At 65.7% G+C, this 45,002-nt stretch carries 45 protein-coding genes and 1 pseudogene (1 of these 46 running past the window's edge); 21 read left to right on the forward strand and 25 right to left on the reverse strand.

From position 1 onward, the window contains the following. The 3 genes in view from BN1136_RS18685 to sgrR are tightly spaced (at most 50 nt apart) and all read right to left on the reverse strand, a layout consistent with a single transcriptional unit that may run on beyond the window. A protein-coding gene (locus tag BN1136_RS18685; protein ID WP_043757113.1) for a hypothetical protein crosses the window boundary here: on the reverse strand, positions 1–353 show its 5' portion. It extends 349 nt beyond the left edge of the window; 353 of the gene's 702 nt are visible here — the first part of the coding sequence; it begins with the start codon at positions 351–353; its stop codon lies off the left edge, out of view. A 30-nt stretch (positions 354–383) separates the two neighbouring features. After that, the gene (locus BN1136_RS18690; RefSeq protein WP_043757110.1) at positions 384–779 is read right to left on the reverse strand and encodes an acyl-CoA thioesterase; all 396 of its coding nucleotides are present in this window, start codon (positions 777–779) and stop codon (positions 384–386) included. 50 nt (positions 780–829) lie between these two features. Beyond that, the gene (sgrR, locus tag BN1136_RS18695) at positions 830–2,569 is read right to left on the reverse strand and encodes an HTH-type transcriptional regulator SgrR (protein WP_043757108.1); all 1,740 of its coding nucleotides are present in this window, start codon (positions 2,567–2,569) and stop codon (positions 830–832) included. A gap of 105 nt (positions 2,570–2,674) precedes the next feature. On the opposite strand from sgrR, the gene BN1136_RS20070 reads away from it, so the two are divergent. The 3 genes from BN1136_RS20070 to BN1136_RS18705 all read left to right on the forward strand — a co-directional run bounded on the left by BN1136_RS20070 (position 2,675) and on the right by BN1136_RS18705 (position 4,984). After that, positions 2,675–2,851: a hypothetical protein gene (locus BN1136_RS20070; protein WP_081843575.1), complete on the forward strand. Its 177-nt coding sequence runs from the start codon at positions 2,675–2,677 to the stop codon at positions 2,849–2,851. Between the two features lie 129 nt (positions 2,852–2,980). Beyond that, entirely contained in the window at positions 2,981–4,249 is a 1,269-nt protein-coding gene (locus BN1136_RS18700; RefSeq protein WP_043757106.1) for an O-acetylhomoserine aminocarboxypropyltransferase/cysteine synthase family protein, read from the forward strand. Between the two features lie 108 nt (positions 4,250–4,357). Next, on the forward strand, positions 4,358–4,984 hold the full coding sequence (locus BN1136_RS18705; RefSeq protein ID WP_043757141.1) for a glutathione S-transferase family protein: 627 nt from the start codon (positions 4,358–4,360) through the stop codon (positions 4,982–4,984). 124 nt (positions 4,985–5,108) lie between these two features. Here BN1136_RS18705 and BN1136_RS18710 read toward each other — a convergent pair whose 3' ends face one another. Beyond that, positions 5,109–6,284 (reverse strand): iron-containing alcohol dehydrogenase, encoded by a 1,176-nt coding sequence (locus BN1136_RS18710; RefSeq protein ID WP_081843573.1) that lies wholly within the window; start codon positions 6,282–6,284, stop codon positions 5,109–5,111. A 178-nt stretch (positions 6,285–6,462) separates the two neighbouring features. Between BN1136_RS18710 and BN1136_RS18715 the strand changes: the two genes are divergently transcribed. Beyond that, entirely contained in the window at positions 6,463–7,047 is a 585-nt protein-coding gene (locus BN1136_RS18715) for a hypothetical protein (RefSeq protein WP_043757100.1), read from the forward strand. 99 nt (positions 7,048–7,146) lie between these two features. Here BN1136_RS18715 and BN1136_RS18720 read toward each other — a convergent pair whose 3' ends face one another. From BN1136_RS18720 to BN1136_RS18735, 4 genes are all read right to left on the reverse strand, one after another. After that, a complete protein-coding gene (locus BN1136_RS18720; protein WP_043757097.1) occupies positions 7,147–7,575 on the reverse strand; it encodes a hypothetical protein in 429 nt (142 codons plus the stop codon). 199 nt (positions 7,576–7,774) lie between these two features. Then, complete coding sequence (locus tag BN1136_RS18725; protein WP_043757095.1) at positions 7,775–8,521, reverse strand: SDR family oxidoreductase; 747 nt, start codon at positions 8,519–8,521, stop codon at positions 7,775–7,777. Between the two features lie 42 nt (positions 8,522–8,563). Next, positions 8,564–8,800: a DUF3624 domain-containing protein gene (locus BN1136_RS18730; RefSeq protein ID WP_043757090.1), complete on the reverse strand. Its 237-nt coding sequence runs from the start codon at positions 8,798–8,800 to the stop codon at positions 8,564–8,566. Further along, a complete protein-coding gene (locus BN1136_RS18735) occupies positions 8,797–9,270 on the reverse strand; it encodes a GNAT family N-acetyltransferase (RefSeq protein WP_043757088.1) in 474 nt (157 codons plus the stop codon). Before BN1136_RS18735 ends, BN1136_RS18730 begins: the two co-directional genes overlap by 4 nt. Before the next feature lie 186 nt (positions 9,271–9,456). Between BN1136_RS18735 and BN1136_RS18740 the strand changes: the two genes are divergently transcribed. Then, positions 9,457–10,899: a RimK family protein gene (locus BN1136_RS18740; RefSeq protein WP_043757085.1), complete on the forward strand. Its 1,443-nt coding sequence runs from the start codon at positions 9,457–9,459 to the stop codon at positions 10,897–10,899. A 60-nt stretch (positions 10,900–10,959) separates the two neighbouring features. Here the strand turns inward: BN1136_RS18740 and BN1136_RS18745 are convergent, their stop codons facing one another. Together BN1136_RS18745 and BN1136_RS18750 are read right to left on the reverse strand one after the other, a co-directional pair. Continuing rightward, complete coding sequence (locus BN1136_RS18745) at positions 10,960–12,576, reverse strand: alpha-amylase family protein (protein ID WP_043757082.1); 1,617 nt, start codon at positions 12,574–12,576, stop codon at positions 10,960–10,962. Between the two features lie 124 nt (positions 12,577–12,700). Beyond that, positions 12,701–12,973 carry a DUF2442 domain-containing protein gene (locus BN1136_RS18750; RefSeq protein WP_043757079.1) on the reverse strand — a complete coding sequence of 91 codons (273 nt, stop codon included), beginning with the start codon at positions 12,971–12,973 and terminating at the stop codon, positions 12,701–12,703. A gap of 256 nt (positions 12,974–13,229) precedes the next feature. Between BN1136_RS18750 and BN1136_RS18755 the strand changes: the two genes are divergently transcribed. Next, positions 13,230–15,194, forward strand: coding sequence for an LTA synthase family protein (locus BN1136_RS18755; RefSeq protein ID WP_043757074.1), 1,965 nt, complete (start codon positions 13,230–13,232; stop codon positions 15,192–15,194). Positions 15,195–15,247: 53 nt separating this feature from the next. Here the strand turns inward: BN1136_RS18755 and BN1136_RS18760 are convergent, their stop codons facing one another. Next, positions 15,248–15,718, reverse strand: coding sequence for an Lrp/AsnC family transcriptional regulator (locus BN1136_RS18760; protein ID WP_043757071.1), 471 nt, complete (start codon positions 15,716–15,718; stop codon positions 15,248–15,250). 160 nt (positions 15,719–15,878) lie between these two features. Between BN1136_RS18760 and BN1136_RS18765 the strand changes: the two genes are divergently transcribed. After that, entirely contained in the window at positions 15,879–16,397 is a 519-nt protein-coding gene (locus BN1136_RS18765) for a phosphatase domain-containing protein (RefSeq protein ID WP_043757068.1), read from the forward strand. A 7-nt stretch (positions 16,398–16,404) separates the two neighbouring features. Here the strand turns inward: BN1136_RS18765 and metA are convergent, their stop codons facing one another. Next, a complete protein-coding gene (gene metA / locus BN1136_RS18770; protein ID WP_043757066.1) occupies positions 16,405–17,352 on the reverse strand; it encodes a homoserine O-acetyltransferase MetA in 948 nt (315 codons plus the stop codon). 142 nt (positions 17,353–17,494) lie between these two features. Between metA and BN1136_RS18775 the strand changes: the two genes are divergently transcribed. Both BN1136_RS18775 and BN1136_RS18780 read left to right on the forward strand, forming a co-directional pair. Next, a complete protein-coding gene (locus BN1136_RS18775) occupies positions 17,495–18,733 on the forward strand; it encodes an HD-GYP domain-containing protein (protein WP_043757064.1) in 1,239 nt (412 codons plus the stop codon). Positions 18,734–18,762: 29 nt separating this feature from the next. After that, positions 18,763–19,914, forward strand: a complete 1,152-nt coding sequence (locus tag BN1136_RS18780; protein WP_043757062.1) for a competence/damage-inducible protein A — start codon at positions 18,763–18,765, stop codon at positions 19,912–19,914. A gap of 6 nt (positions 19,915–19,920) precedes the next feature. Here the strand turns inward: BN1136_RS18780 and BN1136_RS18785 are convergent, their stop codons facing one another. Then, positions 19,921–20,430, reverse strand: coding sequence for a metal-dependent hydrolase (locus BN1136_RS18785; RefSeq protein WP_043757060.1), 510 nt, complete (start codon positions 20,428–20,430; stop codon positions 19,921–19,923). Positions 20,431–20,801: 371 nt separating this feature from the next. On the opposite strand from BN1136_RS18785, the gene BN1136_RS18790 reads away from it, so the two are divergent. From BN1136_RS18790 to BN1136_RS18800, 3 genes are all read left to right on the forward strand, one after another. Further along, positions 20,802–22,466, forward strand: coding sequence for a DUF342 domain-containing protein (locus tag BN1136_RS18790; RefSeq protein WP_331384921.1), 1,665 nt, complete (start codon positions 20,802–20,804; stop codon positions 22,464–22,466). Positions 22,467–22,580: 114 nt separating this feature from the next. Then, positions 22,581–23,390 (forward strand): sugar-phosphatase, encoded by an 810-nt coding sequence (gene yidA / locus BN1136_RS18795; protein ID WP_043757057.1) that lies wholly within the window; start codon positions 22,581–22,583, stop codon positions 23,388–23,390. A 366-nt stretch (positions 23,391–23,756) separates the two neighbouring features. Then, positions 23,757–24,527 (forward strand): gamma-glutamyl-gamma-aminobutyrate hydrolase family protein, encoded by a 771-nt coding sequence (locus BN1136_RS18800; RefSeq protein WP_043757054.1) that lies wholly within the window; start codon positions 23,757–23,759, stop codon positions 24,525–24,527. Here BN1136_RS18800 and BN1136_RS18805 read toward each other — a convergent pair. From BN1136_RS18805 to lptM, 7 genes are all read right to left on the reverse strand, one after another. Further along, complete coding sequence (locus BN1136_RS18805) at positions 24,524–24,928, reverse strand: hypothetical protein (protein WP_043757051.1); 405 nt, start codon at positions 24,926–24,928, stop codon at positions 24,524–24,526. The two genes, BN1136_RS18800 and BN1136_RS18805, sit on opposite strands and share 4 nt — an antisense overlap. A 143-nt stretch (positions 24,929–25,071) precedes the next feature. Next, entirely contained in the window at positions 25,072–25,782 is a 711-nt protein-coding gene (locus BN1136_RS18810) for an HAD-IA family hydrolase (RefSeq protein WP_043757048.1), read from the reverse strand. A 12-nt stretch (positions 25,783–25,794) separates the two neighbouring features. After that, positions 25,795–26,772: a tyrosine recombinase XerC gene (gene xerC, locus BN1136_RS18815; protein ID WP_043809047.1), complete on the reverse strand. Its 978-nt coding sequence runs from the start codon at positions 26,770–26,772 to the stop codon at positions 25,795–25,797. Further along, complete coding sequence (locus BN1136_RS18820; RefSeq protein ID WP_043757046.1) at positions 26,765–27,445, reverse strand: DUF484 family protein; 681 nt, start codon at positions 27,443–27,445, stop codon at positions 26,765–26,767. Before BN1136_RS18820 ends, xerC begins: the two co-directional genes overlap by 8 nt. Positions 27,446–27,526: 81 nt before the next feature. Continuing rightward, positions 27,527–28,357: a diaminopimelate epimerase gene (gene dapF, locus BN1136_RS18825; RefSeq protein ID WP_043757043.1), complete on the reverse strand. Its 831-nt coding sequence runs from the start codon at positions 28,355–28,357 to the stop codon at positions 27,527–27,529. A gap of 64 nt (positions 28,358–28,421) precedes the next feature. Continuing rightward, entirely contained in the window at positions 28,422–29,672 is a 1,251-nt protein-coding gene (gene lysA / locus BN1136_RS18830; protein WP_043757040.1) for a diaminopimelate decarboxylase, read from the reverse strand. Positions 29,673–29,692: 20 nt separating this feature from the next. Continuing rightward, positions 29,693–29,893 carry an LPS translocon maturation chaperone LptM gene (gene lptM, locus BN1136_RS20075; protein WP_081843571.1) on the reverse strand — a complete coding sequence of 67 codons (201 nt, stop codon included), beginning with the start codon at positions 29,891–29,893 and terminating at the stop codon, positions 29,693–29,695. 73 nt (positions 29,894–29,966) lie between these two features. Here lptM and cyaY point away from each other — a divergent pair, with 73 nt between their 5' ends. Together cyaY and BN1136_RS18840 are read left to right on the forward strand one after the other, a co-directional pair. Next, the gene (gene cyaY / locus BN1136_RS18835) at positions 29,967–30,281 is read left to right on the forward strand and encodes an iron donor protein CyaY (RefSeq protein WP_042077902.1); all 315 of its coding nucleotides are present in this window, start codon (positions 29,967–29,969) and stop codon (positions 30,279–30,281) included. After that, positions 30,278–30,931: an alpha/beta hydrolase gene (locus BN1136_RS18840; RefSeq protein ID WP_043757033.1), complete on the forward strand. Its 654-nt coding sequence runs from the start codon at positions 30,278–30,280 to the stop codon at positions 30,929–30,931. Before cyaY ends, BN1136_RS18840 begins: the two co-directional genes overlap by 4 nt. 89 nt (positions 30,932–31,020) lie before the next feature. Here BN1136_RS18840 and BN1136_RS18845 read toward each other — a convergent pair whose 3' ends face one another. Then, positions 31,021–33,540, reverse strand: a complete 2,520-nt coding sequence (locus BN1136_RS18845; RefSeq protein ID WP_043757032.1) for a class I adenylate cyclase — start codon at positions 33,538–33,540, stop codon at positions 31,021–31,023. A gap of 323 nt (positions 33,541–33,863) precedes the next feature. Between BN1136_RS18845 and hemC the strand changes: the two genes are divergently transcribed. Genes hemC through BN1136_RS18865 form a run of 4 tightly spaced genes read left to right on the forward strand, consistent with a single transcriptional unit; the run spans position 33,864 to position 37,821 of the window. Beyond that, positions 33,864–34,793 carry a hydroxymethylbilane synthase gene (gene hemC / locus BN1136_RS18850; protein ID WP_152552589.1) on the forward strand — a complete coding sequence of 310 codons (930 nt, stop codon included), beginning with the start codon at positions 33,864–33,866 and terminating at the stop codon, positions 34,791–34,793. A gap of 46 nt (positions 34,794–34,839) precedes the next feature. After that, positions 34,840–35,574, forward strand: a complete 735-nt coding sequence (locus tag BN1136_RS18855; RefSeq protein ID WP_043757135.1) for a uroporphyrinogen-III synthase — start codon at positions 34,840–34,842, stop codon at positions 35,572–35,574. Further along, a complete protein-coding gene (locus BN1136_RS18860) occupies positions 35,571–36,647 on the forward strand; it encodes a uroporphyrinogen-III C-methyltransferase (RefSeq protein WP_043757026.1) in 1,077 nt (358 codons plus the stop codon). Before BN1136_RS18855 ends, BN1136_RS18860 begins: the two co-directional genes overlap by 4 nt. A 10-nt stretch (positions 36,648–36,657) precedes the next feature. Beyond that, positions 36,658–37,821 carry a heme biosynthesis HemY N-terminal domain-containing protein gene (locus BN1136_RS18865; protein ID WP_043809051.1) on the forward strand — a complete coding sequence of 388 codons (1,164 nt, stop codon included), beginning with the start codon at positions 36,658–36,660 and terminating at the stop codon, positions 37,819–37,821. Positions 37,822–37,913: 92 nt separating this feature from the next. On the opposite strand, the gene BN1136_RS18870 is transcribed toward BN1136_RS18865, so the two are convergent. Both BN1136_RS18870 and glpX read right to left on the reverse strand, forming a co-directional pair. Continuing rightward, positions 37,914–38,165 carry a YkgJ family cysteine cluster protein gene (locus BN1136_RS18870; RefSeq protein WP_043757025.1) on the reverse strand — a complete coding sequence of 84 codons (252 nt, stop codon included), beginning with the start codon at positions 38,163–38,165 and terminating at the stop codon, positions 37,914–37,916. 161 nt (positions 38,166–38,326) lie between these two features. Further along, a complete protein-coding gene (gene glpX, locus BN1136_RS18875; RefSeq protein ID WP_043757022.1) occupies positions 38,327–39,337 on the reverse strand; it encodes a class II fructose-bisphosphatase in 1,011 nt (336 codons plus the stop codon). Positions 39,338–39,556: 219 nt separating this feature from the next. Between glpX and BN1136_RS18880 the strand changes: the two genes are divergently transcribed. Then, positions 39,557–40,615: a porin gene (locus tag BN1136_RS18880; protein ID WP_043757019.1), complete on the forward strand. Its 1,059-nt coding sequence runs from the start codon at positions 39,557–39,559 to the stop codon at positions 40,613–40,615. Positions 40,616–40,674: 59 nt separating this feature from the next. On the opposite strand, the gene BN1136_RS18885 is transcribed toward BN1136_RS18880, so the two are convergent. Then, a complete protein-coding gene (locus tag BN1136_RS18885) occupies positions 40,675–41,412 on the reverse strand; it encodes a class I SAM-dependent methyltransferase (RefSeq protein WP_043757016.1) in 738 nt (245 codons plus the stop codon). A gap of 470 nt (positions 41,413–41,882) precedes the next feature. Further along, positions 41,883–42,365, reverse strand: a complete 483-nt coding sequence (locus BN1136_RS18890) for a GNAT family N-acetyltransferase (protein WP_043757014.1) — start codon at positions 42,363–42,365, stop codon at positions 41,883–41,885. 270 nt (positions 42,366–42,635) lie between these two features. Between BN1136_RS18890 and BN1136_RS18895 the strand changes: the two genes are divergently transcribed. Further along, entirely contained in the window at positions 42,636–44,678 is a 2,043-nt protein-coding gene (locus tag BN1136_RS18895; protein WP_043757013.1) for a TonB-dependent receptor, read from the forward strand. A 54-nt stretch (positions 44,679–44,732) separates the two neighbouring features. After that, positions 44,733–45,002: pseudogene (locus BN1136_RS18900) on the forward strand (PepSY-associated TM helix domain-containing protein); the annotation flags it as partial.

A 45,002-nucleotide genomic window follows, 5' to 3' on the forward strand; every position in this document is an offset into this window, starting at 1 on the left:
TTGCTGACGAACTCGGCCGGCTGGCCCTTGTCGTCCAGCCACTGGGTCAGCTTGCCATTGTCGTCGAAGGCGAACTGGGCGGCAGGTTCCTTCACCCCGAACAGCTTGCCGCCCTTGAAGTAGTAGCGGCTCTCCCCCTCCTGCTTGCCCTGCTCGTTCATGATGGGCACGGCGATGATGACGGGGGTGCCGTCGATCCAGGCCTTGATGTCGACGCCGTCATGGCTGAACAGCCGGGTGTCGAGGGCGCTGTCGGCCCCCTTCTCCATCAGGGTGAACTGTTCCGCCAGCGTGGCGGCCAGAGACGGCAGGGAACAGAGTCCCAGCGTCAGAGCGATCAGGGTGTTGCGCATAGTTGTCCTGTGATGGGCCCGCAGGCCGGATTAACTCTCTACCAACCAGGCCCGCAACCCCTCCCGGTGAGCGTCGCTCAGGGGAAGGGACTGGCGGGTCCGGTAGTCAAAATGGATCAGGGTCGTCTCGGCCGTCACGGCCAGCTCGCCGTCCTGCCAGGCCTCCTGCCAGACCGTGAAGGAGCTGCTGCCGATGCGGCGCACTCCCGTCCTGATCGACACCTGCTGGCCATAGAAGAGCTCCCGTTTGAACTGCACCGTGTAGCCCGCGATGATCAGATGCCAGTCGTGCACATCCAGATCGGGGGAAAAGAGGCGAAACAGGGGATCACGGGCCGATTCAAACCAGACCGCCGGCACCGTATTGTTGATGTGGCCGAGGGCGTCCGTCTCCTGAAAACGGGGTTGGATCTGCATTTCCAGCATGGGTATCGACTCCTTGTCGTAGGACCGCGCACAGGCTAGCGCGCCAACCCTCACGACTCAAGCGTTCCGGCCCGGGGGTGAGAGCCTCCTCCGGTTTCCGCCGCCGCCATCTCCTGCTCGGGTCTTAGCCAGGCGCTGCGAAAATCGAACCAGCCGAGGGCCGTCATCCGCACCCCGTGCACGCCGACCCGGCTCTCCAGCTCCAGCCAGTGGTGAAACAGGGGAACGAACCAGCCCTGACGCTGCACCTCGGCCAGCAGAGCCCGGGGGCCGGGCTCGACGCCACTGGCGCGCCACTGCGTCAATCCCTGCCACAGGGCCTGTCGCTTGCCCCACACCCTGCGCAGCAGCGGTGTCCCCTGCAACCAGGCATAGGAGGCGAAGGCGTGTTCGTGCTCCAGGTTGAGGGTGCCGAGCCAGAGATCCACGTCCTCGTCCGCCCCGCTCACCCAGTGGCCATAGTCCAGGGTACGCACCTCGAGCGTTATGCCCTGCTCTGCCAGCAGGCTGCTCATGGCACCGGCGCACTCCTCAAACTCCAGGTGCTGGTTGAAGCAGGCCAGCACCAGGCGGGTCGGCAAACAGGCCGGGGCGGGCTCGGGGGCAGGCAGGGCCTCGCGCCAGTGGGGCAGCAGGCCCAGGGCGCTGGTCCAGCCCCGCTGCAGCTCGGGGGCAACCCGCGCCATCAGGGCGATGGGGTTGAGCAGCCGGCTCAACCACTGGCGCAGGGCGGGATCCTGCAGTTGCGCGGATCTGTCGTCCTGCAGCAGGAAGTAGCAGCCGGATTCGAGCTCGGACTCGCCGCGCATGGTGCCGAGCTCCGGGCTGTCACTGCCAAGCCGCAGGTGGCTCTCCAGCCGATCCGCCAGCTCCGGCAGCATCCAGATGTCGATCTCGTCGAGCAGAGCCCGCAGGCCGAAGTAGTCGTCGAAGGCCTCCAGACACAGGTGCAGGGGATCGTTGGCGGTCACCCGATAAGGGCCCGTCCCCACCGGCTGCAGGGCAAAGCCCGGCTCCCCCTTGAGCTCGCGGGGCAGGATGGCCGCCACCGGCTCCGCCAGCAGATGGGGAAGCAGGGGATCCGGGCTGTCGAGGTGCAGATCCAGGGTGCGGGGCCAGGGGCTCTCCAGCCGGACGAGATGGGCGAACAGGGGGCGATCCCGCAGCTCCTGCAGGCTCTCCATCACGTCCTCCACCGCCAGCATGCGACCGTGGTGGAAGCGCACCGCCGGCCTCAGGTAGAAGCGCCAGTGGCAGGGACCCAGACACTCCCAGTGGTGGGCGAGATCCCCCTCGATTTCCCCATTTTCCTCATTTCGCCGGGTCAGGCCGTTGAAGAGCTGGCGGCTCAGGTGCACCTCGGAACGGCGCAGGGGGTCGGTGGGCAGCAGGCGCGGCAAGGGCCGGTAGTAAGGCACCCTCAGGATCTGGCGCCCCTCCCGGGTGGCCTGGCCGAGCTGCTCGATGAGCAGCGGGGTGAGCAGATCCAGCCTATCCTCCGCCAGCCGCACCGCCTGGGCGAGCTGGCCCTGGCTCAGCAGATCCCGCAGCCGCCGGCGGGTCAGGCTCTCCTGGTTGTCCAGCAGGGTGAGCCGGGATCGCCGCCCCCGCCCGGCCTCGGCCGACCAGTCGAGCCAGCCCTGCTCCTGCATCCGGCGCAGCAGCAGGCGGGCGTTGCGCGGGGTGCAGCAGAGCAGATCCGCCACCTCGGCGAGGCTTGTCTCCCGCTCGTCGCCGCCAAGCTGCTGGGCGAGCCGTTGGAATTGCTGGTAAAGGCGGCTGCTGGGCATAAAAGAGGAAATCCTTGTGAGAAAAGTCATCAGTTTTTACTTCCTCATTTTAGCTCAATACTGCTGGCGAACGTGAACACCACAGCACAGCACAGGAGCACCATCATGAGCCAAGCCACCCCCCTCAAGCCGAACCGGATCCAGCAGACCCTGCGTCGCTACTTCCTGCGGATCCTGCACCGTCCCCTGGCACTGGTCGAGGATCCCATGAGCCAGCTCAACCGCCTGATGCAGTGGGACATGCACCAGATAGACGATCGGGAATATCGCCGCCGCCTCTGAGCGGGCTTCGGACGGGCCATGGCGTTCTCCGACATAGCTTTGCCGGATTGGGTGGTTTACATCGGCGCCGGGCCTGCTAGATTGGACGTCTATCCATCCATGATGGCGACATCCAACAAGGAGTGTGTGATGAAAGATGCGACCCTGGCCCTGCACCACGGCTTTGCCAACGACCCCACCACCAAGGCGGTGGCCGTGCCCATCTACCAGACGGTGGCCTACGAGTTCGAGAGCGCCCAGCACGGGGCGGATCTGTTCAACCTGGCGGTGCCGGGCAACATCTACACCCGTATCATGAACCCGACCAACGACGTGCTGGAGCAGCGGATGGCCGCCCTGGAGGGGGGGATCGCCGGCCTGGTGGTCTCGGCGGGTTCCGCCGCCATCACCTACGCCATCCAGGCGCTGACCGCCGCCGGCGACAACATCGTCTCCACCCCCCAGCTCTATGGCGGCACCTACACATTGTTCGCCCACATGCTGCCAAGCTTCGGGGTCGAGGTGCGCTTCGCCAGGGATGACAGCGCCGAGGCCATCGCCGCCCTCATCGACGACAGGACCAAGGCGGTCTATTGCGAGAGCATCGGCAACCCGGCGGGCAACATCGTCGACATCGCGGCCCTGGCCAAGGCGGCCCACGCCCGTGGCGTGCCCCTCATCGTCGACAACACGGTCGCTACCCCGGTCTTGTGCAAGCCCATCGAGCACGGCGCCGACATCGTGGTGCACAGCCTGACCAAATATGTCGGCGGCCACGGCAACTCCCTGGGGGGCGTCATCGTCGACGCGGGCAAGTTCCCCTGGGCGGATCACGCCGAGCGCTTCCCCCAGCTCACCCGACCCGAGCCCTCCTACCACGGGGTGGTCTACACCGAGGCCTTCGGCCCTGCCGCCTTCATCGGCCGGGTGCGCACCGTGCCCCTGCGCAACACGGGTGCGGCGCTCGCCCCCATGAACGCCTTCCTGCTGCTGCAGGGGCTGGAGACCCTCAGCCTGCGCATGGAGCGCCACGTGGACAACGCCCTGCGGGTGGCCCACCACCTCAAGCACCACCCCAAGGTGGCCTGGGTCAGCTACGCCGGCCTGCCGGGTCATCCCCACTATCCCCTCGCGGAGAAGTACATGGCGGGTCGCCCGTCCGCCATCCTCTCCTTCGGCCTGAAGGAGGGCTACGAGGCGGGGGTGCGCTTCTACGATGCGCTCAAGATCTTCAAGCGGCTGGTCAACATCGGGGATGCCAAGTCCCTGGCCTGCCACCCCGCCTCCACCACCCACCGTCAGCTCAGCGAAGAGGAGCAGGCCAAGGCCGGGGTGAAACCTGAGATGATCCGGCTGTCGGTGGGGATCGAGGCCATCGAGGACATACTGGCGGATCTGGATCAGGCGCTGGAGGCCTGAGTCAGTCAACGCAGGAGCGGGCATCCAGCCCGCTCTTTTTTGGCCAGCGGTGAACCTGCCACCGCGCCGCTGCGTATTACCGCCTTCCGTCACTGCGTCGAGGTTTCCATGATAGTCCTGCACCACCTGAACAAATCCCGCTCCCAGCGCATCATCTGGCTGCTCGAAGAGCTGGGCCTGCCCTATGAGATCAAGGCGTATCAGCGCGACGCCACCACCTTTCTGGCGCCCCCCGAGCTCAAGGCCGTCCACCCCCTCGGCAAGTCGCCGGTCATCGAGTTCGACGGCCGGGTGCTGGCCGAATCGGGCGCCATCACCGAATACCTGATCGCCCGCCACGCCCCGGAACGGCTGGCACCGGCCACCGACAGCCCGGAGTATGCCGAATACCTGCAGTGGCTCCACTTCGCCGAGAGCTCCGGCATTCTGCCGCTGCTGCTCGACATGTTCGTGCGCAAGGACGGCAGCCCAATGCGCTTCCTGCCGGACTACGCCAAAGCCGAGTGCGCCAAGGTGCTGGGCTACCTCAACGAGGTGCTGGCGAACCGCCGCTACCTGGTGGCCGATCGCCTCACCGGTGCCGACATCCTGAACTCCTTCCTGGTGGATCTGCTGGCCCAGAGCGGCCAGCTGGACCAGTTCCCGCATTTGCAGGCCTACTGGCAGCGGCTCAACACCCACCCGGCCCGCCAGAAGGCTGCGGCGCTGGAGCACGAACTGGACAAGAGCGCCTGATCCCCATCCCGTGCGCCTCGCCATGCAAAACGCCCCGATGATCGGGGCGTTTTCTTTTCCGTTGGCCTGTCAGTGATCAGAGGGCGTGAGAGAGGATCCACACCACTATGGTTGCCAGGATGACTTAAAGCGCGTGGGACAGGATCCTGGCCACCTTGTCCGGATCTATGTCCTGCTGCTCCCCGAGCGCGGTCAGGCCGAACAGCTTGAGGTTGGAGCAGATCCCCGGGATGCAGCGCGCATCCAGGCCATAGTCGGCGAGGCGGGTGCCCACCCCCATCTGCCGGAAGAACTGCTCGGTGCGGATAATAGCCTCCTCGATGCGCAGCGCCCTGTCCTCGCGGCTGGAGTGCCAGACCCGCTCGGCGAACTGGGCCAGCTTCTCCTGCTTCTGGGCCGCTTGCTCCCGCAGCAGGGAGGGCAGCACTACCGCCAGACTCTGGGCATGATCCAGCCCGTGCAGGGCGGTGAGCTGGTGACCGATGGCGTGGGTGGACCAGTCCTGGGGCACGCCGCGGCCGATGAGGCCGTTGAGGGCCAGGCTCGCCGCCCACATCAGGTTGGCACGCACCTGGTAGTGGGTGGGCTCCGCCAGCGCCCGCGGGCCGTTGTCCACCAGCACCTGCAACAGGCCTTCCGCCAGCCGGTCCTGCACCTCGCCCCCTACCGGGAAGGTGAGGTACTGCTCGAGGATGTGGACGAAGGCATCCACCACCCCGTTGCCCACCTGGCGCGGCGGCAGGCTGTAGGTGGTGGTGGGATCCAGCACCGCAAAGCTCGGCAGCACCAGCGGGCTCATGAAGGAGAGCTTGGCCTCCCCCCGGCTCACCACGGCGGCCGGGTTGCTCTCCGAGCCGGTGGCCGGCAGGGTCAGCACGCAGCCGAGCGGCAGCGCCGCCTTGACGGGGGCCTTGTGCAGCAGGATGTCCCAGGGATCGTCCCCCTCGAAGCGGGCTGCGGCGGCCACGAACTTGGTGCCGTCCACCACTGAGCCGCCCCCCACCGCCAGCAGGAAGTCGATGCGCTCGCGCTTGACCAGGTCCACCGCCTCCATCAGCTGATCGTACTGGGGATTGGCGCCGATGCCGGGGAACTCCAGCCACTCCCGGCCCGCCAGCGCCTGGGTCAGCTGGTCATAGACCCCGTTCTGCTTGATGCTGCCGCCGCCGTAGAGCACCAGCAAACGGCTGCCGGCCGGGATCAGCTCGGCCAGGGTGGCGATCTGGCCCTCACCGAAACAGACGCGGGTGGGATTGGCATATTGGAAGTTGTACACGGCTGAGCCCTCGGTTGAATGCATGCAGGGGGATTGTGCGCCTGCCGTGCCGTCAGGTCAAAAGCGAGAGCGCACCGTCAAAACTGCGATGCCGAACGGGTACCCTGACCCGGTTTTGCTATGGTGAAAGCGGGAGGCGACCTCGCCCTCCCGTCGTCACGACCCCTCCCGGGGTCCCTTTCCCAGCCACAGGGTCTCAATCATGAAACTGAAGCACGCATGGATCGCCGGCGCACTCGCCCTCTGCACTCATCCCTTGTTACAGGCCGCCGAGGTGGCCACCCATGTCGCGGTCACGCCGGGTCAGGCCAGCCTGGCGGAGGAGCTGAAGGCCGAGGCCACCGTCACCGCCATCGATCTGGCCACCCGCAAGGTCAGCCTGAAGAATGCCGAAGGCCGGACCTTCGATCTCGTCGCCGACGAGAAGGTGAGCAACCTGCAGCGCCTCAAGGTCGGGGACGTGGTGGCCTTGCGATACCTGCAATTGCTGGATCTGACGCTGCTCAAGGGCACCGCCGGGGTGAGAAAACGGGTGGTGGAAACGGAGGAGAGCAAGGCCGCCCCGGGGGAGCAACCCGCGATCGGCGCCGGCATGCAGACGACTATCTATGCGGACGTCATCGACGTCGACAAGGAGCAGCAGACCATCAGGGTCAAGGGAGTGGACAAGACCCTCACCCTCAAGGTGAAGGATCCCGCCCAGCTCGCCCTGATCGCCAAGGGGGATCAGATCAAGGCCGTGCAGACCACGGCCATCGCCATCGGCATAGCCCCGAAACAGCCCTGATCCCCGCTCTGGGCAGGGAGGATCAAGACCCTCCCTGCTTTCATCCGGCCCGGTCCCCCCGGGATCTCGACACCCTGGCAGGACGCTCTTTCATTCCCGTCACGCCTGCACGAGCGACGACTTGCCAGTGAGGCGATCCATGGCCGCCTCGAGCATGGCATCGCGCTGCTCGATGAGTCCCCGGGTCTGACTCTCCCGCTCCTCATCCGGGAGTGTCTTGTCGTCGGCCAGGCGCTTGATCTGGCTCTCGAGATCGTCAAATTTTTTGCGATCGAAGCCCAGGGCCTTGTCCACCATCTGCTGCACCCGCGCATCCTTGACGCCACCGGTCAGGGCCGTACTCTTGCCATTCCTGGCCAGGTGCTCGTAGGTGAGTGCCTGCTGCGCCTTGCCGGTCAGCGCCTGGCTGGAGAGGCTGACCTGCTGGGACCAGCCGCTCTGCTTGTCGTCGCTGTCGCCGAGGGTGGCCAGGGCACGGCTCTGGGACGCGCTCTGGGCGAGCTGCTGACCATAGGGTTTGATATCCATGAAGACTCCATGCTGACTGCCGGTCGCACCGGCCTTTGGGGCACTTCGCCCCGCCATGGCCTGGGGGCAGCAAATTGCGGGCCAACATGAGTACCTTGCGCCAGACAACCCGGAGTCACGCCCCCCCGGCCTCGCCGCCATAAAAAAAGAGAGGCGCCGAAGGGCGCCTCTCTTGGGTGGGTGAGCCACCAGGCCGGCCTCAGCGGCGGCTGATGTGCAGCGGGCCGAAGGTCTGGGCCACCGGCATGATCTCGATGCTGTTGATGTTGACGTGAGCAGGCAGCTCGCTGATCCAGCGCACGGTATTGGCGATGTCCTCCGGCTGGATGGCCTGCACCCCCTGGTAGACGGTGGCCGCCTTGGCATCATCCCCGTGGAAGCGCACGTTGGAGAACTCGGTACCGCCGCACAGGCCGGGCTCCACGTTGGTGACGCGCACTGCGGTGCCCGCCAGATCGGCCCGCAGATTCAGGCTGAACTGCTTCACGAAGGCCTTGGTGGCACCGTAGACGTTGCCACCCGGATAGGGGTAGGTGCCGGCGATGGAGCCGATGTTGATGACGTGGCCGCGGTTGCGCGCCACCATGCCCGGCAGCAGCAGCCGGGTGATCAGGGTGAGGCCGCTGACGTTGGTGGCGATCATCTGCTCCCAGTCCTCGAGATCTGCTTTATGGGCAGGCTCCAGCCCCAGGGCGAGACCTGCGTTGTTGACCAGCAGATCCACCTCGCGCCAGGCGGCCGGCAGCCCCTCGATGGCAGCGCGGGTGGCGGCCTTGTCCTGCACGTCGAACACCAGGGGCAGGAAGCTCTCCCCCAGCTCGTCGGCCAGGACGGCCAGACGCTCGGCGCGGCGACCCGTGCCGATCACCCGATGGCCGGCGCTCACCAGCAGACGGCTGATGGCCTCACCAAAGCCGGACGAGGCGCCCGTTACCATTGCAATCATGTGAACCTCCATTGTTGTTTGTCTTCTTTTAAAATCAGCACGTTATCTGTCGCGTTTCACCAGCTTTCGCCATGCAAAGGCCACCAGGTGCAGCAGGAAGAGGCCCGAGCCACCCAGCGCAAACAGCAGACCGGTCAGGGCGTTGACCGAGGTGTCGGCACCGCACCACCACCACACCAGCCAGCCGACTGCACCGATGAGAAAGGTCTGGCCAGCGCAGACCGGACAGCGCCCCAACTTGGCCCGGATGGCCGTGGCCAGGCAATCCTCGCAACTCATGATGGCTCCTGCCGCTCATCCCCCAGCGCCAGCACCAGGCGGTGCGCATGCTGGCCGGGCCCGTAATAATCGGGCAGCCGCAGCCTTGGGCGAAACCCCAGCCCGTGGTAGAGAGCCTGAGCCTCGGCGTTGGCGTCGGCGACTTCGAGGCGGATGGCCCCCCAGCCGGCCTCCCGCCCCTCCCGGATCACCTGCTCCAGCAGGCGGCGGGCCCAGCCCTGGCGGCGCACCGTCCAGCGGATGGCCAGGGTCTGGATGACGAGGCGATCCCAGCCCCTGTGCTCCAGCACGCTGAGGTAGCCCATCAGCTGGGCCTTGTCGTCCTGCAGGATCAGGGTGCGCCCTTTGGCCTGGCTGAGCAGATAGTGCCAACGGCTGCGACCGAAGGCGACCTCGGGGGGAAAGCAGTAGCGTTCCAGCTTCACGATGGCGCCCAGATCGTCGGTTCGGGCGGCGCGGACGGTCAACACGGGGAGTCCTTGTTCGGTTATTTATCCTCAGCACCAGAAATGCGACTTGTATCACAAGTTACCAAGGCAGAATATTAGGCACTGTAACCTCTTGTTTCCCCTCGCGCCATTGTCGTGCTTGTCGGTGCATCGAAGCCCACTGGGGATACTGCCGTTTCCGGCAGTCTGATCCGTGGAGCCCAAAATATGAGTACCTATGTCATCGTCGAGGAGCCGGGCGACTGGCCCTGCCCTGCCGACTACCTGCTGACCGCCCGCACCTACCTGCAGCACGGCCTGCCAACCACGGGCGGCCGTCCGCGCATCATCAACCTCTGCCGCAGTCTGGAGCACCTGAGCGCGGGCTACTACTGCTCCCTGCTGGCCCAGGCCCGTGGCCACCACTGCCTGCCGGGGTTGCAGGCCATCGGCCGGCTGCAACCCCAGCAGCCCCCCGCCAAGCTGTGGCGCAAGCTGCAGGGCTGGCTGAGCCAGCAGAGCGAGGACAGGATCCGGGTACGCGCCATCTTCGGCCAGTGCGAGCAGAGCGAGCTGGCGGGGCTCGCCCGCTACTACTACGGCCTGAGCCAGCTGCCGCTGCAGGAGCTGACCCTCAAGCGCGGTCGCCACGGCTGGTCGGTGCGCCAGCAGGAGAGCCTGTCACCGCTGGCGCTGAGCCAGAGCGAGCAGGCGTTGATGGTGCAGCACGCCCAGGCCCTGGTGGGTGTGGGCGACGAGGAGCAGGCGGCACCGCGCTACCAGCTCGCCATCCTGGTGGATCAGGGGGACGGCCGCGCCAGCAGCGACGCCCTCGCCCTCGAGCGCTTCATCGAGGCCGCCGCCGCCCAGGGGATCCGGGCCGAGATCCTGGCCCCCTCCGCCATCGAGCGGCTGCCGGAGTTCGACACCCTGTGGCTGCGCGCCGAGACCGCGGTCGGCCACTATACCTTCGAGTTCGCCCGCCGTGCCGAGCAGCTCAAGATGCCGGTGATCGACAGCTCCCGGGCCATCCTGGCCTGCAGCAACAAGCTCTACCTCTACGAGCTGATGGTGCGCAGCGACGTGCCCATGCCCCCCACCATGGTGGTGACCCGGCGCGGCCGCCAGCACGTGGACGAGCTGGTGCAGCGTCTCGGTCTGCCGCTGATGGTCAAGGTGCCCGACGGCGCCCAGGGGCGGGATCTCGCCATGGCAAGCGACGAGACCCAGCTCGCCCGCCTGCTGGACGAGGGGCTGGCGCGCTCCGCCCTGCTGCTGGTGCAGAGCCGGATCCCCGCCGAGTTCGACTGGCGCATCGGCTTTCTCGACGGCTCCCCCCTGTTCGCCTGCCGCCGCTACCGACCCGAGCCCGGCAACCGCATCCGCCGCCGCAAGCACCCTCTCGACATGAGCCGGATAGAGGCGCTGCCCCTCACCGAAGTGCCGGAGCGGGTGCTGCAGACCGCCCGCCGCGCCGTCCACCAGCTCGGCAACGGCCTGTTCGGGGTGGATCTGCGCCAGCAGGGGCAGGGCTGCGTGCTGCTGGAGATCATCGACAACCCCTGGATCCGGGGGGATGTGGAGGACAGGGAGGCGAAGGATCTCTACGATCGCCTCGCCCGGGCCTTCCGCCAGCGGCTGGAGAACCGGGGCCAGAGCGCGATCGCCTGAACTTGCAAAAAGGGCCCCGCAAGGGACCCTTTTGTCATTGCGCGGGTAACGGCCGCAGCGTCATTGCAGCAACAGGAAGCGGCCGGTGAGCGGGGGCAGCGTCACCGTCAGGCTGCTGCCGCCGATGGCCAGGCGCTCGCCGCTCTGCAGATCCACCAGGGCGCTGCCGCTGCGCAGCTTGCCCGCCGGCAGGGCATAGCTCTGGGGCGTGCTGGAGACGTTGAGCAGGTAGACTATCTGCTCGCCCGCCGTCTGCTTGATGTCGCCGTAGACGCTGCCCTCCGCCACCAGCTTGACCCGCTCCCCCTGATAGAGGGCGGGATGCTTGGCGCGCAGGGCCAGCAGATCGCCGAGCCACTGCTTCAGCTCGCTCTGCTCAGTGTTCGGCACGAAGCCGGTCACGCCAGGCACCTTGCCGTCGCTGCGGGCCACGTGATCGTCACAGAGCCCCTGGGCCGCACAATCGCCCCCCACCTGCTTGGCAAAGCCCGGTACCTCGTCGCCGAACTCCTCGCCATAGTAGAGGGTGATGGGGCCGGAGCGGGCCGCCAGGAAGCTGAAGGCCGCCTTGTGGCGCTGCCAGTAGTCCTCCGGGTTGAAGTTGCCGCGCTCCAGCAGATCGCCGAAACGCACCAGATCGTGGTTGCCCAGCATCAGGTTCGGCATGGCGTGGTCCGGGTAGTTCTCCACCTTGTTCCAGCTGGCGTCGAGCACGCCGGCCCCTTGCCCGCCCTTGCCAGACTCCTCCACCGCCAGCGCCTGCACCAGGCCGTAGCGCAGCGGGAAGTCGAACGCCGAGGAGAGCGCCGGGTTATCGCTGCTGCCATAGGCCTGGGCCCGGATCTCGTCGGCCCCCTTCCACACCTCCCCCACCAGGTAGCCCAGGGTACCCCACTGCTGGCCGGCGGCCTTGCGCGCCGCGCTCGCCCGCTCCACCTCGCTGCGGATGGCGCGCCACTCAATGAGGCCGAGCTGATAGGCCTGGTCGAGGCGCCAGCCATCGATACCGTACTGCTCGACCCAGTGACGGGCCACCTCCTTGAAGTAAGCGAGGCTCTCGGGCTGGCCGTAGTCCACCAGCTGACCGGGATAACCGGCCCCGCCACTCTTGAGGGCGGGCAGGCGCCCCTCGGGGGAGGGCTTGCTCACCCCCACCTTGCCCACGTGGCCGAACACCCCGTCGAGGAAGACATAGAGGCCGCGCTGGTGGGCCGCGTCCACCAGTTTCTTGAGCAGGGCGTTGCTGCCGAAATTGGGGTCCACGTTGAAGAAGTCGCAGGCGAAGTAGCCGGTGGCGTCCAGCCTGTCGTCCCCGCCCTGACCGGCGCAGGAGTCGAACACCGGGGTCAGCCAGATGGCGTTGACGTTGAGGCTCTTGATGTGGTCGAGGCTGTCGATGATCCCCTGCAGATCGCCGTTGTGGCGGGAGGGGCCGTAGCTGACGCCGTAGTTGGCGCTGCCGTCGCCGTCGACGAAGGACTCCACCATCACCTGGTAGGTGCGCAGGTTGCAGGCCGGCTGATCATCGCCGTAGCAGGCGCGGGCCGCAGCCGGGGGGGCAGGATTGACCACCGGCGGCGCGGTCTCGGTGCTGGCACCACCGCCTCCGCTGCCGCAAGCCGTCAGTAACAGGGCGGCCCCGATCAGGCCGCCACGACGCAACGTTCCTTGTTTCATTGTTATGTTCCCGCTGTGGTGTTGCGGGCGCGAAAGGCGCCCCACTGGGGTCATGATAACGGTGAGACCAGAGCGGGTCTGTGACTGAAAACGTTACCTGACTCAACGGGTTAGCACGTCGTTTTCAACGGCCTTGGCGATCGTTGAAGACCTCACGCTCGTCGATGGGAGTGATGAGGTGGTAAACCTCCTGGGCCGACAGGGTGCAGCCAGAGGGCCACTCCAGCTGGTGACGGCGGTTGATGAATACCCGGGCACAGCGCCGCTCCGAATCCAGCGCCGCGAACAGCTGCTGGGTCCGCCAGGGGGTCAGGTCCAGCGCCCCCGTGGTGCCGTCGGACAGCACCACGAACAGGCACCATCCCCGCAGATATTCCACATCGATAAAGACCGGCATCCCTTCGGCTCCGATTGAGAAATTCGGCGCCATTATAGGCACAGCCGTTGCCTCGCTGTGCTGGCAGGATCACAGTTTTCCCAGCGTTTTATGCTCTCTTCAAACCCTGCTTCCGGTCACAAAAAATCATAAAACGTGCCAACTTCTCCATATATCCCCATTCCCATGCAACCTTTGCTCAGCCCCACGGTCATATTCCCGCACCATAACAACAATGTGCCCGGGGAATGGGCGCAAACAGGTTTGCAGGAACAATATGACCACCATCAGACAATGGCTGGGACCGGTTTGGCCCATCGCCGTCTTTTCATTGATCGCGCTCATCTCCCTGACCGTCAGCCGCCTTGGCCTCGGGCTCTGGCAACTGGAACGGGTGGATGCCGTCTCTGGCTGGCAGGAGATGCTGCTGCAAGGCATTCGCGTCGACGTCGCCACCCTCTGCTGGGTCTGGGGCGTGCCCGCCGTCTTGACCCAGTTGCTGGCCGGGCCCCACACGCCGGGGCGGCTCTGGATGCAGCTTATCCGGGTCTGGCTCACCCTGGGGCTCTGGCTGATGCTCTTTCTCGAGATCTCCACCCCCGCCTTCGTCACCGAGTATGGGGTGCGCCCCAACCGCCTCTATGTGGAGTACCTCATCTATCCGAAGGAGGTGCTCTCCATGCTGTGGGCAGGTCGCAAGGGAGAGCTGCTGCTGGCCGTGATCTTCAGCGGCGCCGTGCTGGGCGGTGGCTGGTGGCTGAGTGGCCGCCTGGTACGCGACCTCAGCTTCCCCCGCTGGTACTGGCGCCCCGCCTTCGCCCTGCTGATCCTCGCCGTCGGCTTTCTCGGCGCCCGCTCCAGTCTCGGCCACCGCGCCCTGAACCCGGCCATGGTGGCCTTTGCCGACGATCCCCTGGTCAACGCCCTCACCGTCAACTCCGCCTACTCCCTCTTCTTTGCCATCAAGCAGATGGGGGCCGAGGAGGACGCCAGCCAGTTTTACGGCAAGATGGCTGACCATCAGGTGCTGGAGATAGTCCGCGAGGAGAGCGGTCGCCCGCTCGGTGATTTCACCTCCGCCGAGCTGCCGAGCCAGACCTTCAACACGGCCAGCTACCAGGGCAAGCCCAAAAACCTGGTGATCCTGCTGCAAGAGAGCCTGGGGGCCCAGTTCGTCGGCTCCCTCGGCGGCCTGCCGCTCACCCCCAACATCGATGCGCTCTCCCGGCAGGGCTGGGCCTTCGAGCAACTCTACGCCACCGGTACCCGCTCGGTACGCGGCATCGAAGCGGTGCTCACCGGCTTCACGCCGACCCCGGCCCAGGCCGTGGTCAAGCTCGGCAAGAGCCAGACCAACTTCTTCACCATCGCCGACCTGCTCAAACGGCAAGGCTATGACACCAGCTTCATCTACGGCGGCGAGAGCCACTTCGACAACATGCGCAGCTTCTTCCTCGGCAACGGCTTCACCACCATCGTCGAGCAGAAGGACTTCAAGCACCCGGTGTTCGAAGGATCCTGGGGTGCCTCGGATGAAGATCTGATGGCCAAGGCCAACGACACCTTCGCGGCGCTGCACAAAGAGGGCAAACCCTTCTTCAGCCTGGTGTTCAGCTCCAGCAACCACGATCCCTTCGAATTCCCCGACAACCGCATCGCCCTGTACGAGCAGCCCAAGCAGACCCGCAACAACGCCGCCAAGTACGCGGACTACGCCGTCGGCGAGTTCTTCAAGAAGGCCAGGGCATCGGCATACTGGAAGGACACCCTGTTCCTGGTCATCGCCGATCACGACAGTCGGGTCGGGGGGGCCAGCCTGGTACCCATCCCCCGCTTCCACATCCCGGGCATCATCCTGGGGGACGGCATAGCGCCGAGAAAGGATCCTCGCATCGTCAGCCAGATCGACATGGCCCCGACCCTGCTCTCCCTGATGGGCATAAGTGCCGACTATCCGATGCTGGGCAAGGATCTCACCCGCATGCCCGCCGACTGGCCGGGGCGCGCCATCATGCAATACGACAAGAACTTCGCCCTGATGCGCGGAAAGGATGTGGTGATCCTGCAGCCCGAGCGAGCGCCGGAAGGCTTCATCTACGAGGATGCGACAGAGACGCTCACCCCGGCACCACAACCGGGCACCATGAAGGATGCCGCTCTGGGGCTGGTCCTGTGGGGCAGCCTGGCCTATCAGCAGGGGCTCTACCGGACGGCACAGGACAGCAGACTGGCTCTCAACTGAGGGTGCACCCACAAAAAAACCGCCCTCGGGCGGTTTTTTTCATTTCCCCTGGCTCAGCCGTGTGGGAAGCAGGGCAGGGAGCGGCTGAATCTGTGCTCGAACACCAGGGAGGTCTCCAGGTGCACTACCTCTTCCCGGGAGGTGAAGTGATCGAACACGAAGTTGCGCAGGTGCTCGGTGTCGGAGACGCACAGGTGCACCAGGAAGTCGTCCTTGCCGCCCATGTGGAACAGGCTGATCACCTCGGGCAGTGCCAGGATGGCGTCGCGAAACGCGTCTATGATCTGGCGGCTGTGGCGTGCCAGCTGCAGGGAGACCATGGCCTGGATATGACCACCCAGCGCCTGATAATCCACCTCGCAGTGCGCCCCCTTGAGTACTCCGTCCTGCTGCAACTTGCGTACCCGCTCCAGGCAGGTGGAGGGCGCCACCCCGACCAGGGCCGCCAGATCCTTGTTGGTCATGCCCGCGTCGCGAAACAGATGGGCCAGGATGTCCAAGTCCAGTTGATCCAGGTTTCTCATCTTTACTCCTTGTCCTTGCATCGCTCGATTTTTTTAGACTCTGCCCGTAAACCGGGACGAACACAACGCGCATTGACATCGCCACCGTCCCCCCTATGCTGTGCCGCACCCGCGCGGGGTGCCCCATCCCGCCGCTTTTCCGACGGCGAGGAGACGCCCCATGCTCAGTGCCCACCCCTTCTGGAGCCTGGAGGTATTGCGCCTCGACGGGCAGCTCTTGCTCACCCCCTGCCCCGGCAGCCAGCAGGTCGCCCTGACCCGGGCCCTGGCCCAGCTGCAGCTGGCCGGGGCCGGCGGGGTGCTCACGCTGATGACGCAGGAGGAGCTGACCGCCCAGGGCCTCGCGGACCTGGGTCCCCAGGTGGACGCCAGGGGCATGGCGTGGTTTCACCTGCCCATCGCGGACGACCAGGCCCCCGATGTCACCTTCGAACAGGCCTGGCCCCGGGTCTTGCCCGAGCTGCTCGCCCTGCTGCGGGAGGGGCGGCATCTGGTCATTCACTGCCACGGGGGGAGCGGGCGCACCGGGCTGGCGGCGGCTCTGCTGCTGATGGCCCAGGGACTGCCCCAGCAGGAGGCCATGGCCGTCATCCGGGCCAGGCGGCCACGGGCCTTCACCCTGGCCTGCCACCGCCACTGGCTCGACACCCGGGGACGAGGGCTGGCCGGGCTCGACTGACGGCGACCTACCCCTTGGGTGGCTGGTAGGTGAATACCTTGCCGATGTCTTCCACCCTGTAGCTGGTCAGCTGATAGACGTAGTAGTTGAGCCAGTTGGAAAACAGCAGATGCCCGTGGCTGCGCCAGGTGGCGCGCGGGGTCTGGTTCGGGTCGTTGTCCGGGTAGTAGTTGACCGGCACCACAGGGGAGAGGCTGGCCGCCAGATCCCGCCGGTACTCCCCGTCAAGGGTCAGGGCGTCGTACTCCGGGTGGCCGGTGACGAACACCTGGCGACAGTCCTTGGTCGCCGCCAGATAGACGCCAGCCTCTTCCGATTCTGCGAAGATCTGCAGATCGGTGTGGGCACGGATGAGGTCCCCGTCGAACGCCGCATAGCGGGAGTGGGGCGCCACGAATTCATCGTCGAAACCGCGCAGCAGCGGCTCGTGCTCGTCGAGGCGGTGGTGGCGATAGACGCCGGAGAGCTTCTCGCCGTGGGTCTGCTTCTCCATGCCATACAAGGCTTTCAGCGCCGCCTGTACCGCCCAGCAGAGGAACAGGGTGGAGGTCACGTGCTGGTGGGACCACTCGATGATCTCGACGATCCGCGGCCAGTAAATCACCTCCTCGAACTCCACCAGCCCGAGCGGCGCTCCCGTGATGATCATACCGTCGTAGTTGTTGCCCCGCACCTGCTCGAAGTCGTGATAGAAGTTCTCCAGGTGCGCCTGGGGCGTGTTCTTCGACTCCCGATCGTCGATGCGCAGCAGATCCACATCCACCTGCAACGGCGAGTTGGAGAGCATCCGCATCAGCTGGATCTCGGTTTCTATCTTCTTGGGCATCAGGTTGAGGATGAGCACCCGCAGCGGACGGATGTTCTGGGTGACGGCCCGGGATTCCGTCATCACGAAGATGTTCTCCTGCCCCAGCACTTCGGCGGCGGGCAACTGGTCCGGGATCTTGATCGGCATGCTGACTCCCTGTACTGCATCGGTAAATATGTCTGGACATCTAGAAGCCTATAATAAAGCGCCCACGCTGTCACCAGATACCTTTTATTCACTCCGGCCTTTGACTAGCATACGGCTCAGTGTGTCCCTCGCGTCCAACCCCATGACAGGCATCAAGATCTCCGTAGACCGGCTGCAAGTCGGCAATTTTGTCTCCCTGCCGCTGGGGTGGCGCGAGCACCCCTTCCTGTTCTCCAGCTTCAAGCTGAAGCGCGAGGAGGAGATAGAGCTCATCCGCCGGCTGGGGCTCAAGCTGGTGACCATCATTCCCGACAAGAGCGACACGCCCCCCAAGCCCCTCGGTCAGCCGACCCTCCAGGGGGAAGACGACGAGGCGCTCCTCGCCCGCCAGCAGGCCATGGAATCCGAGAAGAGCCGGCGCATCGAACAGCTGCAGCGCTATCGCCGCGATCTGCAGCAGTGCGAGAAGCAGTTCCGCCAGTCCCTGGCCCAGGTGCGCAACCTGATGGGCAAGATCCAGTCCCGCCCCCTCAACGCCATCGGGGAGGCGCAGGAGCTGATCAACGCCATGACGGAGCAGCTGCTGTCGGTAGACGAGATGGTGTTGCACCTGGTGTCCGACAGCTCGGATGGCAACAGCCTGCAGTTTCACTCCCTCAACGTCAGCGTGCTCAGCATGCTGCTGGCCCGGGAGTGCAAGTTGCCGGCCGAGGCGATCCGCCTGGTCGGCATGGGGGCCCTGTTCCACGACATCGGCAAGCTGAAGCTCCCGAGCCAGATCCTGCGCAAGACGGAGCCGCTCACCAGGCCCGAGCAGAACCTGGTGGCCCAGCACCCGCGTTACGGGCTGGAGCTGCTGAGCCTGGCGAGGGAATTTCCGGAGCCCGCCAGGAACATAGTGCGGCACCACCACGAATACCTGGACGGCAGCGGGCCACTGGGGCTCAAGGGAGCCCAGCTCGACCCCCTCACCCAGATCGTCTCCCTCATCAACGAGTATGACAACCTCTGCCACCTGCAGACCAAGGTGCCCTACTCGGCCCTCGGCAGCCTCTACAAGCAGCGCAAGGCCCAGTTCAACGCCGATCACCTCGGCATGCTGATCCGGCTGATGGGGATCTATCCCCCCGGCAGCGTGATGCAGCTCTCCAATGGCCAGGTGGGGCTGGTGATGTCGGTCAACGCCTCCCGCCTGCTCTACCCCGCGGTGCTGGTGTACGATCCGCGCATCCCGCGCCAGGAGGCGGCCATCATCGATCTCGAGGAGACCGGGCTTGCCATCGTCAAGGTGATCCACCCCAAACGCCTGCCCCCCGCGGTGTTTGAATACCTCAACCCGCGAACCCGGATCAGCTACTACTTCGAACACAACCAGCCCTGATCCGGGTTAGCCATTTCCAAGGAGTCTGCATGCGCATCGAGATCCTCAGCACCGGCGACGAGATAGTGACCGGCCTGGTGGTGGACACTAACGCCGCCTGGCTCAGCGCCCTCTTGCTGGAACAGGGCTGGCAGGTGCGCCGCCGCACCACGGTCGGGGACAACCTCGCCGACCTGAAGGCCGTGCTGCGCGAGTGCGCCAGCCGCGCCGAAGTCGTGCTGGTGTGTGGCGGGCTCGGCCCTACCGCCGACGACCTCACCGCCCAGGCGGCGGCCGAGGCCTTCGACCAGCCCCTGACCCTGTTCCCCGACTGGCTCGCCACCATGGAGGCCCGTTACGCCAGCCGGGGCCGCGCCATGCCATCCAGCAACACCAAGCAGGCCTGGCTGCCGCAGGGTTGCGAGATCCTCGACAACCCGGTCGGTACCGCCTGCGGCTTCCTGGTGCACTCTGGCCAGAGCCGGCTCTTCTTCACTCCGGGCGTGCCGTTCGAATTCAAGCAAATGGTGCGCGAGCAGATCGTGCCGCGTCTCAAGGCGCTGGCGGGGGCGCAGACCGACACCGAGTTGCGCCGCTTCTACACCTTCGGCATCTCGGAATCCGCCCTCTCGGATCGGCTGGATGCGGCCCCCTGGCCCACCGGCATCGAGCTCGGCTACCGCTCCTCCATGCCGCTGATCGAGCTCAAGCTCATCGGCCACGGCGCCGTCCCTGCGGACATGGACGCCGCCGAAGCCCGCCTGCTGCAGGTGATCACTCCCTGGCTGGTGGGAAAAGGCAACGAGGAGCCGGCCAGCCAGATCCTGGCGCTGATGGGGGAGCGGCTGCTGTGCCTGCGAGAAGGGGAGACCCGGGGCGCCCTGCTGGCCATGTGCCACACCCACCCCGCGCTGGAGGCGCACTTCAGCCACGCCCTCCCCGACGAGCTCGATCTGCTGGCGGGTGACGGCCCCCACCCCGGCCTCACCATTGGCCGGGCAGGGCCACACGGCGTGCCCCTGCTGCTGTGCATCGACGGGCGGCAGTTTGGCCAGACCCTCAAGGTCAGTCACCCGGATCCAGCGAGCGGTCGCCGGATCCTCGCCTTCGCCGCCCTCGACATGCTGCGCCGTCACCTGCTGGGGTTGCCGGTGCTCGCCGACTACCTCACCCTGACGCGCACCGCCAACCGCCTCGCCTGACCCCGGCTAGAAGGCGCCTAGCCCCAGATCTCCGTGGACCCAGTAGCCGGCGAGCGCCAGGGTCAACAGGCAGAAGGCCCGCTCGTAGCCACCCCCGCTCTTGAGGGGCAGACCGGGCAAGCGGAAGCGGCGGCGCCAGGGCCAGCACAGGGGAATCCCCATCGGGGTGAGCCAGTCCCCCAGCAGGTGGCTGAGGTAACCCACGATGAGGGCATCCTTCACCGCCCCCGACAGCAGGCCCGGAGCCTGCGCCAGCCCCCAGACCCCCATGGCCACCGCCAGCAGGCTGTGGGTGAAGCCGCGATGGCCGAAGATCCGCGAGAGGGGTCCCGAGATCCAGGGCAGTTGCCGGCCGAGCAGGGAGTGGGGATGGTCCAGGTCGGGCAGCAGGGCGCTCGCCAGGGCCATGGGAATGATGTGCCACAGGCTGGCGTCGGCCAGGGCCGGGGTGAGTTCGACCTTGTGGGCAAGCAGGACGCAGGTGACGGAAAACAGCAGGTGGCCTTGGGCGGTCATGGGGCTCGTTCGGTTGGGCATTCGGTGGAACAAATGGGCAGGATGGCCGGTAACAGTCATCCCCGGCGCCTCGCGGCGGCAGATTAGAATCCCTTGTCTCCCGTCTGGCAAGGAGAATCCCCCGCCCGTGCCCGGGGACAGGCGCGATCGCTCAAAGGTCAGGCAGCCACAGTCCGACAAGGCGGGGTCCCGCCCCCTGTCAGCATAAATTTCCTCAACCCGGATCACCCATTTGCACCCAGCGCGTTGACCCGGAAGGAAAAAGACCCGAATACTGCGGTTTTGGGCCGCCCCGGCGGCCGCGGCATCCGGCAGGGATCCGCCCCGGTCACAGGGGCACGCCGGATCGGGACGACGAGGGAGGTGCCCCGGTGTTGAGCAAGGCGTGGTTTCAGCTGTCGGCAGACATGACCTGTGTCTGCCTGCGCATCATCCCAGGCCTCGACGCCCCCATCCAGGAGGCGGACATCCTCGCCCTGCTGCGGCTCTCCAACTGCCGGCGCTACCAGCCCCTCGACGAAGGGATCCGCCAGGCTGTCACCCTGCTCAACGCCCTGCTCAGCCAGCCGGATGCCCCGGCTCATCCCCCCGTGCCCATCGCCCGGCGCCAGGATGCCAGGCTGCTGATCCAGGTCGACAAGGATCAGATGAGCGCCAGGGCGCAGATCACCGCGGACTGGGGTGGCAACCCCCTCACCCTGGCCCAGCTGCATGAGGCCCTGGCGGCGAGTCCGGTCAGGATGGGGGTGAGCGAGCGGCTGCTCGCCGCCGCCCTCCAGGCCGCCAGCGAGGCCGCCCCCGGCGCGCAGCTGAGCCCTGTCATCGCCCTCGGCCGGGCGGCGAAACACGGCCAGGACACCCGTTTCGAGCGGCTGGTGGAAACCGCGGCCGAGCGGATCCTCAAACCCCAGGAGCTGGACCACGGCAAGGTGGACATGCGCGATCTGGGCACCCTGCTCACCGTCAGGGCGGGGTCGCCGCTGATGCGCCGCCACCCCGCCACCCAGGGCCTGGACGGCGTCACCGTGACGGGTCAGACGCTGCCGGCCCGGGACGGCAAGGAGATCGCCATGAGCGCGGGTGACGGCACCAGCCTCTCTCGGGAGGATCCTGACCTGCTGCTGGCGACCCGCACCGGGCTCCCTTGCCAGGAGCGTGCAGGCATGCGGGTCGACGAGGTGCTGAACGTCAAGCAGGTCGACATCCGCCACGGCCACGTCGAGTTCGAGGGCTCCCTGCTGGTCACCGGCGATGTCATGCCCGGCATGCGCATCAAGACCCGCGGGGACGTGGTGATCGGTGGCTTCGTCGAGGGGGGGCTTATCGAATCCGGCGGCACCATCACGGTGCGTAACGGCATCATAGGCCGCAAGCTGGGGGAGGAGGAGTACCTCTGCCACCTCAGCGCCGGTGGCGAGATCCACGCCGGCTATGCCCAATACGCCAGGCTGGAGGCCGACGGCGACATCCATATCCAGAGCCAGCTCAGCCACTGCTACTGCCGCAGCGGCCAGGATCTGAAGGTCGGCGACAGCGCCATGCGCAAGGGCCACCTCATCGGGGGCGTCAACATCGCCAACCGCCTCATCATGGCCCCGGTGCTCGGGGCCTCGGCGGCCAACCGGACCCGGCTGCAGATCCTCGGCGGCTACTTCAGCCACAAGGAGCAGGAGCTGGCCCTGCGCCAGCGCAAGCAGAGCTGCCGGGAGCAGCTCGACAAGCTGCAGGATCTCATCCTGCGCCTGTTGCAGCTGCCCGGCGACAGGCGCAACCCCGAGACCCTGGCGAAGATCAAGACGTTGCGCACCCGCCAGCTCGACGAGAGCAAGTCCCTGGACGAACAGCTGGTCGAGGCACAGCGCGAGCTGCAGGCGCTGATGGCCAACATGGACATCATCGCCACCCAGCGCCTCTTCCCCGGCGTCGAGGTGGAGATGGCCCATCACCACAACAGGGTCGACATCGAGCACGGCCCCATCCACTTCGCCATCCGGGAAGATCAGCTGCAACTGACCCCCTACCAGGGCCAGCGCTGAAGGATCGGGGGCACGCCCAGGGAGGCGATGGCGTGATCCCGGCGGCGATTTTCGCTACACTCGGCCTCCCCTTGGCCCCATCGGGCGGGCCGGCCAGACTCAGGTAGTGAGAAGATGTACAAGCTGATCGCATTGGATATGGATGGCACCCTGCTGAACCCAGAGGGCCAGATCTCCCCCCGCACCCGTGACGCCATCGCGGCGGCCCGCGCCCAGGGCGTGACCGTGGTCCTGGCGTCGGGTCGCCCCCTGGAAGGCATGACCCCCTCCCTGGCCGAGCTCGGCCTCACCGGTCAGGATGACTACGTCATCTGCTACAACGGCGCCCTGGTGCAGCAGGTCGCGGAGCAGCGCATCATCCGCAGCCAGCTGCTGACCGGCAGCGATGCCAGCGCCATCGCCCATCTGGCCAACGAGCTGGGGGTCAACGTCCACGGCTTCTCCGTCCGCCAGGGCCTCATCAGCCCCAGGGTCAGCACCTATACCGAGCACGAGTCCCGTCTCATCAGGATGCCCATCAACCTGGTGGACTTTGCCACCCTGCCCGCCGACGAGCAGATCATGAAGGTGATGATGATCGATCCCGAGCCCCAGCTCTCCCGCGCCATCTCCCAGCTGCCCGCCGAACTCTACGAACGCTACACCGTGGTGCGCAGCGCCCCCTACTTCCTCGAGTTCATGAACAAGCGCAGCAACAAGGGGACCGGCGTGGCCGCTCTGGCGGAGCACCTCGGCCTGACCGCCGACCAGGTGATCGCGGTGGGGGATGCGGGCAACGACCGCCACATGATCGAATATGCCGGCCTCGGGGTCGCCATGGGCAACGCCACCGACGAGATCAAGGCGCTGGCACAGCACACCACCAGCCGCAATGACGACGACGGCGTGGCCAGGGTGATCGAACGGTTCATCCTGAACGCCTGACCAAACGACAAGGGGCCTCTCGGCCCCTTTTGCTATCCGGCCCTCTGGGTCAAATGTTTAATATATCCACCATTCCACATCCCCCCTCGCCATCCGCTCCCCTGCAGGCCCCTTAAAACGGGACTCAAGCTGGCTTTGTTATGTTTTTTATTAACATAACCGCATCATTTCGTTTGACATATTGAACGGCCTTGGCAGACTGGGAACAGGATCCAGGCTGTCGTTGCCCAGGCTGACCGACGATTCTGGTACTGCGGCACGACCCTGATCCCATGACCATGCCTTGAGGCATGCCTTTGCCAGCATGGCGCGGCAAGGGCCTTCCCAAGGCGCAGGATGAGACCGCCAAGGATAGCCAGGTGACCTATGCCAAACCCCAGTTCCCACACCAAACCCGTCGTGCTGATGACCATGGGGGCCCAGGCCCGTAGTGGCCACGCCTACCAGGTAATGACCCACAAATACATCAAGCCCCTGGTGGAGATCAGCGGCTGCGTGCCCCTGCTGGTCCCCACCTGCTGCGGCACCGAAGATCTGGAGCAGTATCTGGATCTTGCAGACGGCGTCTACCTGAGCGGCGCCGGATCCAACATAGATCCCGCCCTCTACGGCCAGGAGAACCTCACCCCGGAGAAGCCCCAGGACAGGGACAGGGATCTGTTCGACATCCCCCTGGTGCGCGCCGCCATCGACAGGGGACTGCCCCTGCTCGGCATCTGCCGCGGCATGCAGGAGATCAACGTGGCCCTGGGTGGCGACATTCACCAGAAGGTCTATAGCGAACCCGGCTATGCGGATCACAGAGAGGATGCGGACGATCCCGTGGATGAGCAGTATGGCCACAGCCACCAGGTGAGCCTGGTGCCCGGTACCTGGTTTGCCGATCTGATGGAGGAGGAGCAGATCCCGGTCAACTCCCTGCACGGCCAGGGGATCAAGCGGCTTGCACAGGGGCTGGCGCCCCTGGCCCACGCTGAGGATGGTTTGATCGAGGCGATCCACGCGCCCAGCTTGCCCCAGTTCACTCTGGCGGTGCAGTGGCACCCGGAGTGGAAGGCGAACGACAACCCCCACTCCGTCAAGCTGTTCAAGGCATTCGGTGACGCCTGCCGCCAGTACCGGCAGCAGGCGGGCTAGTCACCAAACCCCTTGGTCTTGAGCCTGGGCAGGGAGCCGCGGGCAGGACGCAGGGTACGGCAGACATCCAGCCCCTTGAGGCCCCGTTGTATGTGATCCGGGGCCTGTCCGAGCACGGTGCCGTTGCCGCGATAGAGGCGGGCCTCCTCCAGCTCGAACAGCTCGCCGCCGATGAGCAGCTGCTCGCGACCCTCCACCACCTTGCCCCGCTTCAGGGGCAGGGTCATGTCCACCAGGATCTCGCCGGTGGCACACCCCTCGCGCCAGAGCGCCTCATCCGAGAAAGAGGAGATGGTGATCTCCCGCCAGGAGCCATCCCGAAACTCCACCCGGTAGCTGTCGCGCAGCAGGTCGCACCCCCCCAGCACCAGGGGGATGGCCAACCAGATGACACTCTTCATTCCACTCACGCCTGCACTCCCTTGTCAGTTCGCGTCAAGGATAAATAAACCGCCTCTCTGGCGCATCTTTTTCCCGGTGGTCGCTCCCCAGCCCGAGCCACTCGCGCCACCTCCGGCGCCTCTTGCCCGATGCCCGCTCCCGCCTAGAGCAGCAGCCCGGCCAGCTCGTGAAGCCCCCCCAGCTCCACGTCCGGCAGCAGGGAGAGCGACTGCCATGACTGGCCGCGCTCGTTGAGCCAGGCGGCGCGAAAGCCGTGCAACCTGGCCCCCAGCACGTCGGTCTCCGGGTGATCCCCCACGTGGAGGATCCGGCCTGGCGCGATCCCGAGGGCCGCTTGCACCTGCATGAACATGTCCGGCGCCGGCTTCATCCGGGCGCCCGCTCCCGCCTTGCACACCAGGGTGAAGTAATCCGCGAGACCAGCCTGGACCAGGTCGAGATTGCCGTTGGTGATCACGGCCAGGGGATAGCGCCCGGCCAGCCGCGCCAGCAACGCGTGGGTCTCGTCGCTCACCGCTATCTTCGAGCGCTCCGCCAGGAAGCCGGCGAACACCGTCTCCGCCTCCAGCGCCGCCTGCGAGGGGGCCATGCCCCCCTGCACCAGGGCCTCGCGGATGCCGTGCAAGCGCGCCAGGCTGACATCGTCGCGCAGCTCCGGCCGGCTCAGCAGCAGCTGGCGCTTGAGCGCCAGCCAGCGCGGTTTGTCGAGCATGGCGGTGGCCAGGTATTCGCTGCGCAGGTGGCTCAGCATCCACTGCTCGGCCCGCGCGATGGCGGGGCCGTTGTCATAGAGGGTGTCGTCGAGATCGAAGGTAATGGCGGCCACCGGCTGCCAGCGACGATAAAACTGCATGGCTACTCCTGTTTACTCTTCATCCGGCGCGGCGGGATCCCGCCTGGCTCTGGGATGAGCGCTGTCATACACCTTGGCCAGATGCTGGAAGTCGAGGTGGGTGTAGATCTGGGTGGTGGAGAGATCCGCGTGGCCCAGCAGCTCCTGCACCGCCCGCAGATCACCGGAAGACTCCAGCATGTGGGTGGCGAAGCTGTGGCGCAGCTTGTGGGGATGCACGTGGGCGTTGAGCGCCTGCTTGTTGCCCCAGCCATCGAGCCGCTCCTGCACCGAGCGGGCCGACAACCGCTGCCGGCGCTTGGAGACGAACAGCGCCTCCGGCTCGTCGCCCGCCAGCAGGGGTCGCACCTTGAGCCATTTCTGCAGCCACTCCACCGCCATCCGCCCGATGGGCAGCACCCGCTCCCGGGATCCCTTGCCGGTCACCCTGAGCTGGCGATCATCGAGCTTCACGTCCGCGAGGTTCAGCCCCACCAGCTCGGCGAGGCGCAGGCCGGAGGAGTACATCAGCTCCATGATGGCGCGATCCCGTACCGCCAGTGGATCCTGCTCGTCGGTGATGTTGAGCAGCTGGTACATCTCGTCCACGTCCAGATTCTTGGGCAGGGGCCGCCCCAGCTTGGGGGTGGCGATGCCCCGCGCCGGGTTGGCGTTGATCCGCCCCTGGCGCACCTGCCAGTCGCAGAAGCTGCGCAAGGCGGAGAGCTTGGTAGCGAGGGAGCGGGGCGCGAGCCCCCCCTTGTGCATCCGGGTCACCAGGCTGCGCACCTGGCTCGCCTCGAGCCGGGCCCAGTTGTCGAGCCCCAGCCTCGCCAGCTCGGCGGTCATGGCTTCCAGGTGGGCCTGATAGTTGCTGCGGGTGTGGGGGCTGAGCTGGCGCTCGACCCTCAGGTATTCGATAAAGGCCGCGAGCTCGTCAGCCAATACAGCCGGCAGAGGCTCGGCGGCAGGCGGCGCCTTGGCAGGTGATCGGGGCGGTGCCTTAGCCACGGGCCAGCTCGGGCAGGCGCAGTTGCAGCAGGCGACCCAGCTGGCCCAGCAGCAGGGTGTCGTTGTGGGGGGCGAAGTGGCTGGGATCCGAGCTCGCGAAAGCCAGCACGCCGAGATCGCCGAGGCGCATCAGGGCCACCGAGTTGACCAGGACGTCGTTGCCGAACAGCGCCTGTTTCTCGCTCTGGTTGAGGCGGCCGAAATAGTAGTCCGTGCCCGGCAGACGCTGCCCGAGCAGTTGATCGAGCTGCCTGCCCTCTGCCAGGAAGCGCTGCTCCGGGCCGCTCAGCTGGAACTGCTTCGGGCTGAGCCAGAGCCGCAGGCCGGTCAGTCGCAGCCGCTGCACGAAGGCCTTGCCCATCACGGCGCTCAGCTCGAACAGGCTCTGGCAGCCATAGATCTCCCCATAAAGGTCGGCATAGATCCGGAAGATCCGCTCGTTCTCGCTGGCGACCCCCATCAGCTCGGTGATCTCCTGCTCCAGCTGCTCGATGCGCTCGCGCTGCCTGTCCAGCTGGCGTTCCACCAGGGAGATGGCGCCCTTTTGTGCGTGGGGAATGCGGATCCGGTCCAGCATGGCTCCGTGGCGTTGGAAAAACTCGGGGTAACGGGCCAGGTACTCCAGCACTGTGGCTTCGTCCACCAGTGATTCCTGCCGTTTGAGTTCACTCATAACTTGGTTGATCCATCCGAAAAAGGGGCCAAGGGCCCCGACATTGACATGTGGCGGAGCGGGGCCCTCCCCGCTCGCTGTCTACAACTCTATCTGGCCGTCGAACACGTGCTCGGCCGGGCCCGTCATATAGACGGGCTGGCCCGGCCCCTTCCAGGCGATGGTCAGCTTGCCACCCGGCAGGGTGACGGTGACCCGCTCCTTGAGCTTGCCCTGGCTGATGCCGACCACCACGGCGGCGCAGGCGCCGGTGCCGCAGGCGAGGGTCTCCCCCACCCCGCGCTCGAAGACCCGCAGCTTGATCTCGCTGGCGTTGACCATCTCCATGAAGCCGACGTTGACCCGCTCGGGGAAGCGCTCGTGGCGCTCCATGATGGGCCCCAGGGTCTCCACCGGGGCGTCCGCCACCGAGGGGACCTCGATGACGCAGTGAGGGTTGCCCATGGAGACGGCGCCGCACATCACGGTGTGCTCCTGGGCCCGCAGCAGGTAGGTCTTCTCCGCCTTCTGGGCCCGGAACGGGATCTTGCCGGGCTCGAACTGGGGCACCCCCATGTTGACCGTGACCTGGTTCTCCCCTTCCAGTTGCAGGGTGATGCGACCCCGGGCCGTGCTGACCGCGATGCGATCCCGGTTGACCAGCCCCTTCAGGCGCACGAAGCGGGCGAAGCAGCGCGCCCCGTTGCCGCACTGCTCCACCTCGCTGCCGTCAGCATTGAAAATGCGGTAGTGGAAGTCGAGCTCGGGATCATAGGGCGGCTCCACCAGCAGCAGCTGGTCGAAGCCGATGCCGAAATGGCGATCCGCCAGCTTCTTGATGATGTCGTTGCTGAAGAACACCTTCTGGGTGACGCCATCCACCACCATGAAGTCGTTCCCGAGGCCGTGCATTTTTGAAAACTCAATCAACATCGCGCGTTCCTGTCTCACCGTTAATCACGCTCTCACATGGAGGAACGCTGACATTCCATACCTATCACGGCAGCAAGTGCTCGCCACGCCAGAGGTCGGCCAACTGCTCGCGCTCCCGGATGAGGTGGGCCTGGTCACCGTCCACCAGCACCTCGGCCGCACGGGGACGGGTGTTGTAGTTGGAGGACATGGTGAAGCCGTAGGCCCCGGCGGAACGCACCGCCAGCAGGGAGCCCTCGGCGATGGCCAGGGTACGCTCCTTGCCGAGGAAGTCGCCGGTCTCGCACACCGGGCCCACCACGTCGTACAGCGCCTTCTCGTGGGTCGCGCGGCTGTCCACCTCGATGATGTTCATCCAGGCGCCGTAGAGGGAGGGGCGCAGCAGATCGTTCATGCCGGCGTCGATCAGGGCGAAGTTGCGGGTCTCGCCGGGTTTGAGGAACTCCACCCGGGTCAGCAGCACGCCGGCGTTGGCGACGATGGCGCGGCCCGGCTCGAACAGCAGGGTCAGGTCACGGCCCGCCAGCTTCTGCTTGAGCGCCTCGGCATACTCGGTCGGGTGCGGCGGCTGTTCGGCGCCATAGTTGACCCCGAGCCCCCCGCCTACGTCCAGGTGATGGATGTGGATGCCTTCCGCCGCCAGCTCGTCGATGAGCCTCAGCAGCTTGTCCGCCGCCTCCATAAAGGGATTCAATTCAGTGAGTTGCGAGCCGATGTGGCAATCCACCCCCTTGATCTCGATGTGGGCCATGGCCGCCGCCTTGCGGTAGATGGCGGGGGCCTGCTCGATGGGGATGCCGAACTTGTTTTGCTTGAGGCCGGTGGAGATATAGGGGTGCGTGCCCGCGTCGATGTCGGGGTTGACCCGCACCGAGACCCGCGCCTTCTTGCCCATGCTGCTCGCGACCCGGTTCAGGCGCTCCAGCTCGGCTTCCGACTCCAGGTTGAAGCAAAGGATCTCTTTTTCCAGCGCCAGGCGCATCTCGGCCTCGCTCTTGGCGACGCCGGAGAAGACCACCTTGGCCGGATCACCGCCCGCCGCCAGCACTCGTGACAGCTCCCCGCCGGAGACGATGTCGAACCCCGAGCCCAGGCGGGCCAGCAGGTTGAGCAGCGCCAGGTTGGAGTTGGCCTTGACCGCATAGCAGATCAGGTGGGGGATGTCGCCCGCCGCCTGATCGAAGGCGTGCCAGTGGCGTTCCAGGGTGGCGCGGGAGTAGACGTACAGCGGGGTACCGTACTGATCGGCGAGCTGTTGCAGGGGAAGCTGTTCGACCTGAAGCTGACCGTCGGCGTCGTAGTTAAAGTGATCCAAGGGGGCGGTTCCTTCCTAGATTATTGCGGCGCGGCCTCTGAGGCCGGTGAAGCGGTCGCAGGCGAGGCGGCTTGCGGTGTACTCTCTGTCTTGGGTTGTGTCTGCTCTGCAGGAGCGGGCTGTTCGGCCGGCGGCATGTAGAGCGGCCCCGTCAGGCCGCAGGCGGCCAACCCGAGCGACAGCGACACGGCAAACAGGCACTTGGTGAGCTGGGTAATCATAATGGTTCGCTGCGAAAAAATTTTTGGCCCTCTATAATCGCACTCACATTGTTAAAAGCAACAGGATAAACCGATGAAGGATCACGAGTATCACGCCCTGACCGACGCCTTTTTCCAGTACGTGGAAGACGTTATCGACGAGGGGTATCCGGATATCGACTGCGAACGGGCCGGCGGCGTGCTGACCCTGAGTTTCGAGAACAAGACCAAGGTCATCATCAACAAGCAGGAGCCCCTGCACCAGATCTGGGTCGCCACCCGGGAGAACGGCTTCCACTTCGAACTGCGTGGCGACAGCTGGATCGACAACCGCTTCGGCGACGAGCTCAAGACCCTGCTGACCCGTGCCTGCACCAGCCAGGCCGGCGAGCCCGTGGTCTTCCCATGATCGACCTTCACCCCCAGGGTGCCCGCCATGCGGTAGTCTGGCTGCACGGGCTGGGTGACTCCGGTGCCGGCCTCGCTCCCCTGGTGGACGCCCTGGCCCTGCCCGCCGGCTTGCCGGTGCGCCACCTGCTGCCCGATGCCCCCGAGCGCCCCATCACCATCAACATGGGCTACCGGATGCGCGGCTGGTACGACATCAAGAGCTTCGACGACCCGGCGGATCGCGCCGTGGCCTCCCATGTACACGAATCGTCCACCCGGATCGCAGCCCTGCTGGATCAGCTGGTGGCCGAGGGCTTTGCCCCCGAGCGCATCGTGCTGGCCGGCTTCTCCCAGGGGGGCGTCATCGCCGCCGATACCGCCCTGCGCTATCCGACGCAGCTGGCGGGCCTGCTCTGCATGTCCACCTACCTGGCGGCGCCCGATGCCCTGCTGGGGGAGATGAGCGAGGCCGCCCGCAGCCTGCCCATCTGCTACATGCACGGCATCTATGACGACGTGGTGAACCTCTCCATGGGTTGGGACGCCAAGAACCGGCTGGAAGCGGCGGGGCTCTCCCCCGAGTGGCACGAGTACCCCATGCGCCACGAGATCTGCCGCCCCCAGCTGGGCGACATTCGCCGCTGGCTGCTGGCCCGCCTCGGCGCCTGATTCTCGGACCTCGGATATGACAACGGCCTGCATCATGCAGGCCGTTTGCTTTCATCCCGTTGACGATGTGCGCGGCACATCCGCGTCCATCACCCCACTTCCCGGGCCGCCCCCGGATTCTCCCGCTGCGGGCTCTGGCTGCGGTAGGGGATCACCTCCAGCTTGTCACCCACCTGCACGATTTCGTAGTACTGGGGCAGGTTGAAGTTGCTGAACTGGCCCGCATTGCTGAACCGTTCGTGGCCCGAGGTGTAGAAGCGATTCACCCCCTGCACCAGCTCGTCCTTGTTGCCGGCGAAGTGCTGGTAGATCTCCACCCGGTTCGCCTCGTCCAGGATATAGATGTTGGTGCCTGCATCCCGGGTATCGAAGAAGAACTGCACCAGCCCTTCGCTCGCGTAGGCGTCGACGATGCCCGGCAGGTGCTGGCTGTGGGTCTTGTCGAGGCGCAGCGGCAGGTGATCCAGCTTGTTGTGGGAGATGTGGCGGTAGAAGTCGATGGCATTCTCCAGCTTCTTGACCGACACCCCGCGCCGCTCGAAGAAGATGCCGTACTTCTCCTTGCCAAGCGCCAGGGTCTTGACCAGCTGCTGCTTGTCCCGGGCCAGGCGCAGCTCGATGCACTCGGCCACCAGCTGCTGGAAGCGGGAGCGCACCAGGGAGCGGAAGTGCTGGCTGTAGCAGAACACCTCTATCATCTCGGGGGCCGCGGCATCCTGGTGCATCTTGCCGAGGATGGTGGTGAGGGCGTCCACCACGGCCTCCTCCCCCTCGAAGTGCAGGGTGCGGATCTCGCTCCAGGAGTTGCGATAGACGAGATCCACCGAGCCCACCAGGCACTCCTGGTTGCGACCGAAGGAGAAGACATCGGCGGCATTGGCGTCGAACTCGATCACCTGGCCGACCCAGTGGCTGGACGGGTCCGTCTCCAGGTTCAGGAAGATGGAGAGCTGACGGATCTCGCACGGCCGGCTCAGTGCCAGGTTGGTGGCGCGCGGGTACTTGACCGGGAAGGTCCCGGAGAGGTCGCGGCAGAACTGGTGCAGGTTGTCGATGTGCAGATCCGAGCCCTGGTTGAACAGGTGCACCCGGGACTGGGGCGTCAGCAGGCCGTTGAAATAGGCCCAGGCCACCAGCTTGCTGATATAACCGTTATATTCAAGCGGCGCCCGACCTATGATGTCGGCGGGCTCGAGGGAATGCTTGTAGAGATACCAGCCGGCACGGTTCAGGCGGCCGTGGGGCACCTGCACCAGGCTGAGGTCCGGCTCGCCGAGATCCGGCGCTATCTTGAGGTTGATGCGCTGCACCTTGCCCGGCAGGCTCTCGAACGCGGCATAGAGCTTGCGCGACAGTATGCCGATGTCTTCCGGGTTGATGGACTCGCTGATGTTGTTGCGCCGGGCGAACTGGATGAGGTTGCGGTAGCTCTGCATCAGGGCCTCCAGCAGCTCGGCGTAGGCCACCTTGACGTCCTCGACCTTCCACTCCTGGCGGTGATCCAGGTGGTACAGGCGCTCCGGGCTCCAGCCCCAGTAGGCGACCAGCTGGGCCATCTGCTCCCGGCGCCAGTCCGGGGAGTGATCCTCCTTCGGGTGGCTCAGGCCGTCACACACCTTGAGGTAGAAGCAGCGGCGCACCAGATCCAGGCGCTGCATGTCGCCGATGGACTTGAGGTAGTTGGTCACCTTGTCCAGCATCAGGCAGTAGTTGTCGAGGCGGTAGTGCATGCCCTCGTTGTGCTGGAACCAGTCGCGGCTGGTCACCGACAGCAGCCGGGTGTTGGGGTACTCGTGGGAGTAGGCCTCCATCAGCACCGACTTGAGCACCGCCTTGTAGGGGGAGTCGATCCCCTTGTAGAGCTGCCACAGGGCGGAACCGAAGTACTCCTCGGCAGGAATGCGGTTGAAGCCCCCGAGATCGAGCCAGTCGTCCTGGCTCAGCTTGCCGTGGGCGAACAGACCCTTCACATAGTCGTCGTAGTGATCGTCATACTCGGCGGGCACCAGATACCAGAGCAGCCGCTTGCCCGCGATGTGCATGGCGCTGCGGTAGAACTCGTCGAGCAGCAGCAGGTGCTGGGCGCTGCCGCAGCTCTCCCCCTGCATCTGGGCATCGTTGCGCTGGCGGAACTTGTCTTCGGGGATCAGGAAGAAGTTGAGATCGACCCCCCGCTGCTCGGCCCACAGGGAGAGGTGATGGCACTTCTGCTCCAGCAGGACGAGGCGCTCGCTCGACAGGCCGGCCACGTGGCAGACCCAGATATCGAGATCCGAGTGGCAGCACTGCCCGATAGAGGAGGTGCTCCCCATGGAGTAGAGGCCCTGGATGGACTTGTCGTGGGTGCTGAGCCCCCCCTGGCAGTTCGCGTTCTGGCAGAGATCCTGGATGAAGGCCTGCTGGGCGTCGTTTGCCACGAAACTCCAGATACCATGAGGCACGTCCCCTGCCACATAACCGGGCAGCAGGGGATGATTGAAGTGCAGCATGACGGGCAGCAGTTGGAAAACCTGCTGCCCGTACCGGCTCATGAGATCCAGCGCTCGTTGCGTCTTGAGACGATTCAGCTCGTCGTAGCGCGCCACCAGCGTGTCGAGTTTTACCAGCAATGCCCTACCTATGGGGGAAGAGAAATGACGCACCAAAACGGGGAGACGTCAAAAAAGTGTGATCATGTTAACAATGCAAACAGCGGTGGTAAACAAGCCCGCACACAATCACCGGATTATTTCTGAGCACTGCCTTAACGGTATCAATGGAAAGCAATAAAACACTGTATTTTCAGTGTCTTAAAATCAATTTTTGGCGTAATGAAAATTCTTTTCAACTGCCGTTTTTGAGCTTGGCCCCGCTTTTGCGGGCTGCGCCATGAAAGCCCCTGCAAAGGGTGGTAAGATCGTTTTCCTCTCTAAAGATGAAACAACTGATTGATATGGCAGCCCGAACCCTGAGAATTGCCACTCGCAAGAGCCCACTGGCCCTGTGGCAGGCCAACTTTGTGAAAGATCGGCTGGAGGCGCTCCACCCCGATCTGCAGGTCGAACTGGTGCCCATGAGCACCCAGGGTGACAAGATCCTCGATACCCCGCTCGCCAAGGTCGGTGGCAAGGGATTGTTCGTCAAGGAGCTGGAGACTGCCATGCTCGAAGGACGGGCCGACATCGCCGTCCACTCCATGAAAGACGTGCCGGTGGAGTTTCCCGAGGGACTCGGCCTGCACACCATCTGCGAGCGGGAAGACCCGCGCGATGCCTTCGTCTCCAACCGCTTCACCGCCATTGACGAGCTGCCGCAAGGGGCCGTGGTCGGCACCTCCAGCCTGCGCCGTCAGTGCCAGTTGCGCGCGGCGCGCCCGGATCTCGTGATCCGCGACCTGCGCGGCAACGTCAACACCCGCCTCGCCAAGCTGGATGCCGGTGACTACGACGCCATCATCCTGGCCGCCGCCGGTCTGAAACGGCTGGAGATGGCCCACCGCATCACCGCCTTCATCGAGCCGGAGCAGAGCCTGCCCGCCAACGGCCAAGGGGCGGTCGGCATCGAGTGCCGCCTGGACGATGTTGAGCTGCACGCCCTGCTGGCGCCGCTGGAGCACGCCGAGACCCGCATCCGGGTACTCACCGAACGGGCCATGAACCGCGCCCTGCAGGGGGGCTGCCAGGTACCTATCGGTGCCTATGCCCTGGTGCAGGGGAACGAGGTCTGGCTGCGGGGCCTGGTGGGTAGCCCGGACGGTGCCCGCGTCATCCGCGACGAGATCCGCGGCCCCCTGGCCGACGGCGAGGCCCTGGGAGAAGCGCTGGCCCGGCGTCTGCTGGCCGACGGGGCAGACACCATACTGGCCGAGGTCTACCGGGCATGAGTCCGGTCAGGATCAGATCATGGCCACCCTGCTGGGGCGCGGCCTGATGGTCCCCCTGGTGGTGCGTCCGGCCGCCCAGGCCGCCGAGCTGACAGCCCTGCTGCGTCAGCACGGTCACGCTCCGCTCTGCTGCCCGCTGCTGGAAACCCGGCCGGGCAGCGAACTCGCCCGCCTGCCCGAATGGCTGCCTGCAGCAGACATCGTCATCGCCGTCAGCATACATGCCGTTCATTTTGCACATCATTTTCTGTTGCAAACTGGTCTGACCTGGCCACATATTGATTACTTTGCGGTCGGTCAGGCAAGCGCGGATGCCTTCGCCGAGGCGGGCATCCAGGCGCTGTGCCCGGACGATCCCCGCAGCGAAGGCCTGCTGGCCCTGCCGGCCCTGCAGGAGGTGAGCGGCAAGCGGGTGCTGATCCTGCGCGGCAACGACGGGCGGGATCTCATCGCCCGGACGCTGGCCTCACGCGGCGCACTGGTGCACTATTGTGCCACCTACGAGCGCCACTACCCCGACCTTGACGGGGACGCATTGACCCGCCGCTGGCAGGGGGCCGGCCTCGACAGCCTGCTCGTCACCAGCGGTGAACTGCTGCAGCGGCTGCTGGCGCTGGTGCCCGGCCCGCAGCACCCCTGGCTTTATGACCGCCTGCTGGTGGTGCCCAGCCCCCGGGTGGCCGAGATGGCCGGGGAGGCTGGTTTTACCCGTATCGTGATTGCCCAAGGTGCATCCAACCAGGCTCTGGTGGCCGCCCTGGAACTGAGGAAGATGGAATGACTGAACAGCAAGAAGTCCAGCCGAGTGCCGCGGCCCCCGTGGCCGACAACAACCAGCCCGGCCAGAAGGCCCCCAACGGTAAGAAGGGCGGCTCGGGTGCAGTGCTCGGCGGCATCGCCATTCTGCTGGCCCTCGGCCTGACCGGCGGCCTCTATCTGCACGGGCACCAGAATGCCGTCGCCCAGAAGGCCGAGCTTGGCGCCCTCAAGCAGCAGCTGGCCGACGCCATGGCCAGGCTGGATCAAAACAGCAGCAAGGACGCCGAACAGATCGCCGGCCTCGACAAGCAGCAGCAACTGCTGCAGGGCGAGCTCAAGGGTCTGCAGACCCGGGTGCTGGATCTCAACGACAAGCGCCCCAACGACTGGATGCTGGCCGAGTCCGAATATCTGGTCCGCATGGCGGGCCGCAAGCTCTGGCTTGAGCACGATCTCGTCTCCGCCATCACATTGCTCGGCAACGCCGACGAGCGCATCAGGGCGCTCAACGATCCCAGCCTGATGCCCATCCGCCAGGCGCTGGCGGAAGACATCGCCAAGCTCAAGGGGATGCCGCGGGTCGACCGCGAGGGGCTGACCCTGAAGCTGGCCGCCCTCTCCGACCAGATCGAACTGCTGCCCCTCTCCACCGTGAGCATGCCGGAAGCCAAGGCCGAGCCGGACCAGGCGGTCAGCGCCAATCCCAACGAGTGGGAGAGCAACCTCAAGAAGAACTGGGTCAAGTTCACCGAGAACTTCATCACCATCCGTCGTCGCGACGGCGCCGTGGAGGCCCTGCTCTCCCCGCAGCAGGAGATCTTCCTGCGGGAGAACCTCAAGACCAAGCTGTTGCAGGCCCAGCTCGCCGTCTACCGCGAGCAGCAGACGCTCTACACCGACAGCCTGGACAAGGCCCAGCGCTGGCTGACCCAGTACTTCGATGCGGACAACAGCGCCACCCAGTACATGCAGTCCGAGCTCGACAAGCTCAAAGGCGAGCAGATCCAGTTTGACTACCCGGATCAGTTCAAGACCCAGGCCATGCTGGAGCAGGTGCTGAACGAGCGCCTGCAACGCATCCTGGCCGGCAACTGAGGAGGAGACCATGATTCGTCTGATCGTCGTGGTGGCCGTCATGGTGGCGGGCCTTATCTTCGGCCCCCAAGCCTCCGGCAACAAGGGGTATGTGCTCATCTCGCTGGGCAACTACACGGTGGAGTCCTCGGTTACCAGCGCGGTGATCCTGGCGGTGCTGTTCTACGGCGCCCTGCTCATCGTCGAGTGGCTGCTGGTCCGGGTGTTCGGCCTGCGCCGCAAGACGCAAGGCTGGTTCGGTTCCCGCCGTCGTCGCAAGGCGAACCTGCAGACGGTGAACGCCACCCTGGCCATGGCCGAGGGGCACTACAACCAGGCCGAGAAGCTCCTGATCAAGGGGGCCGACAACAGCGACACCCCGCTGCTCAACTACCTGAGTGCGGCCCGGGTGGCCCAGGCCCGGGGCGATGATGTGCGCCGGGATCACTACCTGCAGAAGGCTCAGGAGGAGAACCCCAAGGCCGAGCTGGCCCTGACCCTGATCCAGACCCAGCTGCAGATCGAGCAGGGGCAATACGACAGCGCACTCGGTCGCCTAGAGTCCATCTATGCCCTCCATCCGCGCCATCCCATGGTGCTGGATCAGCTGCGCCAGGTGTATCTGGCCCGCCAGGAGTGGCCTGCCCTGATCGATCTCGCCCCGACCCTGCGCAAGGTGGGCAAGCTGACCGCCCACGAAGAGGAGGCCCTGCTGCACCAGGCCTGGTCCGGCCGTCTCGAGGCCGCCAGCGAGGCCCTGGAGACCCTGCGCCCCGTCTGGCAGGAGATGCCCCGCAAGCTGCGCCAGGAGCCGGCGCTGCTGGCCAGCTATGGGGATCACCTTCGCCGGCTGGGGGCCGATGCCGAGGCCGCCGAGCTCTGGCTGGAGGCCCTGCGCAAGGACCCCTCCCCCGAACTGTTCACCCGCCTGCCCAGGCTCAAGCTGGATGACTACCAGCCCATGCTGACCCTGCTCAAGAAGAGCCAGGATCAGCCGGGTGCCCAGGCGGCCCTGGCCCGGGTCTACCTGCTGGCAGGCCAGCTGGACGACGCCCAGCAGCTGCTGGAACAGGAAGTGGCCAAGGCGCCGGATGCCGCCCTCTACCACGCCCTCGGGCAGGTGATGGACAAGCGTCGGCTGACCAACAAGGCCAACGAGTACTACCGTCAGGCCCTGCAACTGGCGGACGTCTGATCGGGCGCATCTGCCGGAATATCTGCCGGAATGTGACAAGAGGCCGCGATTGCGGCCTCTTTTTTTGTCCGGGTTCTCTGGCGGCCTGCGCCTCAGGCGGTCAGCCGCTCCAGCTCGCCGATGAGCCAGATCGCCTCCTGGCGGTGGGAGCCGCAGACGTCCACCATGGGCCGGAAGCCGCCGCACACCGCCGGGCGCTCCGGCTGGCCGAAGATCTTGCAGCCCAGCTGCGCATCAAGCTGCACGCAGGGCACACCCGCCGGCTTGCCGTCCGGCATCCCGGGAATGGCGCTGCTGATGCTGGGGGCGATGCAGCAGGCACCGCAACCTTGACGACATTCCATGTGATCTTTTCCTCTGTATGGCACCGCAGTGTAGCAAGGAGTCCGGTTTCTCCTAAGCCTTATCCCTGCCCGGGCAACATGGCACCTGGCAGGCAGCAAAAAGCCCGACAGTGCCGGGCTTTTCAGGCGGTACCATGCGGGTTGCCCCGCGCACATCCCGATTACAGGATGATGTCGCGTACCACGCTATCCTTGCGATCCAGGAAGTGGATCGACTTGATGCGGCGGATGGTCCGCGACTTGCCGCGGATCAGCAGGGTCTCGGTGGTGGCCATGACGCCGTCGCTGGTGATCCCTTCCAGCAGATCACCCTTGGTGATGCCGGTGGCGGAGAAGATAACGTTGTCATTCTTGGCCAGATCTTCCAGCTTGAGCACCTTGTTCACGTCGATGCCCAGCTCCTCGCAGCGCGCGATCTCCTGCTCGCCCAGGGCGCGAACCTCGGGGCTGTCACCCTTGACCTGGTGACGGGGGATCAGGCGGGCCTGCATGTCGCCATCCAGGGCGCGGATCACCGCCGCCGAGATCACCCCTTCCGGGGCGCCACCGATACCGTAGAGCATGTCCACTTCGCTGTCTGGCAGGCAGGTGAGGATGGAGGCTGCCACGTCGCCGTCGGGAATGGCGAACACCCGCACGCCCAGCCCCTGCATCTCCTTGATTGCCTTGTCATGACGCGGCTTGGCCAGGGTGATGACGGTCAGGCGGGAGAGGGGCTTGCCGAGGGCCTTGGCCACGGCCTTGAGGTTCAGCTCCAGGGCCTGGTCGAGGTCGATGGCACCTCTGGCCTTGGGACCCACGATCAGCTTCTCCATGTACATGTCGGGGGCCTTCAAGAAGGAGCCCTTGTCGCCGACCGCCAGCACCGCCAGGGCATTGGCCTGACCCATGGCAGTCATGCGGGTCCCTTCAATGGGGTCGACCGCGATGTCCACGGCATCGCCCTGACCCGTGCCCACCTTCTCGCCGATGTAGAGCATGGGGGCTTCGTCGATCTCCCCTTCGCCTATCACAATCTCGCCATCGATCTGGATCTGATTGAGGATGTGACGCATGGCCGCCACGGCCGCGCCATCGGCGATATTCTTGTCACCACGTCCGAGCCACTTGTAGCCAGCCAGTGCCGCCGCTTCCGTCACTCGGGAAAATTCGATTGCCAGTTCACGTCTCATCGCATATCCAACCTTAGGAGCTCGAAAAACGGGCGGCATTCTATCACAAGGGCAAACCTTTGCGCGTAAAAGTGGCGGTCAGCCACATAAATCGCGGTTTTCATCCCGCTGACATGAAACCGACACGGTTTGTTCACCGTGCGGTCACCCCGCTGTCATCTACCCCTCCTAGCATGGCCCCGTCTTTCAAAACAGAAGCTTGCAACACAAGGGATCATGATGAAAAAGCTCACAGTAGTCGCATTGGCACTCACCGCCGCCTTCCAGGCTCAAGCCGTCGAAGTCTACAAGAACGACAGCACCCTGCTCGACCTGTACGGTCGCATCTACGCCGGCCAGTTCTTCGGCGAGAAGAAAGAGCTGGATGCCAACGGTGACATCAAGAACGAATACAGCGACAAGCAGGGTGCCAACCAGTTTGTCCGCCTGGGCGCCAAGGCAGAGAGCGAGATCAACCCGGGCCTCAAGGCGCTGGCGCAGTATGAGCTGCAGATCTACATCAACGACAGCGAGAAGACTGTCAGCGAGAACTCCGACAACATGCGCACCCGCCTGGCCTTCGCCGGGGTGGGCGCAGACTGGGGCACAGTGACCTTCGGTCGCCAGAAGGGGGCCCCGGGCTTCCTGGCCGACTGGACTGACGTCTCCCTCTCCGACGGCTACGGCAACGAGGCCCTGGGCGCCAAGACAGACACCTTCGCCACCAACCGCGCCGGCTCCGTGCTGAAGTACTCCGGCCTGTTCAACGGCTTCCAGGTCGACACCAGCTACAAGTTCGACGGCGGTGACACCGAAGAGACCACCAGCAAGGACAGCGATGCCGCCTACGGCGCCGCCGTGGCCTACACCTTCCCGTTCAACCTGTCGCTGGGTACCGCCTACAACGTGGGTATCCGCGACAAGAGCGGTGAAGAGGATGCCAAGCTGTGGCTGCTCTCCGCCAAGTACGACAACAAGGCCCTCTACGCCGCCCTGAGCTATGCGGACGGTAGCGACTTCCTGGCCACCGGCAAGGATCACACCGGTTGGGAAGGGGCCCTGGGCTACAACTTCGAGAACGGCTTCGGCCTGATGGCCCTGTGGAACAAGCAGAAGGTGGAGCAGTCCGGCAAGTCTGACTACGACTCCATCGACTACTACACCCTGGGTGCCCAGTACAAGTTCAACAAGAACCTGCGCGTCATCGGCGAGTACCGCATCAACAATCTGGACAGCAATGACAGCGGCAAGCTGAACACCAAGGATGACTTCCAGCTGGCAGCCCGCTACGACTTCTAAGTCGGCAGCCATCTGACGACGCGGCGCGCAGATCCCTCTGCGCGCCGTTTTTTATTGCGTCAGGCCAGGGGCTTTTGCACCGACACCAGCAACAGCATGGGGCGTTCCGCCTCCTCCGCCAGGGCCGGGTTGGCGGCGATCTGCGCCGCCGTCGGCCCCCACTCCTCCACGCGGCGGATCTCGAATCCCGCGGCGATGAGCGCGTTGAGGTAGGTGCCCAGGGTGCGGTGGTACTTGATCACCCCGTCCGCCAGCCAGTTGCTAATCCGCTTGCCCTCGGCCTGGTAGCCATTGACGGGCCAGGAGCGGCGCCCCTCCCCGTCCACCAGCCAGCCCTGGGGCTGCGGGCTGGTGAAGATGGGGTGCTCCACCGAGAACACCAGGCTTCCCCCCGCCACCAGGGCACGGTGGATCTCCGCAAACAGCGGCGCCACTTCCGGCAGATAGTGCAGCGCCAGGGAGCTGTAGATGAGATCGAAAGGCTCATCGGACAGCGCAAGACCGTCCAGATCCCCCTGCCGATAGCGGATGGCCTCATCCCGGGTCAGCTCGGCGGCACGGGCCAACATCTTCGCGGAGAGATCGATACCGACTACGTCGGCAGCCCCGAGCTCTCTGGCTGCCCGGCAGAACCAGCCATAGCCGCAGCCCAGATCCAGCACCCGCTTGCCGGCCAGCGCCGGCAGCATGGCCTGCAGCGCCGGCCACTCCGGCGCCCCCGCCAACCCCTGCTGCGATCGGGGCAGCTGGGCATAGCCTTCAAAGAAACCTGGGTTGTCATAGATATTTTGTGACATGTCACGTCTTCCTCGTGGATGTTGCCAGCCTGTCCGATCGGTGGCCCGGCCCTTGCCAAGCATACCCGTCGGCCAGCGCCGGCCATAAAAAAAGCAGAGAACCCGGGCGGGCCTCTGCTCTGTCTCGCGCCCGCAACCTGGCTGCGGGCCAACAAAAAAGGCCATAGACGAGGCAGCGTCTATGGCCTTTGTTCAGTCGTACGGCAAGGGCCCGGATCCCGCGATAAAGGGGATCCGGCCGGCGCAATACGATGAATGGGTGGGAGGCTCAGGCCTCCCCGGGCTCCGGACAATGCTTCATCGCGCGCATCTGTACGGAGTTCACTCGGGTCACGCGTTGATCCGAGGCATAAAGGGTCATCTCGTTCACCTGGCCAAGGCTGGCCGTTGAAAGAAGGAAATCAGCTGGCGCCACTCTAGGGGCTGCGAGCCCGGGAGGCAAGCCCGAAAGGCCATGTTTGCCGACCGGCTCACCCCAGCGTCTTCTGCCAGAACAGGGCCCGGCCCACCTCGGGTACGAGCTCATAGCCTGCGAATCCGCTCGCCCGGTAGGCGGCCTGGGCCACCTTGTTGCCCTCCAGCACCTCCAGGGTCAGCTTGCAGCAGCCGAGCTCCCGACCGAGCCGCTCCACCTCGGCCAGCAGCCGTTTGCCGATGCCGCGGCCGCGATGGGCCGGGTGCACCGCCAGGTCGTGCAGGTTGAGCAGGGGCTGGCAGGCGAAGGTCGAGAAGCCCTCGAAGCAGGTGGCCACGCCGGCCGGCTCCCCGTCCACCCAGGCCAGCAGCACGTGGGCACCGGGGCGATCCGCCAGGGCCCGGGCCAGATTGGCCTTCACCTCGTCGGCCAGGGCGGTCCCGCCCCCCATCTCGTCCCTGGCGTATTCGTCCAGCAGCGCGATCAGCGCCTCCCCGTGGCGGCTGTCGTGCAGATCGGCCCGGATGATCTCTACCATGTCTCTCCCCCTGTCCCTATCGTGAGCGGTACGCCGGCGGCGTCGTGCCGCCATGGTAACCGGGCCGCCCGCCGGCACCAAGGCGGATCCCCCCGCCCGGTGAGGGCCTGTCATCCCCTCCTGCGCCATCCATGCAGTTTTCCTGCATCTTCTCCTTGCAAGGCAAATGAAAATCAATATCATTGGCATCCCCGCATGGCGGGGGTATCAATAACTACAAATAAATCAATAAGTTCAGGCCAGCAGGTCGATTAGAAGAGTCACACGCAGATGCAGAACCCCAACCCAGAGCACGCCCTGCTGGGCGCCGCCTTGCTGGCCCTCAGCGCCGGCACCCAGGCCGCTGACGAAACCATGACGGTCGTCGGCAAACGCAGCCAGCACGAGGAGGTCGCCACGGCCACCCGTACCAACACCCCGGCCAAGCTGGTGCCCCAGACCATCGACAGCGTCAAGGCGAGCGAGCTGACCGCCTACGGCCAACCCACCCTGAGCGAAGCCCTGACCGGCATCCCCGGCGTCAACGCCAGCGGTGACACCCGCTTCGACGGGGTCAACATCCGTGGCTTCAGCGCCAGCAACGACTTCTATCTGGACGGTCTGCGCGACGACATGCAGTACACCCGCGACCTTGGCAACATCGAGCGGGTCGAGGTGCTCAAGGGGCCGGCCGCCGTGCTCTACGGCCGTGGCAGCACAGGCGGTATCGTCAACCGGGTCAGCAAGACGCCACAGAAGGGGCAGGCCTCCAGCGTCACCGCCCGCATCGGCAGCTTCGACAGCCAGCGCCTGGCCGCCGACCTCAACGCCGAGGCGGGGGAGCGGGTCCAACTGCGCCTCAACCTGGCCCAGGAAGACAAGGACAGCTTCCGCGACGACGTGACCAGCAAGCGCACCCTGCTGGCCCCCTCCGTCAACTGGGAGATCAGCGACAGCCTGAACTGGCTGGTGCAGTACGAGCGCAACGAGCACGACCGCACCCCGGATCGCGGCATCCCCGGCGTCGATGGTCGCCCGGCCGACGTCCCCATCGAGAGTGTCTACAGCGACACCCGCCGCGACTTCATCGATGACCTGGCCCAGTCCACCCGCTCCCGCTTCACCTGGGACATCAACGATCAGTGGCAGCTGCGCCAGCAGCTCGGCTACACCACCCTCGACAGCCAGTTCGACAACACCTATGTCACCAGCGTCAAGGGCGACAAGGTGACCCGCGCCCGCTGGCAGCAGGATCTCAAGGCCAGCAGCCTCACCAGCAACACCGAGGCCGAAGGCCTGCTGCAGACCGGCCCCGTCGAGCATCGCCTGCTGGTCGGCCTGGAGCAGGGCTGGCAGGAGCGCACCCCCAAGCTCTACCAGAACGCCAGCGCGATCCCGGCCGGGGATCTCTACGATCCGGGCGCCCTGCCCACCTACGACGGCGCCATGAAGCTCGCCAGCGACGCCCACCACAGGGTGCGCGGCTACGGCCTCTACGTGCAGGATCAGCTCAGCCTGGGCGACTGGCACCTGCTGGCGGGTCTGCGCCGGGACGACTTCACCGTCACCAGCCGCCGCAACGACCTGAACAAGGAGGAGACCCTCTCGGTCACCAGTCTGAGCCCGCGCCTGGGCCTGGTGTGGAACCCCATCGAGAATCACGCCTTCTACACCTCCTACAGCAAAACCTTCACCCCGGTGGGCGGGGAGCTTATCGGCATCACCCCGGGGGACAAGAACAACCACCTGGATCCCCAGCACACCCGGCTGTACGAGGGCGGCGTGAAGAGCGACTGGCTGGATGGCCGCCTGGCGACCACCCTCTCCCTCTACCGGCTGGAGATGTACAACAAACGCAGCAAGGATCCGCTGGATCCCACCCTGGTGCTCCTCACCGGCCTGCAGCGTACCGACGGCATCGAGCTGAGCGCCCGCGCCCAGCTGACCGACGAGTTCTACCTGCGCGGCGGCATCGCCATCCAGGATGCGGAGCAGGTCAAGGCGGACGCGGATCTCCAGGGCAAGCGCCCGATGAACGTCTCCCGCCAGAACGGCCAGCTGTTCGCCGGCTACCAGAGCGGCAAGCAGGGCTGGTTCGGCGAGACCGGGGTGACGGCGGTGGGGGATCGCTTCGCGGACAACGCCAACACCACCACCTTGCCCGGTTACGCCCGCTTCGACGCCCGCGCCGGCTACCGCTGGTCCCAGTGGGAGACCCAGCTCAGCGTGGAGAACCTGACCGACCACGACTACTTCGTCAGCGCCACCAGCGCGGCCCAGATCATGCCTGGCACGCCCCGTCAGCTGAACCTGACCGCCGCCTACCGCTTCTGATCCCACCCTCACTGGCCAGCACCCGCTGGCCAGTCTCTTGTAAAGCGCAAAGCGATGACACGCAGAAGACTTCCCTTGCACAACAACAAGTGGGTGCGCCGCATCCACGCCTGGGCCGGCTTTGCCACCCTCACCCTGATCCTGCTCTATGGCCTGACCGGCCTCTGGCTCCAGCACAGGGCCGTGCTGCCCCTGCCGGGCCCCCACACCGCGAAATCCAGCGAGGAGATAGTGCTGACCTCCCCCCTGGCCAGCCCGGATGAATTGAAAACCTTGCTGCAACGGCGTTATACCGACGTGTTCGAGGAGGCCCGCCCCCAGATC

This window comes from Aeromonas taiwanensis (assembly GCF_000820165.1).
Taxonomy (GTDB): Bacteria; Pseudomonadota; Gammaproteobacteria; order Enterobacterales; family Aeromonadaceae; genus Aeromonas; species Aeromonas taiwanensis.

Coding starts and splice junctions, on each gene's coding strand:
- BN1136_RS18860 (WP_043757026.1), top strand. CDS start 35,571: ATGACTGAACAGCAAGAAGTCCAGCCGAGTGCCGCGGCCCCCGTGGCC.
- lptM (WP_081843571.1), bottom strand. CDS start 29,893: ATGATTACCCAGCTCACCAAGTGCCTGTTTGCCGTGTCGCTGTCGCTC.
- dapF (WP_043757043.1), bottom strand. CDS start 28,357: ATGTTGATTGAGTTTTCAAAAATGCACGGCCTCGGGAACGACTTCATG.
- metA (WP_043757066.1), bottom strand. CDS start 17,352: ATGCCGATCAAGATCCCGGACCAGTTGCCCGCCGCCGAAGTGCTGGGG.
- BN1136_RS18705 (WP_043757141.1), top strand. CDS start 4,358: ATGATAGTCCTGCACCACCTGAACAAATCCCGCTCCCAGCGCATCATC.
- BN1136_RS18690 (WP_043757110.1), bottom strand. CDS start 779: ATGCTGGAAATGCAGATCCAACCCCGTTTTCAGGAGACGGACGCCCTC.
- BN1136_RS18765 (WP_043757068.1), top strand. CDS start 15,879: ATGCTCAGTGCCCACCCCTTCTGGAGCCTGGAGGTATTGCGCCTCGAC.
- BN1136_RS18890 (WP_043757014.1), bottom strand. CDS start 42,365: ATGGTAGAGATCATCCGGGCCGATCTGCACGACAGCCGCCACGGGGAG.
- sgrR (WP_043757108.1), bottom strand. CDS start 2,569: ATGCCCAGCAGCCGCCTTTACCAGCAATTCCAACGGCTCGCCCAGCAG.
- BN1136_RS20070 (WP_081843575.1), top strand. CDS start 2,675: ATGAGCCAAGCCACCCCCCTCAAGCCGAACCGGATCCAGCAGACCCTG.
- BN1136_RS18745 (WP_043757082.1), bottom strand. CDS start 12,576: ATGAAACAAGGAACGTTGCGTCGTGGCGGCCTGATCGGGGCCGCCCTG.
- BN1136_RS18870 (WP_043757025.1), bottom strand. CDS start 38,165: ATGGAATGTCGTCAAGGTTGCGGTGCCTGCTGCATCGCCCCCAGCATC.
- BN1136_RS18710 (WP_081843573.1), bottom strand. CDS start 6,284: ATGCATTCAACCGAGGGCTCAGCCGTGTACAACTTCCAATATGCCAAT.
- BN1136_RS18755 (WP_043757074.1), top strand. CDS start 13,230: ATGACCACCATCAGACAATGGCTGGGACCGGTTTGGCCCATCGCCGTC.
- hemC (WP_152552589.1), top strand. CDS start 33,864: ATGGCAGCCCGAACCCTGAGAATTGCCACTCGCAAGAGCCCACTGGCC.
- BN1136_RS18800 (WP_043757054.1), top strand. CDS start 23,757: ATGCCAAACCCCAGTTCCCACACCAAACCCGTCGTGCTGATGACCATG.
- BN1136_RS18780 (WP_043757062.1), top strand. CDS start 18,763: ATGCGCATCGAGATCCTCAGCACCGGCGACGAGATAGTGACCGGCCTG.
- BN1136_RS18715 (WP_043757100.1), top strand. CDS start 6,463: ATGAAACTGAAGCACGCATGGATCGCCGGCGCACTCGCCCTCTGCACT.
- BN1136_RS18760 (WP_043757071.1), bottom strand. CDS start 15,718: ATGAGAAACCTGGATCAACTGGACTTGGACATCCTGGCCCATCTGTTT.
- yidA (WP_043757057.1), top strand. CDS start 22,581: ATGTACAAGCTGATCGCATTGGATATGGATGGCACCCTGCTGAACCCA.
- BN1136_RS18750 (WP_043757079.1), bottom strand. CDS start 12,973: ATGCCGGTCTTTATCGATGTGGAATATCTGCGGGGATGGTGCCTGTTC.
- BN1136_RS18785 (WP_043757060.1), bottom strand. CDS start 20,430: ATGACCGCCCAAGGCCACCTGCTGTTTTCCGTCACCTGCGTCCTGCTT.
- BN1136_RS18775 (WP_043757064.1), top strand. CDS start 17,495: ATGACAGGCATCAAGATCTCCGTAGACCGGCTGCAAGTCGGCAATTTT.
- BN1136_RS18865 (WP_043809051.1), top strand. CDS start 36,658: ATGATTCGTCTGATCGTCGTGGTGGCCGTCATGGTGGCGGGCCTTATC.
- BN1136_RS18720 (WP_043757097.1), bottom strand. CDS start 7,575: ATGGATATCAAACCCTATGGTCAGCAGCTCGCCCAGAGCGCGTCCCAG.
- BN1136_RS18880 (WP_043757019.1), top strand. CDS start 39,557: ATGAAAAAGCTCACAGTAGTCGCATTGGCACTCACCGCCGCCTTCCAG.
- BN1136_RS18895 (WP_043757013.1), top strand. CDS start 42,636: ATGCAGAACCCCAACCCAGAGCACGCCCTGCTGGGCGCCGCCTTGCTG.
- BN1136_RS18855 (WP_043757135.1), top strand. CDS start 34,840: ATGGTCCCCCTGGTGGTGCGTCCGGCCGCCCAGGCCGCCGAGCTGACA.
- BN1136_RS18810 (WP_043757048.1), bottom strand. CDS start 25,782: ATGCAGTTTTATCGTCGCTGGCAGCCGGTGGCCGCCATTACCTTCGAT.
- BN1136_RS18820 (WP_043757046.1), bottom strand. CDS start 27,445: ATGAGTGAACTCAAACGGCAGGAATCACTGGTGGACGAAGCCACAGTG.
- BN1136_RS18840 (WP_043757033.1), top strand. CDS start 30,278: ATGATCGACCTTCACCCCCAGGGTGCCCGCCATGCGGTAGTCTGGCTG.
- BN1136_RS18730 (WP_043757090.1), bottom strand. CDS start 8,800: ATGAGTTGCGAGGATTGCCTGGCCACGGCCATCCGGGCCAAGTTGGGG.
- BN1136_RS18805 (WP_043757051.1), bottom strand. CDS start 24,928: ATGAAGAGTGTCATCTGGTTGGCCATCCCCCTGGTGCTGGGGGGGTGC.
- BN1136_RS18725 (WP_043757095.1), bottom strand. CDS start 8,521: ATGATTGCAATGGTAACGGGCGCCTCGTCCGGCTTTGGTGAGGCCATC.
- glpX (WP_043757022.1), bottom strand. CDS start 39,337: ATGAGACGTGAACTGGCAATCGAATTTTCCCGAGTGACGGAAGCGGCG.
- BN1136_RS18740 (WP_043757085.1), top strand. CDS start 9,457: ATGAGTACCTATGTCATCGTCGAGGAGCCGGGCGACTGGCCCTGCCCT.
- cyaY (WP_042077902.1), top strand. CDS start 29,967: ATGAAGGATCACGAGTATCACGCCCTGACCGACGCCTTTTTCCAGTAC.
- BN1136_RS18885 (WP_043757016.1), bottom strand. CDS start 41,412: ATGTCACAAAATATCTATGACAACCCAGGTTTCTTTGAAGGCTATGCC.
- BN1136_RS18700 (WP_043757106.1), top strand. CDS start 2,981: ATGAAAGATGCGACCCTGGCCCTGCACCACGGCTTTGCCAACGACCCC.